Below are 56,631 nucleotides of genomic sequence, written 5' to 3'. Positions count from 1 at the left end.
TTCTCGCTCGGCGCCACGTTTGAGGGCGAGTTCTCCAATGTCACCCGCAGCTACGCCGGCAAGGGAATCGTGCGCCATGTGTGGTGAATTTCACAAATGGACCGGTATCTCGATGCTAAAATTGGTTCGCCCCGCCCACGACGAGCCTTTTGAAGCCGCCGATCAGCCCGCAGAGCAAGGATAGTACAGCATGGACGATGTCCTGAACCTCGCCCAGGTCAAGGCCGAGCTGTCCTATCTCAATCGTCTGGACCAAAGACGCGAGACCAATGTGGAGAGATTGAAGCGCTTGAAGGAATCCCATGACGCCCTGCTTGTCAGGGAAGGTGAAGTCGCGGGGGGCTCAATCTCACGAAGTTCCTAGAGTAGGGTTAGATTAGGTCGGGCCGTGACCACGGATCATCTCGTGCCTCGGAGGCAAGCGGCGTGAGCGCTGCGAGCCGGGGCCCATTCTACTTTGCATGGGGTTGTTTTCGCGATTTTATGTCCGGGCCTTGCGGTGTAGATGACAGGCTCCGCGAAGATCAACCGCTCGTCACATGCACGCCCGGCTTCTGCCCCGCGTTCCACTTGCCATCGATCGCCCGCTCGATTTGGGCCGCCAGTTGCAATAGCAGCCCGTCATTGGCCTGCTTGGCGATCGCCTGGATGCCGAGCGGCAAGCCGTGCTCGTGGGTGGCGAGCGGCAGCGAGATCGCCGGGATGCCGCAGAGGTTGGCGAGCGGCGTAAAGGCAAAATTTCGCCAGAGATTGCCGAACCAGTCGAGCACGTCGGGATTGTCGCTGATGGTCAGATACTCCGTGGTGCCGACCTTCGGCGTCGGCAGCGCCGTGATCGGCGTCAGGATGATGTCCCAATCCTCGAAGAACGTGCCGAAGCCGCGCGAGGTCGTGTTGAACACCGCCTGCATCCGTGCGCGGTCGGCATAGCTCGTGTTCCGGCCATGCTCCCAGATCCGGATGTTGATCGGCTCGATCAGGTCTTCCGGCGGTTTCTCCAGTCCGCGCGCCGCCAGCATGTTGGAGATCACGACGGCAAAATTGCTGATGTAGCAGGTGGTCTGCGCCGCAAAGGCTTCGCGATAGTCCAGCTCCGGAAGCGCGTAGTCGACGTGATGGCCGAGGCCTTCGAGGAAGCGTCCGACCTTCTGCAGCTCGGCCGCGATATGCGGCGTCGCGCGGTACTCGCCCCACTGGTACGACAGCGCGATTTTCAGCCGCGCCGGATCGCGCGCGATCATCCGCGTGTAGGGCTCGGGCGGAGACCAGAACGGCATCAATTCGCCGGGCGCCGGACCGCGGCAGGCGTCGACGAAGGCCGCGGTGTCGCGCACCGTGCGCGACTGGCAGCCTTGAATCGAGACCAGCCCTGAGAGGTCGGACAAATGCGGCGCCAGCGAGAACACGCCGCGCGAGACTTTTAGCCCGATATTGCCGTTGACGCCCGCTGGGATCCGGATCGAGCCGCCGCCGTCGGTCGCATGCGCGATCGGCACCGTTCCTGCGGCGACCATCGCGGCGCTGCCGGCCGATGAGCCACAGGTGGTGTGGTCGGTATTCCAGGGATTGCGCGTGACGTAGACGGCGGGATTGTCCGCCGAACTGCAGACGCCGAATTCCGGCGTGGTGGTGCGGCCGATCAGATTGAGCCCGGCCGCGCGCATCTTGGACGTCAGGAACGTGTCAGCCGTGGCGCGGTTGCCGCGCATGTAGAGCGAGCCCATTTCCTGCAGGCGGCCCTTCAGCGTCGGGCCGAGGTCCTTCATCAGGAACGGAAGGCCGGCAAACGGACCGTCGAGATTGGTGCCGTCGGTGGCGGGGTCTGTGACCGCATCCTCGAAGATTTCGACAACGCCGGAAAGCGCGGGATCGACCTTGGCGATGCCGGCGGCCGCCTGCGCGGCCAGCTCAGCGGCCGTCAGTTCGCCCTTCGCGACGCGCGCGGCCAGCGCCACGCCGTCATGGTCAGCCCATTCATCCCAGCTCATCGGCAAGTTCATGCAATCGGTCCCTTCGAAAAATAGTTCGGACCTTAAAACATGATCGGGGAGCAGGCGGAACTGCTTTTTCACCGGTACGCGAGACCGGTCCATCGGGACATCAGCGGCGGCCGCTGACGGCAGCGTCTTTCAGGAACGGAAATCGATGCTGCGCACGATGATGCCGGGGGGAGTGCCTTCGAACTCCCGCGCCTGGAATTTGCGGGACGCGCACGCCTCGATCCGGTCCCGCAACCGCGCGAACTGCTCCTCGCGGCGGGCAGCCGGCGTCCGCGGCACGTGTTCCAGTTCATCCATCGCCGAAGCGCTGACGGCGCAGGGCACTTCCCTGCCGTCATCCATCATGGAGAACAGCAGGACCATCCGGTCGTCGTCATAGCCCCGGATGTTGCCGCGCGCGAACGTCATCAGGCATTTCTCCCGGAGCGAAACGATGCTCTCATCCGGCTACCCTCTTTTTTGCGACCGGCGGCGGATTGATTTCTGCGATCCTGCGCAGGCAGTCCGCTTCGGAAGAATGCGGACCCGAGACGAAGGTTCCACTGACCTTGGTCGAGTACCAGCCGGACTCTACCCCGAGACGAAGCGATTCTTCCGTCATGACATGGCGTGGCGAGAGATTTTGCATCGGGTGCTTTCGGTTTACGCCGTTCGATCCTGGTCGGGACGGCTGGATGAAGTGTGCAGTTCGTTTTGGTCGAACATCGGCTGTTCAGGTCTCTTCCTTCGAGAGCCGGGTGAGGTCTGCAAGCACCGCGGCCACGAGGTCGCGATGATGGGTGTCGGTCGGCGGCAGGCCGGCGGAATACAGATTGAGTACATAACGCGCCTTGGCCACCGCCTCCGGCCACGAAGTGGCCGGCGCGGTGAGGATCTCGATTTCGACAACGCCCTGCTTGTCACGCAACAGTTTTGCGTTGGCCTCGACTTCGGCAATCACGCGACGGATATCGGTGGCCTTCTGCGCCGCCATGCCGCGATGTTTGTCGAGCTCGATCGGGGTATCAGTCACGCGGCGCGCTCGCGTCGATGCGTTGCGCGTCAGACAGATCGATCGAACTGATCGAGATCATTTCCATCGCGGAACGTTGCGGCGGCGCGCCGGGCACCATGATCATGGTGGCGACCCGCCGAAAGCACGGAAACGAAAGGCCCTCGATCATCTCCTCGTCGGTGACGATTTCGTAAGCCCCCGGTGCGAGCTGCCGGTCGATACCCTTGATGCGGAACGGATGCCTGAAATGAACCGTTTCCCGTCGTGTGCGCGTAGTCATGCCGGCAGCCTCGCGTATCTGCGCACGAAGTCATCATGTTTTGCGGACATCGTCGCAACGTGCGCGCTTTCGCGGCAATTAGCTATCGTTTTCTTTGACGTCAGCCGCATTTGGTCGAATGAGGCAGCCAGCGCCTTGTATTCGCTGGTTTCGTCGCCACTTCGAACATCTAGCAGCCGGAAAGGCGTTTCGAGTGAAGCTTCGTGTCGGATTCGAAATGCTCTACGATTTCCCGCAGCCGACACCCATGATCATGGTGCTGGGCACACACTTCACCCGCGCATCCGATGTCATTGTGCCGGACTTCCTCACCACCGACCCGGTTGTCGAGATCGCGCCCTATCGCGACATGTTCGGCAATTGGTGCAGCCGCATGGTTGCGCCCGCGGGCCGCGTGCGCCTTGCCGGCGATGGCGTGGTGCGCGACAGCGGCCTGACCGATCCGGTGTTTGCTTCCGCGGTTCAGCATGCGGTCGAGGACCTGCCCGCGGACACCCTGGTCTATCTGCTCGGCAGCCGCTATTGCGAAACCGACCGGCTTTCGGAAATCGCCTGGCAATTGTTCGAGAAAACGCCGCCGGGCTGGGCGCGGGTCCAGGCGATCTGTGATTTTGTCCACCGTCACATCGCCTTCGGATATGAGCACGCACGCGCCAGCAAGACGGCGTGGGAAGCTTATGAGGAAGGCAAGGGCGTCTGCCGCGACTATGCCCATCTGGCCATCGCGTTCTGCCGCTGCATGAACATTCCCGCGCGCTATTGCACGGGCTATCTCAGCGACATCGGCACGCCAAAGCCGTGGGCCGCAGGCGATTTCGCCGGCTGGTTCGAAGCCTATATCGGCGGGCACTGGCGCACCTTCGATCCGCGCAACAACGTGCCGAGGATCGGCCGCGTGTTGATTGCGCAGGGCCGCGACGCCTCCGATGTGCCGATCACCCAGACGTTTGGACCGAACACGCTGGTCAGCTTCAAGGTCTGGACCGACGAGATCGCTTGATCAGGGATGCCCCTCGTCTCTGCACTGATGATGGCGGCAATAGCCTGGCTTGCTAGCTCAGCAAGGTGCGGACCTTCATGGCGGAGTCATAGATCTCGATCTGAAGATATGGATAAGCCGACTTCAGCTTTCGGCCGGCGGCTTCAGCCGCTTCGGGGGTGTCAAACTCCGACTTGAAATGGCCGTCGACAATCGTCGCGAACCCTTCGGTAGGTGGCCTGTCGGCGCGTGTTGGTGCTTTCTTCGGCTCCGGTTCGTCAATTGAGAAAAGAGGTTTTTTCATCATTATTCCTTCCGCGTCACCGCGATTACCTTTTTGATCTGGTCCAGAGGCCGGTCTGAATTGACCGCATGAGATGAGGAAGATGGAAGGTGCCGCTTCCGATCTTGCCGAAGACCGGCTCACTGGACATCGTCAGATCTCGACGTCCATCACCTTGCGGCCCATGAGAGCCAAGGATGAGCGGTGATGAGGGCAGCAGACGCTCTTTGTGTCGTGATGTCGAGGGAAATCCCAAGGGAAATTTCAAGGGAAATTTCAAGGGAATCTCAAGGGAAAACGCGAGGTGGCGTGGTGTGAGGCCTCGCCATCCAGGACAGGTTCGCGATCATCCTGTGCCGTTTTTGCGCTCGCAATCCGCGGGACGTAAGCCTAGTTTTATCATCACCGCGTTTCCGGCGGCGTCTATCGGTAACTGAGGGTATGCAATTCCGACGTAACCATCAAAACCCGGGGAGATCGACATGGCAAAGGGCGAGCAAAGAAGCAATCGGGAAGCCAAGAAGCCCAAGAAAGAGAAGATCAAGGTGATTGCCGCGGCGCCAAGCCAGAAGGGCGCGGGCTGGCAGCCGACCGTGAGTTCCGGCAAAAAGAAGTAATGGCGGATGCCCCTTGGTCGGGGCTGACCTTCATTTCGAAACCCTTCGGTCGAATGCTCAGCCGATGGGGGCCGGCGTATTGTCCGGTTGCTGTCCCCGCCCATCGGCCAGGGAACCTATCCTCTCGGCGTGGATTCGGACCGTGGCGTGCGGCGAGGGTGACCAGACTATGCCTTGCCGACCTCAGACTTTAATCAGCCGTAGCTTGGTGCCCCAGGGATCGGCGGTCTCGATGCCTTTCTCGATCACTGCGGCCGGCGCGCCCGCCTGCCGCAGGCGCAGCGTTTGGGCCTGTAGAATCTCCTCCGTCGCGACCTCCAGCGAAAACCACGCGAGTCCGGTGGCTGTGTCGTCGCGCGGGCCGGCGCCGGCGCTCTGCCAGACGTTGATCCCGAGGTGATGGTGATAGCGTCCCGAGGAAAGGAACGCGGCGCCGCTTCGCTTGCGGGTCGGGTCGAAGCCGATGGCGCCGCCATAAAAGCGGTCGGCCCGTTCGAGGTCGCCGACGCGCAGGTGCATGTGGCCGATGCGCAGGTCGTCGGGGGCCTTGGCATAGTTGGTCGTGTGTGTATCCGTCAGCGCCAGCAGGCCGTCGATGTCGAGCTGGTCGGTTGCCATCGCGACCGAGCCGCCATCCCATTTCCAGGTTTCGGGCGCGCGGTCGGCATAGACCTCGATGCCGTTGCCCTCGGGGTCGTCGAGATAGACGGATTCGCTGACGAGGTGATCGGCGAAGCCGGACAGCGGAACCTTGTTCTTTGCCGCGTGCACCAGCCAGCGCGCGAGATCCTTGCGCGCCGGCATCAGGAATGCGGTGTGATAGAGCCCCGCCGCGTTGCGCGCCTCGCGCGCGCCGCTCTCGCGGCGCTGGAGATTCAATAGCGGCACGCCGCCCGAACCGAGGAGGGCTCCCATCGCCGTACGCGCCATGACGGTCAGGCCGATCGCGTCGCGATAGTAATCGGCGACGAGATCGAGATTGCGCACGCGCAGCGTCACCATGCCGATCCGCATCGGCGTGCGATTGGCGAAGGTCGGCCCGCCGCCGCCCGCCGTGCCCTCCGCCTGCGCCGCGGCAACCGCCGCAGCGGACAATGAGGAGGCGCCCGCGAGGTGGAGCAGCGTGCGCCGCGTCAGTTCGATGGTCATGAAGTCTCCCTTTGACGGTCGGTTAAGCGAAGCAAATCCCGCGCCGATCTGGTCGCTTGCCATGGCCCAACATACGGCCTGGCGGCCGGTTATCGTAATGTCGCGATATCGGTTCCGGAACCATCATTGCAGCAGGACGTTTGCCCCTCGCAAGCCATTTCAACGATTGGAGATCACAATGACGCGCGTCGCGGCAGCGATTGTCGCTGGGCTGTTGGGCGTGAGTGCCGCAGCCGCCCAGTCCACCGGGACATCGGACGCAAAGCCGGAGACGGCCTGTACGACGTCGCCGGCGGCAACGACGGGCAAGGGTGAGGAGAAGACCGCGAATTCGATGGCCGTCGAAAAAAGCGCGGTGTTGCCCGATGCCGGCGGCACGAATTCCGCCGCGCCGACGGTGCAGAGCGGCGGCAAGCCGCTGAAGGTGTCCCCGGATTGCCCGCCGGATTCCAAGCCGAAGTCATGATCGCTCCGTAGGGAGGGTTAGCGAAGCCTAACCCACCATTCTTCGCGGAAGAAAGCGAAACCGTCACCGCGAGCGCAGCGAAGCAATCCACCGTCACCGTGCGCGGAAAGATGGATTGCTTCGCCCGCGCTCGCAATGACGTGGAGAGACCGCTTCGCTCCGTCCGCACCCCACCAGCCTTTCAATTTTGCAATAGAAGCCATGTCCACATTCAAATTCCTTGTTCCTCGGTCGCGATCTATTCTGCAGCCAAATCAACCCGGGAATCGCAGAGGAAATTGAACCCGATGGCGGAAGCAGCAAAATCACGGAGCGAGGTGGCGCCGGCGCTGCCGACGTGGCCGGACGAAATCTATCGTGTGCTGAAGGACGCCGGCATTCGCCAGGTCGCGATGGTGCCGGACGCCGGCCACAGCCGCCTGATCCGCTCCTTCGAGGCCGATCCGGAAACGCGCGTCGTGACCTTGACGACGGAAGAGGAAGGCGTGGCGATGCTGGCCGGCGCATGGCTCGGCGGCGAGCGCGGCGTTCTGCTGCTGCAGTCGAGCGGCGTCGGCAACTGCATCAACATGCTGTCGCTGCCGGTGATCTGCCACATGCCGCTGTTGATGATCGTCACCATGCGCGGTGATTGGGGCGAGTTCAATCCGTGGCAGATCCCGATGGGGCAGGGGACGCGGCCCTCGCTCGAGGCCTTGGGCGTGATCGTGAACAAGGTGGACGAGCCTGATCTCGTTGCCTCCGCCGTGCAGGGCGCGGCGCACCTCGCCTTCAACACCTGGAAGCCGGTGGCGGTCCTGATCGGACAGCGCGTGCTTGGCGCCAAGAATTTCAAGGAGCTTGCCCGCAAATGACCAATCCCAACGCACTTCTGCACCGCCGGGATGTCGTCAACGAATTGCTGCGTGACCGCCGCGATCTCCTCGTCATCGCCGGCCTCGGCGCGCCTAACTGGGATGTCTCCGCCGCCGGCGATCATCCCAACAATTTTCCGCTCTGGGGCGCGATGGGCGCCGCTTCGATGATCGGGCTTGGACTGGCGCTGGCACAGCCGAAGCGCAAGGTGCTCGTGATCACCGGCGACGGCGAGATGCTGATGAATGTCGGCTCGCTCGCGTCAATTGCGGTGGAGGCGCCGAAGAACCTGACGATCGCCGTCCTCGACAATGAGCGTTTTGGCGAAACCGGCATGCAGAAAACGCCCACGGCTTCCGGCGTCGACCTTGCCGCCATCGCAACCGCCTGCGGCATCCGTACCTCGCGCATCGTCCGCACGATGGCCGAAGTCACCGAACTGTGCGACCTCGCGCATGAGGGACGTGGAACGGCCTTCGCGCAGATCAAGATCAATCCCGAGGCGCTGGTGTTCGTGATGCCGCCGGCGGATGGCGTCATCCTGGCGACGCGCTTCCGACAATCGGTGTTGGGAGACGAGGCGCTGTTTAATTGAGGCGGTGTTGTCTAATTGAAGCGTGGCAACGCACAAGAGTTCGTCATGCCCGGGCTTGTCCCGGGCATCCACGTCCTTGGCTGCGATTGACAAGAAAGAACGTGGATGGCCGGGACATCTGCGCGAAGACGCGCTTCGCGCTTTAGCCCGGCCATGACGGCGAAGTAGTGCGCAACGGCGCTACGCCGTCATGTTGATCTTCCACAGCCCTTCCTTGGAGAGCTGTTGAATCTCCGACACGATCAGCGCCGCAATCGTCGTCGTTGCGATCGACGGCGGATGGGCGATCGGTGATGCGAGAATCAGTTCGCGCGACACCGAGGGACTGACGGCGGCCATCTCCAGGCGCTTTGCTGCGACTTCAGTGCGGATGGCAGACGGCGGCAGCAGCGTGTAGCCGAGTCCTTCTTCCATGAGGCTGATCTGGGCGCGATAGGAATCGACCTCGATCATGGCGTCGAGCTTCAATTTCTCACGCGCCAGCGCCTTCTCCAGGAGCGCCCGCAAGCCATGCGAGACGCTCGGCAGGATCAGCTTCTGTTTCACCAGCCATTTCAGGTCGACCTGCTTTCGCTTGCTCAGCCCCGAACCCGGCGGCCCGACGGCGACGATATCCTCGCGGCCGATGGACTGGACTTGAAGATGCAGATCGACCGCAGGGCCGTAGATGATCGCGAGATCCATTTCGCCGCGGTGCAGCCACTCGACCAGATGGCCGCCATAGCTCTCCACGATGCGCAGCGAGACGTCAGGAAATTCGTTGATGACGCGACGGGCGAACCGTCCGGACAGCACGGCGCTGACCGTCGGCACCAGCCCGAGGATGACGCGGCCCGACGGATTGCCATTCGCCGATTTGAGGTCGTCGCTGACCTGTTCGATCTGGCGGATCAGGCCCGTGGTGCGGTCGAGCAGCATCCGGCCGGCGCTGGTCAAGAGCATGCCGCGGCCGTTGCGGACGAAAAGTTCGACGCGCAGCTCGTGCTCGAGCAGCTTGATGTGCCGGCTCAGCGCCGGTTGGGCGGCGCGAAGCCGGTCGGCGGCCTTGCTTAGGCTTCCGAGTTCGGCTACGGCCCGGAAAGTCCGCAATTGTTTGAGATCCATCAGGTGCCCAGCGTGCTCACAATGCCAGCGATCATATGCCGTTTTCGGAATCTCCGTCCATGACCGTACCCTCTGTCACTTCCGCGCAAATCCGCTCCGCACTGCTGCTGCGTGAGGAAATCGCGCTGCTCGATGTCAGGCACGAAGCCCTCTTCGCCACCGGCCACCCCCTGTTTGCCGCCAACATGGCGGCCGACCGGATCGCGCTCGAAGCTGAGACGCGACTGCCGCGCAAGGATGTGCCGATCGTTATCTATGATAAGGGCGAGGGTCTCGTGCCGCAGGCGGCGGACCGGCTCACGGCGCTGGGCTACAGCAACGTCCGCCAGCTCGAGGGCGGACTGCAGGGTTGGAAGTCGGCCGGCTTTGAGCTGTTCCAGGACGTCAATTCCTATGCCAAGGCGTTCGGTGAACTGGTCGAGTCGCGGCGGCACACGCCTTCGCTGGCCGCCGAGGAAGTCAGCGCCCTGATTGCAGATGGCGCCAACATTCAAATCCTCGATGTCCGCCGGTTCGACGAATACGCGACCATGAATATTCCAGGCTCGATCAGCGTACCCGGCGCCGAGCTGGTGCTGCGCGCGGGCCGCGCTGCGCCGGATTCCGAAACCACCATCATCGTCAATTGCGCCGGCCGCACCCGCTCGATCATCGGCACCCAGTCCCTGATCAATGCCGGCGTCACCAACAAGGTGCGGGCGCTGCGCAACGGCACCATCGGCTGGACGCTGGCCAAACAGAATCTCGAACACGGCTCCAGCAAGCGCGGCGAGATCGGTGCCATCGCCGGTGGCGAAGCCAATGCGCGCGACGTCGCCTATCGCGCCGGCGTCCGCCACATCGGGCTTGCGGAGATGGCGGCGCTGCAGGCGGCGCAGGCCGATCGCACGCTCTACCGCTTCGATGTGCGCTCTGAAGAGGAATACACCGCCAGCCATCTCGCAGGCTTTCGCCATTACCCCGGCGGGCAACTGGTGCAGGAGATCGACATGGCCGCTCCGGTGCGCGGCGCGCGCATCGTGCTGACGGACAATTTGCGTGTCCGCGCCGACATGACCGCGTCCTGGCTCGCGCAGATGGGATGGGAGACTTACGTGCTCGAAGGCGGCTATGAGGGCACGCTTGAGATCGGGCCGCCGCACGCGATTCCAAAGCCAGATCCGTCACACCGCTATCGCCGTCCCTATGAGGGCACCGATATCAAGGAAAGCGCGATGCAGGCCTATCTCGACTGGGAATACGGCCTTGTCGAGCAACTCCGCCGCGACGCCACGCATGGATTTTTCGTGATCTGACGTGGCACCGAGCGTAGAAGCCGCGGCATAACATTGTGTCGTCCCTGCCTAGTGCGCAATTGCGCACGGGCGCAGGGACCCATACCGCGTTGTGCTCTCGGTTGAAACGCGATGGCTGACACCTTGCAAGACAATTGCCGCCGCGGCGTATGGGTCCCTGCGTTCGCAGGGACGACGCGAGAGAGTGCGGAAGCGATACCCATCGCTATTCATCGCCGCCCATCATGCTCTCGAGCTTCTCCGCCGCATAATTCTCGCCGATCGACAGCGCGCAGATCCTTGAGATCTGCACATAGGCCAGCCCCGTCTCCTCGGCCCATGCGTTGAACTGCGCCTGCACCTTGGCGAGGTCGCGTTTGGAGGTGACGGTCTCGGCGATATCGAGCCCGGCATCGCGCAGGCACAGCACGACGTCCCTCGATGTGACGAAGCCGTCCCAGCCGAGAAAGCGCAGCATCATCTGCCCGGTATTGCCGCCGAGCCGGCTGCCGCGCTTGGCCAGCAGTTCGAGCAGCCCGGCCTCGTCGGAGGAGGGCCAGTTCGCGAGGAACTTGCCAAAACTGCCGTGCTCCCTGGCGATGTCCCGCACGAAGCTTGCATTGGCGCGCACCGACATGATCTTGGCGCCATTGCGGACGATGCGGGTGTCCTTCATCAGATCGTCCCAGAACTCGTCCGGCTTCAGCGACAGGGGGCCCGGCTTGAACCCGAGAAACGCCTTCTCAAAACCCGGCCATTTGTTCTCGATCACGCTCCAGGCAAATCCCGCGCAAAACACCCGCCGCGTCATTTCCGCGAGAATTCGGTCGTCGCCGAGCCCGGCGAGCGCCTTCAGGTCCGGCTTGGCCGGCAGCAGCTTGGCGAGCGCCTTGGGGCCGCCCTTGCGCTTCTCGGCCCGGGCGCGAATGGTCTTGAACGCGGTCACGGTGTACGGCTCCCCTGAACGACGGCTGATGTGAAAAATAGGCGTAAAACGCCTCAAAACCGCAGTGTAGCCGATCATTCCCCGATTCCCAGCGCCGCTCCATGCCGCCTGAGAGGTTAACCGTCGCAGAAGTGATCGGCTCGCCTGCAAAGAATGGATGGCATATTGGCTGGTTTTCGCCTAAAGCACCGGCAACCTCAGTGAAATCGGTCAGGCCGTACGGCTGCGCTTTGTGAAGCGCGCAGCTTCGAGCCATTTCGGTTCGGGGCAGTATTCAACATTTTCCGGCTGATAGAGCCAACCAGGGTCTGACATCTCGTGACATTATTGCCCACCCATCCGCCGCTCGCCCGAGCTTTGGCGGAACGCAACTTCGATCGGCTGACGCAGGTCCAGACCGCGGTGCTGGCCGACGCCGCCGCCGGCCGCGATCTCCTGGTTTCGGCGCAGACCGGTTCCGGCAAGACGGTCGCCTATGGCCTGGCGATCGCCAAGAATCTGCTTGACGGTGCCGAGCGGTTCGAGCGCGCCGCGGCTCCCTTGGCGTTGATCGTCGCGCCGACCCGCGAGCTGGCGCTCCAGGTGCATCGCGAACTCGCCTGGCTCTATCAACATGCCGATGCGCGCGTCGTTTCCTGCGTCGGCGGCATGGACCCGCGCCGCGAGCAGCGCGAATTGGCCGCGGGCGCGCATATCGTGGTCGGCACGCCGGGGCGGCTCTGCGATCATTTGCGGCGCGGCCGGCTCGACGTTTCGGAATTGAAGGCGATCGTGCTCGACGAGGCCGACGAGATGCTCGATCTCGGCTTCCGCGAGGACATGGAATTCATCCTTGAGGCGACGCCGGAGGATCGCCGCACGCTGTTGTTTTCGGCGACATTGCCGCGCGGCATCGTCGCGCTCGCGAAAGAGTATCAGCAATCGGCCTTTCGCGTCGAAGTCGCGGGCGAAGAAGGCGGCCATGCCGACATCGAATACCGCGCCATCCGGATCGCGCCGGGCGATGTCGAGCACGCGGTCGTCAACACTTTGCGATTCTACGAATCGCCGAGCGCGCTGGTATTCTGCAACACGCGGGAAGCCGTCCGGCATTTGCAGGCGACGCTGCTGGAGCGTGGCTTCTCCGTGGTCGCGCTGTCCGGCGAATTGACGCAGAACGAGCGAACGATGGCGCTGCAGGCGTTGCGGGACGGGCGCGCCCGTGTCTGCGTCGCCACCGACGTGGCGGCGCGCGGCATCGACTTGCCGAACCTCGATCTCGTCATCCACGCCGATATTCCGAACGATCCGGAAGTCATGCAGCATCGCTCCGGCCGTACCGGCCGCGCGGGCCGCAAGGGCGTCAGCATTATTTTGGTGCCGCCGGCACGCAGGCGCCGCGCCGAGGTGCTGTTGAACCTGGCCGGCATCGATACGGTCTGGGGCACGGCGCCGCAGCCGGATGAAATTCGCAAGCTCGATCAGGAGCGCATGCTGAAAGATGCGTTGTTCTCGGAGGAGACGACGCCTGAGGATCTGGCGTTGGCGCAGGCCTTGCTCGCCGAGCGGTCGGCGGAGGACATCGCCGCGGCGCTGGCGCGGCTTTATCGCGCGCGGCTGCCTTCGCCCGAGGACATTCTCGATCCCGGGCAGGGTAGTGGCCGGTCCCGCGAGGATCGCGGCCGGGAAAGGGAAGGCCGTCCGCCGCGCGGCGACGATCGCAGCGCCGGGCCGCGATCGAAGAAGGGGAAATCATCGCCGCGTCACGCCATGGGCGAAGGCAGCGTCTGGTTCCGCGCCTCCATCGGCAGCCGGAAGAATGCGGAAGCGCGCTGGCTGTTGCCGATGATCTGCCGCCGCGGCGGCATCGACAAGTCGGACATCGGCGCCATCCGCATCATGGACACCACCTCGGAATTCGAGATTTCCGCTCGCGCCGCCGAATCCTTTGCCGTCAAGATCCGGCGTCCCGACAAGGAAGACAACATCCGTATCGAGGCGCTCGGCGATGCACCGCCGCGTGAAGAGGTTCGCAAGCAGGAGTGGACACCGAAGCCGCATGTCAAAACCGCAAAGAGCTCTGACAGGGCAGGGTTTGACAAGAAAGCGCGCTACGATACGAAGAAACTGCATCGGGACAGACCGGCTCACGCCGGAAAGCCGCGTCACGAAGGCGGCGCGCCTGCGAAGGCTGCATTCGGAAAGAAGAAAAAGAAGAAGTTTCGCGATTGACCGGCGAGGCGGTGATCTGAAGGCGCCGCCTGACGCATGAGATGAGGAACCGTCATGAGCGTCTACATTATCGCCCAGTTGAAATTCACCCGTCGCGAACTCTACGACCGCTATCAATCTCGTTTCATGAGCGTGTTCAGCAAATTCAAGGGCAGGCTCCTGGTAGCGGACGCGCATCCGGTGGTGCTGGAAGGCGAATGGCCGCGCGACAAGGTCGTGATCATGGAATTTCCAGATGACGCCGCGGCGCGGGATTTCCAGAACTCGCCGGAGTATCAGGAAATATCGGTGGATCGGAAAGCGGGCGCCGACGCCATTGTGCTCACCGTGCGCGGGCTGAGCTGAGCGCAACGCGCCGCTTCATTGTCTTGAGATGGGTCAGAGGCGGTCGTCAGTCATCCTGCATTTGGATGACATAGGCGCGTCTCGCCTCAAGCGCGCGTCAAGGGTTCATCAAGGCTCCTCACGTCCATTTGTCTCGCGCAGCGAAGCTCCTGTGAACTATCTCACAGCGCTGCCTCGCACCTGCTGACATTTTGCCCGCGCGACATACACCAGCACGCGGGGCATCAGCGATGCGTACTTCCTCCGAAGGCGAGCCCACGAAGCGCACGGGCTTCTTTACGCGCATGCTCGAAGCGCTTCACCGCTCGCGGCGGCGCGATGCGATACGGGTGCTGCGCCGTTACCGGCATTTGATTGCCGGGCAGGCTCAGATCCGCCCCACGAGGCATGTGCCGGAATCCCGACAAACCGAAAAGAGCAGCCGAAATGCCCACGGAAATAACACGCTCGCCAGCGCCATCCGCGGAGCGCGCCAGAACCCCAGGAATGAATTCGCGTGACGTAACGCCCCTCAGCATCACTGCGCTCGCCATCATCGCCATCCTCATACTGGTCCTCCATGTTGCAGGTGTCGCCGTGCTCGGTCACCCGCCGGCGCATGCGTCGATTGTTGTGCAGGACGATAAAGCGAAGTGCCCGGCGGATGTAACGCCGCCGGTGCCGTCACTGCCGTTTGACTAGCCGACTTGCGAGGGGGGTGGAGCCGTCTGCCGGCGCTGTTTGCAGGTTCCATGTTCGGCACTGTTGCATTCTGGAACATCGACGAGGTCGGGTTTCGCCGGACTATTCTTGTGCTATTGTTGTTGTCAGGCGCTTCGCTCGCTTTGGCGTGATGGTGTGATCACGGTCGAAGGCTGCGAGGCCTTAAAAACCCAACAGCCCTGGCCGAAAGAATCATGACCGCACATCAGCGCAACGTTTCCGCCTCGATCGATCCCGTGAAACTCGACCGCCTCGCCGAAGTCGCGGTCAAGGTCGGCTTGCGGCTGCAGCCGGGACAGGACCTGCTCTTGACCGCGCCCTCGGTCGCGCTGCCGCTGGTGCGCCGGATCGCCGAACATGCCTACAGGGCCGGCGCTGGAATCGTGACTCCGTTCCTCTCGGACGAAGAGATCACGCTGTCGCGCTATCGCCACGGCCACAACGAGAGTTTTGATCGCGCCGCCGGCTGGCTCTACGAGGGCATGGCAAAGGCGTTCGCCGCCAACACCGCGCGGCTGGCCATCGTCGGCGACAATCCGATGCTGCTGTCGGGCGAGGACCCGGTGAAGGTGGCGCGCGCCAGCAAGGCCAATTCGATCGCCTATCAGCCGGCGCTGGAGAAGATCGTCAATTTCGAAACCAACTGGAACATCATCGCCTATCCGAGCCCGTCCTGGGCGAAGCAGGTTTTCCCCGATGTTCCGGAGGATGTGGCGGTAGCACAACTGGCGGACGCGATCTTTGCGGCGTCGCGCGTCGATCAGGACGGCGCGGTGGCGGCCTGGGAAAAGCACAACGCCGTGCTGCGCGAGCGTACCGACTGGCTGAACGGCCAGCGTTTCCACGCGCTGAAATATTCCGGACCCGGCACCGACCTGACCATTGGCCTTGCCGACGGCCACGAATGGGAAGGCGGCGCCTCGACCGCCAGGAACGGGATCACCTGCAACGCCAACATCCCGACCGAGGAAGTCTTCACCACGCCGCATTGCCGGCGCGTCAGCGGCCATGTCGTCTCGTCCAAGCCGCTGTCCTATCAGGGCACCCTGATCGACAACATCGCGGTCCGGTTCGAGGAGGGGCGCATCGTCGAGGCAAAGGCCTCGCGCGGTGAGGAGGTGCTGAAGAAGGTGCTCGACACCGATGAGGGCGCCGCCCGTCTCGGCGAAGTGGCGCTGGTGCCGCATTCCTCACCGATCTCCAAAAGCGGACTGCTGTTCTTCAACACGCTGTTCGACGAGAACGCCGCCTCCCATATCGCACTCGGCCAGTGCTATTCGAAATGCTTCGTCGGCGGCGACAAGCTGACGCCGGCGCAGATCGCGGCGCAAGGCGGCAACAAGAGCCTGATTCACATCGACTGGATGATTGGATCAAGCGAGACCGACATCGACGGCGTTCACGCCGACGGAAGCCGCGTGCCGGTGTTCCGCAAGGGCGAGTGGGCGTGAGACGATCTCTCACGCCGGTCGTCGTCAATCGAACTTGAGCTTGTAGAAGTCCGTCGCCGTCTTCGAGAACAGCGCCGTCTTCTCCGCCTCGCTATATGGCGCGGCCAGCCGCTTGAAGGCGTTGAAGATCACGTGATAGCTGCACTGGCCTTTGTCCGGCGGAAAATTGCTTTCGAACATGCATCGATCGGGGCCGAAGACCTCGATGCAGGTTTCGATGTAGGGACGCCATGCGGCTGCGGCTTCCTCCGAAGACGGCGGCTTCGGCCGCAGATGAAAATCGTAGCCGAGCAGGCACATCGCCAGTCCGCCGAGCTTGACGACGACGTTTTCACATCTGGCGATTTCCTGGATCGAGGCTTTCCACACCGGGAAGATTTCCTCGCGCCGCCCGGCATAGCTGCCGATGCCGATCGGCCCGCCGCAATGATCGAGCACGATTTTGGTGCCGGGAAAGGCGCGGGCGAGGTCGGTTAGTTCGTCGATCTGCGGATGAAACAGCCAGGCTTCGAAGCTGAGGTTCAGCGGCGCGAGGCAGGCAAAACCTTTGCGAAACGTGCTGTCGAGCAACAGCCCCTTGGGCCGCGTCGCATACATGCCGGCGACATTGGGGTCCGCATCCCACGCCGCCGAGTGCCGGATGCCGCGGAAGCGGCCGTTGCCGGCAACGATCTCCGCCTCCAGCACCGCCTTCGCGCCGTCGCCGAGCAAGAGATTGACGTGGCTGACGATGCCGGCGCAGATCGCGGCTTTGCCGTAGCCGCCGCTTGCGGCCATCGCCGCCACGCCATTGGCGAACTCGACCTCGCCGACGGGGCGGAACGCCTCCGGGCCGCGCGCGCGGTACATCGAGCGGCAGTCGACATAGACGGTGGCGACGATGTTGTGGCCGGAGGCGATGTCGGCCGCCATCTCCTCGATCATGTAGCGCAGGCCGCCGCGGTCCCAGAGATGGTGATGCGGGTCGACGATCGGACGCGCGGGATCGATGATCTCCTCGGTGTGTTGCGCGAGCCAGTCCTCGCGCGGATCGGCGTAGAGCCCGCTCTTGGAGGCGGGTGCAGTGCTGGCGGCCATGGATTTCGCTCCCGTAATTGTTATTGTTCGTCATTGCGAGCGCAGCGAAGCAATCCACGTCTCAACTTGCGGGACTATGGATTGCTTCGCTGCGCTCGCAATGACGGCGGTTGGCAGTTGTGCCCACACTCACACCCCATCCAGAATGATCACCGTCGGCGTGCCCGGCAATGTCTCGCGCGAAATCTTCAACGTCCGCTCGCTCCGCTGATCGATGACGAATTGCTGGCCGATCAGGCGCATGAATTCATCGAGCGGGGTGGCGAAGCGGTGCATCGGCAACACCACGGAGGAGCGCAGCCGCTTGGTGATCTCGGAGACGCCGTCGAGCGACATGGTATAGGTGCCGTCGATCGGCACCATCACGATATCGAGCCGGCCGATCGCCGCGAAATGCGTGTCGTCGAGCTTGTGATGCAAATGGCCGAGATGGCCGATACAGAGGCCGGCGACCTCGAAGATGAAGATCGAGTTGCCGTCCTTGAGCATCGCTCCGCTGGAGTCCTCGCCATAGTAGCGGCGGATGTCGGTGGGGACGTTGCGGATATAGACGTCGCCGACCCGCGTTGAGACATGCGCCGCCTGTCCGTTCTCGCCCCAGCCATGCAGGACGTGCGGGATCTTTGGATCGGGAAATAAAGTGTAGTGCGTCGAGTGCGCGCGGTTCATGGTGATGACGTCGGGCAGCCGCCCGGTCCGGTAGGCGCCGTTGAAGTCGGTCGCGATCCGCACGCCGCCGGGCGTGTCGATGTAATAGGTGGAATGCCCGACATAGGTGATCGCGACGTCTTCGGCCTTGGCGGCGGTGCGGCGAAGGCTGACCGGCACGGCGAGCGGCGGGGCGCTCGCCATCGCCAGGCACTCGCTGCGCAAGGGCTGCTGCTGGGCGGTTGCCGGGAGGATCAGCGAACCGAGGAAGGCGAGGGCTGTGGCAAGGGATACGTTAATCGATCGCAACATGGCGTGACCCGTCCGCGGCAAAGGCCGCGGGCGGCACTGTATCGCCGAATTTTGGAAACGTCATGGTGGCATTCGTGCACGGCAGTGTGCCGGAATTGCTTCATCGGGGGTGGACAAATGCCGTATTGTAAAATTCAACCAGGGAGTTTTTGCCGTGACTGAAAAGACCGCCGCCTCGGCACCGCATGCCCCATCATCGAAACGGCTGGAGCCGTTGCGCCAGGTCGATGCCGGTGTGCTGAGCATCGCCTACTACGAGGCGGGTCCCGCCGATGGACCGGCCGTGATGCTCATGCATGGCTTCCCCTACGACATTCACAGCTACGTCGACGTCGCGCCGCAACTGGCGGCGCAAGGCTGCCGCGTTATCGTTCCCTATTTACGCGGCTACGGCCCAACCCGGTTTCGTAGCTCTGCGACGCCGCGCTCGGGCGAGCAGGCGGCGGTCGGCGCCGACATGATGGCGTTGATGGATGCGCTTGGCATCCGCCGCGCGGTGTTCGCTGGCTACGACTGGGGTGGCCGCGCGGCCTGCGTCGGTGCGGCGCTATGGCCGGAGCGCTGCATTGGGCTGGTCTGCGTCAATTCCTATCTGATCCAGGATATCGCCAACGCCATGACGCCAATGCGCCCCGAGCGCGAGGTGGCGCTGTGGTACCAGTATTACTTCCAGCTCGAGCGCGGCCGGACGGGCCTTGCCGCCAACCGGCGCGAGATCGCCAGGATATTGTGGACGCAATGGTCGCCGAACTGGCCGTTCGACGATGCCTGTTTCGAGCGAACCGCAATCGCCCACGACAATCCCGACTACGTCGATGTGGTGATCCACAGCTATCGCCACCGTTTTGGTCTGGCCGACGGCGATCCGCAATATGCCGAAATCCAGCACAGGCTGGCGGCGCTGCCACCGATCGCCGTACCAACTATTACATTGGATGGCGCCGGCGATGGCGTTGCGCCGGCAACCGATGGCACCGCCAGCGCGTCGAAATTCACCGGCCGCCGCGTCCATCGCGTGGTGCCCGCGCGCCGGGCACAATCTACCGCAAGAAGCGCCCGAGGCGTTTGTGGCGGCGGTGATGGAACTGGTCAAGGCATAGCCGATGTCTGATTCCGTCGATCGCCGGCGCCGTCTGCTGCTCGGCGCGGCCTTGTCGGGCGTAGCCAGCAGAGCGTTTGCCCAGGCTGATGCGCCCGCGCCGGCGCCGCGGCGGATGGTGCCGTTGAAGCATGTCGATGCCGGTGTCCTCAACATCGCCTACTATGAAGAGGGTCCTGCGGATGGTCCGGCTGCGATCCTGCTGCACGGCTTTCCCTACGACATTCACACTTATGCCGATGTCGCCCCACAACTGGCGGCGCAGGGTTGCCGCGTCATCGTCCCTTGCTTGCGCGGCTTCGGCGCGACGCGGTTTCGCGATCCGGCCACGCTACGCTCGGGCGAACAGGCGACGATTGGCGCCGATGTCATCGCGCTGATGGACGCGCTCGGCATCCCGCGGGCGGTGCTCGCCGGGCACAATTGGGGTGGCCGCGCTGCCTGCGTCGCCGCGGCGCTGTGGCCGGAGCGCTGCCGCGGCATGGTGACCGTGAATAGTTACCTGATCCAGAACCTTGCGCGCGCGATGGTGCCGCTCAACCCCAAATTTGAGGCCGCGCTCTGGTACGAATATTACTTTCAGATCGAGCGTGGGCGCGCCGGGCTGGCTTCCAACCGGCGTGGGATCGCCAGGCTATTGTGGGAGCAGTGGTCGCCGGAATGGGATTTCGATGACGCCACCTTCGAGCGCTCCGCTATGGCGCACGAAAATCCCGATTTTGTCGACGTCGTGATTCACAGCTATCGCCATCGCTTCGGCCTTGCTGCGGGTGATCCCGACTATGCCGATTTGCAGCGGCGGCTGGCGTCACTGCCTCCGATCATCGTGCCGTCAATTACATTGGACGGCGACAAGGACGGCGTGCTGCCCGCGAGCGACGGAAGCGCCAGCGCGTCGAAATTCACCGGCCGCCGCATTCATCGCGTGGTGCCGGGCGCCGGACATAATGTGCCGCAGGAAGCGCCTGAAGCATTTGCGGCGGCGGTGATGGAGCTGATCCGCGCCTAGGTCGAGTTTGCCGCATGGTCAGCGGCTGCGGAAACAATCATTCTCCCTGCGCAAGTCCTCCGAGAAGGGCAGAATTTTACGGGGCGGAATTCCATGGCGAAGCGTCACGTCTTGCTTGCGATCTGGCTCGCATCCTTTGCCTCGATCCCACCGGCCTCGGCCGACGAATTCCCGAATCGTCCGATCACCTGGGTCGTGCCGTTCGCGCCGGGCGGCATCACCGACACGACGTCGCGCATCGTCGCCGAGGAAATGTCGAGAACGCTCGGCCAGTCGGTCGTGATCGATAACCGTGCTGGCGGCGGCGGCGCCGTCGGCACCGAGCAGGTGGCGCGTTCCAGGCCCGATGGCTACACGATGATCTACGGCACGCAGGGCACGATGGCTGCCAATGTCACGTTGCGCAAGAACCTGTCCTACGATCCGCTGACGAGCTTTCTGCCGGTGCATCTGGTCGGCGAAAGCCCGAACCTGTTCGTCGCCTATCACGGCGCGCCCTATAATTCGGTGCCGGAGTTCATCGCCTACGCCAAGCAGAATCCGGGCAAGGTGACGTTCTCCTCCTCGGGCGTCGGCACTGCGACGCATCTGGTCGCCGAATTGTTCAAGACGGTGGTCGGCATCGAGATGCAGCACGTGCCTTATCGAGGCAGTGCGCCGGCACTGAACGACATGATCGCCGGCCGCGTCGATGTCATGTTCGATTACCCGGTCTCGGTCGGCCCGCATGTCGAGGGCGGCAAGCTGAAGGTGCTGGCCACCACCGCGCCCGAACGGCTGCACGCATTCCCCGATGTGCCTACCATGGCCGAACTCGGCATGAAGGACATGACCACCCAGAGCTGGTCTTCGATCATGGTGCCCGCAGGCACGCCCGCGGCCGTCGTCGACCGGCTGGCGGCGGCCGCGCATGCGGCGCTGTCGTCGGAGCGCGTGCGCACCCATTTCGAAAAGGTCGGCACCCGCCCGATGATGTTGCAGAAGGCCGAGATGATCCCGTTCATCGAGAAGGAGATCAAGCGCTGGGGCGATGTGATCGGGCGGGCGGGGCTGGAGAAGCAGTAGCCATGGCGTTTTTGGGCGAAGTGGATCCCGGTTCGCGTGAAGAAAAACGCGTCAAAAAGAGAATCTAACCGCGCCGCGGGCTGATCTTCCACGTCGCCGCGAGAATGGCTGCGGTCATCGCGCCGCTGACCACCGCGGCGACCGGGATCGAGATGGCAAGTGCCGCGGTCGCGGCCCAGCCGATCGAGCAGAACGCTTCCGCGAAAGTCGCCAGCCGCGACGAGGTCTGGCGGCGGCGGAACTGGCTGCGTTTGGCCTGCACACGGAACCAGAGCTGGATCGCAGTTGCCGAGACGGTTGCGACGATGACGCCGAGCGCGGTGACGATCGCCTGCGTCGCGGAGGCAAAGGCAAGTGCTGCGATCAGCGGCGCGAAGACGGCGCCGATTGAGAGAAGCACTACCTCGATCTTGGCGCGGATCACGCGCGACGGCGGCAGCGGTGCGGTCGCGACCAGGTCGGCGGCATCTTCTCCCGATATCGTCAGCCAGGCGAGGCCGCCGGCAAGCTGGCCCGCAGCCATCACGATCACGGGCGTGATCAAAACGATCGCGGTCGAGCTGTCGGAAAAACTTCGCCATAGCATCAGGGCCGGCGGCACCAGATAGAGCAGTTGCATCAGGCTTTGCGACAACAGCCACGGGTCCCGCCGCAGCAGCAGGAACTCCTTGGTGCGCAGCGCCTGTTGCCGCGAGCCGCCGCGAAATGCGGTCGCGCGCGGTCCGCGACGGACGGTGCGGGCGGTTGCGGCGACACTGACGACGGTATCGGCAAATCTCGGCGAAAAGACCGCCATCACGACGCCGAGCAGCATCAGTCCGCCGGCCATCAGCCACGACAGCACCATGCCATCGCCGATCGCCGCCCGTGCCGGCCACCACAACGGGCTGTCGAGCGCAGGCGCATAGGCCGAAGCGGCATCGGAGGTCAGCACCGTAAAGCGAGACAGCGTGCCATACGAGAGAATGGCCGCGACCTGCAGCGCGATGACGAAGCCGGCGCCGATGATGGCAGCCACGATCTGCGCGACAAGACGGGTGCGGCTCGGGCCGATCAGCCGGAACAGCGCGATCGTGATCGCGATCGCAACGGCCGCGGCCGAGAGGCCGATGGCAACGACGACGCCGAACGCAGAAAGCCATCGGATGCCGCCACCGATCACGAGAACATCGATGAAGGGTGTCGAAAACAGCAGCGCCATCCCGATCACGGACAGCCCGATCGCGGCGATCCGTACCGAGAACACGTTGGCGAGGTTCGCCGGCGACGACATGATGAGATCGAGATCGGCGCGGGCATAGAACACCCGCGTGACGGATTCGATGGCCTGCGACAGCATCAAGGCCCAGGCAAGAAAGATGGTCGCCGTGATGACGATCAATTCAGGTTTGCCGAGCGGGGCTTGCAGATCGGCGAAGCGGCCGATCACCGCATAGGCCGGCAGGTGCATGATGGCGACGAACACGGTCAGGGCGATGATCGCGCGCTTTCGTTTTCCGCGTCGGCCGGCGATCATCGCCAGCCATTCGCGCCACGCCAGACGGATCTCGTGCCGGGCAAACCAGGTGAGTGCCGCGGCCGAACTCATGCGGCCGCTACCTCAGTGTCGACGAGAGCGATGAACATGTCTTCGAGGCTGGTGTCGTTGCGGCCGTTCTGCTGGCGGAGCTCAGTCAGCGTGCCCTCCGCCACCAGCCGGCCTTTGGCGATGACGCCGATGCGGTCGGCCATCCGTTCGGCGACTTCGAGAATATGCGTCGTCATGATCACGGTGCAGCCGGAACGTACACGTTCCTGCAACAATCCCTTGACGTGACGCGCCGACAGCGCATCGAGGCCGGTCAACGGCTCGTCCAGGATGATCAGCCGGGGATCGTGAACCAGCGCGCCGGCCAGCGCCACCTTCTGGCGCATGCCCTTGGAGAATCCCTCGCAGCGTTCGTGCAGATGCGGCTCAAGGCCGAGCGACACCAGAAGCTGCTGTGCCGAGAGGCCGGAAACCGCGGGATCGATGCCCCAGAGGCCGGCGACGAATTCGAGATATTCCAACGGCGTCAGCTTGTCGTAGATCATCGGCTCGTCGGAGACCCATGCCATGATCTGCTTGGCGGCGACGGGATCGGCGAGTGCGTCGATGCCCAAAATCGAGACGGAGCCGGCGTCGGGCCGCAGCAAGCCGGCGACCATCCGCAAGGTCGTGGTCTTGCCGGCGCCATTGGGGCCGAGCAGGGCGTAAAATTCGCCTGCGCGAACGGTCAGGTCGAGCGCGTCGACCGCGGGGCGGTCAAAACGCTTCGTTAACCCTCGCACTTCGAGCGCCGATTCATCTGACTGCATGATGACGGAACGGTCCGGTTTCGCTTTGTTGTTGCCGGAACATGCACCGAAGAACTTTCGGCACGGTGAATCGAGCGGCCCAAATCGTGCCGAACCCCGCAACTTCCCGGGCTGCGGCATTTCTGCGCAATTCTTAACAACGCCGCGGCCAGCGGTTTGTTGACAGCGGTCGGCGCTTTGGGCTCAATGTGAACGGGACATATGCAGCTGTTCGGCATCGCCGATGCCGGTAGCGTGTAGACACAAGATGCGGAAAAGGCGGTCGACAGAATCGCCTGGCATCGGGGAGGGAATGGATGCTGGACTTCGTTCAGCAGCTGGTGAGTGGCATCGCGCTCGGCTGCGTTTACGGCTTGATAGCGCTCGGCTTTGTGCTCGTTTACAAGGCAACCGAGGTCGTCAATTTCGCCCAGGGCGATTTGATGATGCTGGGCGGGTTCTTCGCCTTCACCTTCATCGGCCTGCTCGGTCTCAATTACTGGCTCGGATTCGCCGGCGCGGTCATCGCCATGGCGGCGTTCGGCATGCTGGCCGAACGTGTCGTGGTGCGCCCCATTCTCGGCTATCCGCAGTTTTCCATCATCATGGCGACGATCGGGCTCGGATATTTCCTGCGCTCCGTGGTCGGCATGATCTGGGGCACCGACGATTTCAAGATCGAGACGCCGTTCAGCGACGGCGTGTTGCGGATCGGCTCGCTGGTGCTGGCTTACGACAAGCTCTCGGTGATCGCCGCGACGGTCATCCTCTGCGCGCTGCTGTATCTGTTCTTCAACCGCACCACGCTCGGGACCGCGATGCGTGCCAGCTCCGAGAACATGCTGGCTGCCTACTACATGGGCATTCCGGTCAAGCGCGTGGTGTCGATCGTGTGGGCGATCTCTGCGGCGGTCGCGACCGCCGCCGGCGTGCTGCTGGCGCCGATCACCTTCATTCACTCCAATGTCGGTCTCGTGCTGGGCCTGAAGGCGTTTCCCGCCGCGGTGCTCGGCGGCTTCGGCTCCATTCCAGGGGCCGTGGTGGGCGGCGTGCTGATCGGCGTGATCGAGAGCATGGCCGGCTTCTACCTGCCGCAGGGCTGGAAGGACGTGGCGCCCTACATCGTTCTTCTGGTGGTGCTGTTGCTCAAGCCCGAAGGCCTGTTCGGTATTCATACGCGGAAGAAGGTCTAATGCGGTTCCTCTTCAAGACGGATTACGAAGACGACATCCGGCTGTTTCCGCACAGCGGCTACGTCGTTTCCTATGGGATCCTGCTGGTGCTTCTTGTGATCGCGCCGTTCGTGCTGTCGAGCTATCTGGTCAGCCAGCTGGTGTTCGTCTGCATCTATGCCACAGTGGGCGTGGGCTTGATGATCCTCACCGGCTTCACCGGGCAGGCCTCGCTCGGCCACGCCGCCTTTCTGGCGATCGGCGCCTATACGGCGGCATATCTGCAGCAATACAACGTTCCTTTTCCGGTCTACTTCCTGGCCGGCGGCCTGTTGACCGGCGTGGTCGGTGCGCTGGTCGGATTCCCGGCGCTGCGGCTGACCGGCATCTACCTCGTCATTGCGACGATTTCGTTTGCCTTCATCGTCGAGGAAGTGCTGGCGCGCTGGGAAAGCGTGACCCACGGCAACGAGGGCATGCGCGTCAAGACCTTGAGCCTGTTCGGGCAGGCGGTGCCGCAGAACGGATCGACCTTCTATTTCCTCTGCCTTGGCGTATTGATCCTCACCATCGTCGGCACGCTCAACCTGCTGCGTTCGCCGACGGGCCGCGCCTTCGTCGCGATCCGCGACAGCGAAACGGCCGCACGCAGCATGGGCGTCAACGTTTCGCTCTACAAGGTGAAGTCGTTTGCAATCAGTGCGGCGATTACCGGATTGGCTGGTGTGCTGTTCGCACACAAGCTCTCCTTCATCAGCCCGGAAATGTTCACGCTGCAGCTCTCGATCGAGTTCATCATCGTGATCCTGATCGGCGGCACCTTCAGCCTGCATGGCGCGGTGCTCGGCGCGATCTTCCTGGTCATGATCGATCCGTTCCTGACCTATCTGAAGGATGACCTGCCCGGCATCATCTCAGGGCTGGCCGCGATGTTCGGCGCCGACAGCGTGACGGTGGGGAAAGTTCACGGCAACGTCGCCGCCATTGCCTCCGCCAACGGATTGAAGGGCGCGATCTACGGCGTGATCATCGTGCTGTTCGTGCTGTTCGAGCCGCTCGGTCTGTACGGGCGCTGGCTGAAGATAAAGCTCTTCTTCCAGCTATTCCCGCTCTACAAGCGCGCCACCTTCAAGCGTCAGAAAATCTACGTGAAGTCGGAGCGGAACCGATGAGCTATTTCCGTGCCGAGAACCTGTCTTTGCACTTCGGCGGCCTGAAGGCGGTCGATTCCGTCAGCTTCGCGGTGGAGAAGGGCGAGATCCTCTCGATCATCGGCCCCAACGGCGCCGGCAAGAGTTCGATCTTCAACCTGATCTCGCGGATCTATCCGCCCACGTCAGGCAGGATCTTTTTCGAAGACCAGGACATCACCGAGCAGCCGGCCTACGACATCGCCGGCCTCGGCATTGCCCGCACCTTCCAGAACATCGAATTGTTCGAGAATGCGACCATGCTGAGCAATCTCCTGGTCGGCCGTCACCGGCATTCCACCACGCAGCTCTGGCAGGAATTGTTGTACCTGCCGAGCGTGCGCGCCGGAGAAAAGGTCCATCGCCGCCGTGTCGAGCAGGTGATCGAATTTCTCGATCTCGAGGCCTATCGCGACAAGCTGATCTCGGGGCTGCCTTACGGCGTCCGCAAGGTGATTGAGCTCGCGCGTGCGCTGTGCTCGGAGCCGAAACTGATCTTGCTGGACGAGCCGTCATCGGGGCTGAACGTCGAGGAGACCGACGACATGTCGTTCTGGATCCGCGACATGAAGACCGAACTCGGCATCACCGTCTTGATGGTCGAGCACGACATGACGCTGGTCAATCGCGTCTCCGACCGCGTGATTGCGCTCAACTACGGCCGCGTGCTCGCGATGGGCTCACCATCCGAGGTGCAGCGCCATCCCGACGTCGTCGCCGCCTATCTCGGCGCATGAGGATGATGCCATGAGCGCTTCGGACATCATCCTCAAGCTCAGCAATATCGAGAGCTATTACGGGCCGATCATGGCGATCAGAGGCATCAGCCTCGAGGTGCCGCGCGGCAAGATCGTCACGTTGCTCGGCGCCAACGGCGCCGGCAAGACCACCGTGCTCAAGACCATTTCCGGCATTCTCGATCCCCAGAAGGGCTCGATCGAATTTCTGGGCAAGCCGATCCAGCGCATGGAGGCCGACAAGATCGTGCGGCTGGGCTTGAGCCACGTGCCGGAGGGGCGCGAGGTGTTTCCGTTCCTGTCGGTGCGCGAAAACCTCATGATGGGCGCCTATCCGCGCAAGGACCGCGACGGCGTCGCCCAGGATATCGAACTTGTCTACGGCTATTTCCCGCGGCTGAAAGAGCGCATCAACCAGCCGGCCGGACAGCTTTCCGGCGGCGAGCAGCAGATGCTGGCGATCGGGCGCGCGCTGATGAACCGGCCGACCCTGCTACTTTTGGATGAGCCGTCGCTCGGCCTGTCGCCGATCCTGGTGAAGGAGATTTTCACGATCATCAAGCGCGTCAACGAGGAGCAGGGCATGTCGATCCTGCTGGTCGAGCAGAACGCCAAGGTCGCGCTGGAGACGGCGCATTACGGCTATGTGCTTGAAATCGGCCGGGTCGTGATGAACGACACCTGCGAACGGCTGATGAATTCAAAGGACATCCAGGAATTCTATCTCGGCGCCAAGGAAGAGGGCGCCCGCGGCGAGCGGCGCTGGAAAAAGAAGAAGACATGGCGCTAGAGGGCTTGGCGCTAGAAGACTTGGCATTAGAAGACCTGGCGTTAACCGTCACAGTCAAAAGCATGGCGTTCAGAACGAGTTAGAGCTAGATTCAGGCCCTGCTTCAAAAAGCAAAACCGGCTGACAAGACCGGCGAAGCAGGCGACAGAGGGAGGAAGAGAGCATGGCCAGACCGGCAGTGCTGACAGTCGCCGACACGATCGCGAAGAGCTTTCTGAAGTCCGTGGAAACCCGCGGCGATAAGCCTGCGATCCGCGAAAAGAAATTCGGCATCTGGCAGCCGACCAGTTGGCGCGAGTGGCTGCAGATATCCAAGGATATCGCCTACGCGCTGCATGCGACGGGCTTCCGGCCCGGCGACGTCGCCTCGATCATCGCCAACGCGGTGCCGGAATGGGTCTATGCCGACATGGGCATCCTGTGCGCCGGCGGCGTCGCTTCCGGAATCTATCCGACCGACTCATCCGTGCAGGTCGAATATTTGATCAACGATTCCTCGACCAGGGTGATCTTTGCCGAGGACGAAGAACAGCTCGACAAGATCCTGTCGTGCCGTTCGCGGTGCCCGACATTGCAGAAGATCGTCGTGTTCGACATGGAAGGCCTGAGCGGCTTTATCGACCCGATGGTGCTGTCGCTGGCCGAGTTCATGGCGCTCGGGCGCAACCACGCGCAGGGCAACGAGGCGCTGTGGGACGAGATGATCGGTAGCCGCACTGCAGGCGATCTCGCCATCCTCGTCTACACCTCCGGCACCACGGGCCCGCCCAAGGGCGCCATGCATTCCAATCGCAGCGTGACGCATCAGATGCGCCACGCCAATGATCTGTTTCCGTCGACCGACAACGAAGAACGGCTGGTGTTCCTGCCGCTCTGCCACGTCGCCGAACGGATCGGCGGCTATTACGTCTCACTGGCGCTGGGATCGGTGATGAATTTCGCCGAAAGCCCGGAAACCGTGCCGGACAATCTGCGCGAGGTACAGCCGACTGCCTTCCTCGCGGTGCCCAGGGTCTGGGAAAAGTTCTATTCCGGAATCACGATCGCGTTGAAGGATGCGACCGCGTTCCAGAACTGGATGTACCGTAACGCGCTTGCCATCGGCAATCGCGTGACCGAGTACAAGCTGCAGGGCGATACGCCGCCATTATCGCTGCGGCTCGCCAACAGCGCCGCCTACTTTCTGGTGTTCCGCAACATCCGCCGCATGCTCGGTCTCGACCGTTGCCGGCTGGCCTTTACCGGCGCGGCCCCGATCGCACCCGATCTGATCCGCTGGTATCTCGCGCTCGGCATCGATATGCGCGAGGTCTACGGCCAGACAGAAAATTGCGGTGTCGCCACCGTGATGCCGCCCGAGCGCATCAAGCTCGGCTCGGTCGGCAAGGCAGCACCCTGGGGCGAGGTCGCGATTTCACCGCAGGGCGAGATCCTGATCCGCGGCGATTTCCTGTTCATGGGTTATCTGAACCAGCCGGAAAAGACCGCAGAGACCATCGATGCCAAGGGATGGCTGCACACCGGCGATGTCGGTTCGATCGACAATGAAGGCTTCGTCAAGATCACCGACCGGATGAAGGACATCATCATTACCTCGGGCGGCAAGAACATCACGCCGTCGGAAATCGAGAACCAGCTGAAATTCTCGCCTTATGTGTCGGATGCCGTGGTGATCGGCGACAAGCGGCCGTATCTGACGTGCCTGCTCATGATCGACCAGGAGAACGTCGAGAAGTTCGCGCAGGACCACGACATTCCCTTCACCAACTACGCCAGCCTGTGCCGCGCGCCCGAAATCCAGGACCTGATCCATCGCGAGATCGAGGCGGTCAACGTCAACTTCGCGCGCGTCGAAACCATCAAGAAGTTCTACCTGATCGAACGTCAGCTCACGCCCGAGGACGAGGAGCTGACGCCGACCATGAAGCTGAAGCGCAGTTTCGTGAACAAGCGTTATGCCGCCGAAATCAACGCCATGTATGGCGAGCGCGCGGTGGCGTAAGCCGGGCGGGCATTGAAAGCGGAATTTTAGAAGCGGAGTTATTCAAAACGGCGAAGGATCGAGAAGGCCCCAACCTTCGCGCAACACGGGCCAACGGAGAGGAGACTGCAATGTCGAAGTCGTTTAGGGCGTTGGGCCTTGCGGTGAGCGCCCTTGCGCTGACCCAATTGCCCGCCGCAGCCCAGACCAAGGTCACCAATGAGGGCATCTCGGCGAGCGAGATCGTCATCGGGACGCATCAGGACCTGTCAGGCCCGATCAAGGTCTGGGGCGTTCCGGTTTCCAACGGCATGAAGATGGCGGTTGAGGAAATCAACGCCGCCGGCGGCATCAACGGCCGCAAGGTCAAGATGATTCTCGAGGACAACGGCTACGATCCAAAGAAGGCCGTGCTGGCCTCGCAAAAGATGGTCGAGCGCGACAAGATCTTCGCCATGATCGGCCCGATGGGTTCGCCAACCGTGCTCGCCGCGCAGGACATCCTGTTCGACGCCGGCGTGCTGCAGCTGTTCCCGCTGACGGCCGCCGAATTCACCTTCAAGTTCGATCCGGCCAAGCCGCAGGAAAGGCTGAAGTTCAATAATTTGCTGCCCTACGTCGAGAGCACGCGCGCCGCCGTCAAGTACATGATGGAAGCGAAAAGCTTCAAGAAGCCCTGCATCATGCATCAGGATGACGAGTACGGAAAGAACGTGCTCGATGGCTTCACCCAGCAGCTCACTGCGATGAAGGTACAGCCTGCTTCGGTCACGAGCTACAAGCGCGGCGCTTCCGACTTCAGCGCGCAGATCGCCAAGATGAAGTCTGACGGTTGCGACATGGTCGTGCTCGGCACGGTCATTCGCGAAACCATCGGCGCGATGGGCGAGGCCAAGAAGCTGGGCTGGGACGTCACCTTCCTTGGCGCAACGCCCACTAACGTGCTGGAAGTGCCCACCCTCGGCAAGGAAGCCGTCGAAGGCCTCTATGCCGCGTCCGGTTTCGAAATCCCGTACGAGGACACTGCAAAGGGCAAGGTCAAGGACTGGCTCACCAACTACAAGAAGATGTTCAGCAGCGATGCCAACACGCAGGCGATCATCGGCTACAACGCCATGATGACGTTTGCGTTCTACGCCAACAAGGCGGGCAAGGACCTGACCGGCCAGAAGATGATGGACGCGCTGGAATCCGGGGACCAGTTCCTCGATATCTTCAGTTCGCCGCCGACCAAGTTCTCCAAGACCGACCATCTGGCCAACACGATCACCCAGGTCCAGCAGATCAAGAACGGCCGCTGGGTGCTGGTCAAGGAAGGCCTGATGTTCTGAGGAAGCGGGTAGCTCCCAACGGCAAGGGCTGACGACATAGGGGCTGCGCAATCGTTTCGCGCAGCCCTTTTGCTTTGCTATGTACTCTCGGGTTCGTGCTTGCGCGCGCGCCGGGATGACTTCCTCACTTCGGCCGGATCGCGTCCGCGGTGCCCTGGATGAAGGCCTGCAGCTTCGGGATATCCTCTTCCTTCAGCTTGCCGGTGAAGTCGGGCATGCCGCGGTCGCGGAACGGGCCCTTGAACACGATGTCCTTCAGGTTGGTGATGGTTTCGGGGGCGACATAGCCGAGGTTCCGGATGTTGCCGCCGTTGTCGACGCCGGGCACGCTGTGGCAGGCAGCGCAGGCGGCGACATAGATGAGGGTGCCTTCCTCGACATCCTTGGGATCGTACTTCACGCCTTTCAGCAGCCCCTCGGTCTGATACTTCACGAAGGTCGGCAACGGTGCTTTGCCGTCGACCGCAAAGGTGTAGACCGTGCCGGGGCTCGACAATTCGGTGACCCGGATCCACTGGCCGATCACGCCGCCCCAACCGACCGCGATCGAGACATATTGCTGGCCGTCGAGCATATAGGTCGAGGCCGCCGCAACCACGCCGGTGCCGGTCGGGCTTTCCCAGAGCTTCTCGCCCGTGGTGGCGTTGTAGGCGACGAAGCGTCCGTCGGCGGTGCCCTGGAACACCAGGTTGCCGGCGGTGGTGAGCGTGCCGCCATTCCACGGCGCCACGTGTTCGACGCGCCAGGCTTCCTTCTGTTTGACGGGATCCCAGGCCAGCAGCCGTCCGAACGCCGGGTTCTTGGGCGGCGTGGCGTTCAGCATGAAGCCGACGTTCCAGCCCTGCACGCTGCCGAACTTGCCGGGTGCGACAGCGTTTTGCGAGAAGGTCTTTTCCGGCGTGAGATTGACCGGCACACCTTGCGCCGGCAGATACACAAGCCCGGTCTGCGGATTGTACGACATCGGATGCCAGTTGTGGGCGCCGGCCGGACCGGGAATGCTGTCATAGGCCGCCTCTCCGCGAGCCTCCTTGATCTCGATCGGCCGGCCATTGGCGTCGTAGCCGGTCGCCCAGTTCACATCGACGAAATTCTTTGCCGAGATGAACTTGCCGTTGGTGCGGTCGATGACGAAGAAGAAGCCGTTCTTCGGCGCGTGCAGGATCACCTTGCGCGGCGCGCCGTCGATGTTGATGTCGGCCAGGATCATCGGCTGGGTAGCGGTGTAGTCCCAGTGATCGCCGGGCGTTTCCTGATAGTGCCAGGTGTATTTTCCGGTATCGGCATTGAGCGCGACGATCGAAGACAGATAGAGGTTGTCACCGCCGGACGGGCTGCGGACCTTCTGATTCCAGGGCGCGCCGTTGCCGGTGCCGATATAGACGAGGTTCAAATCGGGATCGAAGGTGATGGTATCCCACGCGGTGCCGCCGCCGCCGTTGAGCCAGTATTTGCCGGCCGGATCCCAGGTCTTGGCCGCGGCCGCCATCGATTCATCCTCGAATGGCTTTGACGGATCGCCGGGCACGGTGAACCAGCGCCATGCCTGGTTGCCGGTCTCGGCGTCATAGGCGGTGACATAGCCGCGCGCGCCGTATTCCGCGCCGCCATTGCCGATCACCACCTTGCCGTTGAACACGCGCGGTGCGCCGGTGATGGTGTAGGAGTGCTCCTTGCTGACGATGGTGTCTTTTTCCCAGACCACCTTGCCGGTGGCGGCATCGAGCGCGAACAGTCGGCCGTCATAGGCGCCGACAAAGACCTTGCCCTTCCAGAGTGCGACGCCGCGATTGACCACGTCGCAGCAGCCCCTGTAGCCCTTCTCGCGGTCGACCTTGGGATCGAAGGTCCAGAGCTGCTTGCCGGTGCGGGCGTCGATGGCATGCACCACGCTCCATGATGCGGTCTGGTACATGATGCCGTCGACCACGACCGGCGTCGCCTCGACGCCGCGGGAGGATTCCAGCGGATAGCTCCACACTAGCCCGAGTTTCTTGACGTTGTCGGCATTGATCTGGTTGAGCTTGGAAAAGCGCGTCTCGGCATAGTCGAGGCCGATGGTCGGCCAGTCGTTCGAAGTCGCGGTATTGGCCTTGATCGATGCGCCGTCGATCGCCGAGGTGACAGCCTTGATGTGCTCGGGCGATCCCTTGGCGGGGCTCTGCGCGAGCGCCGCGCTGCAGGACAGCGTCAGGCCCAGCCCGATGGCGATTGCGGCCTGCGCAAGGCGCGCCGATCGATGGGAAGTAGCGGCAATTTCAGGAAATAAACGGCAAGCGGAATCAACGCGTGGCAGACGTGTCATCTCATTCCCTCCCAGTGATCTCTAGCGGATCTGCCGGAATGCTATGCCGGTGAGAAGGATCGCGTCAATCAAAGCGGGGCGCGAAATCAAAAAGAGAAAATTGTCCTCGCCATGTTTTCACGAAGCGAATGCAGGCTGGTATACCGGCTGCAGCGCACCATCGGCCGTGGCTGAAAGGAAGATCAGGCAGGGAAAGCAATTTGTTGTCAGCCGCCGCCGCGCAACAATTGCACGCCGTCATTCGTCAGTAGGCGCGTTCAGATGGCCGGTCCGCGGCGGCGGCCAGAAAACTCACGGCGAGCGGAGGCACAGGGTTGTTGCCCGAGGCGTCGGCGAGCAGGGGAGAATCGGCGTATCGCATCACACCGTGCTGGCCGATCACGAATGTCGGCCGGAAATTTCTGACGTCGGCATCCTCGATCATCGCCATGCGGCGGTTATCGAGCGTCAGCCAGCGGCCGTCCAGCCGCGCGGCAGCCACCGCATGGTCCTCGCCATGGATGGTATCGCGCAGGACCACGATCCTGACATCGTCGGGGGCGAGGCCGGCGCGGCGCAAGGCGACGAATTTCGCAATCGCATAATCCTCGCAATCGCCGCCGCCACGCGCGAGCGTTGCGAGCGGCGAAGTCCAGACGTCGATCTGGCCGTGTTGGGCGAGGTCGCTGATCGGCCGGATGGCGAGATTGATGGCACGGTTGATTTCGCCGAGCCGGGCGCGGCCTTCGCGCAACCGGGCGGCGTCGACGACGTCGAGGAATTTCAGCGCGGCCGGAGACACGCAGCCGTCGCGATCGCCCTCGCAGAGCGCAAGCTGCACCATTTCGTCGTCGAGCCGGCGTTGCACGCCGAGCCATTTGTCGTGCAGTCCGCCGCTGGTGAGCGCGGAGACGGGAAGCCCGAACGGCTCGGCCGATCGTGTCATTGATTCCGTTGAATCGGGCAGAGGCTGCATTTCGGCGCGCAGATCGCCTGGGCCGAAACAGGCCATGCCGCACGCAATGATGCCCGCGCGCCATGCGCGCGAAAACACTGACAACCCCATCTGACGCCCCTTGTCCGGGCATCGGCTGGCTTGTTTAGCCTGCTCGCGACCGGATCATTTCGCAGGGGGAAAGGATGGGCGAGGGGGCTTTTGATCTGCTTAAAACGGGGTACTCCCAGCCGCGAAGGCCGAAACAGCGTGAATCAGGTCTCACCGGCTTGCGGGCAATTTTATCGATCCGAGGGTTGCTGGTTATCGAATTAACCCTGCCTGTGGCGAGGCGACCACAACCTGTCGCGATCCTGTAAGGGAGACGCAGGCTTACCTGCGGCCCTACCGATCCGGCGAAGTGACCAGCTTTGAGGCCGTTGTCCCATCCCGCACGAAGCGACATCAGGTGCGGTGAAGTAGAGATAAACTCTTATGGCTGCTTATCTTTATGCCTTGCAAAGGCGGTGCCTATTCTTTAGATATCCCTGGTCGAATTTGGCCTTTTCCTCGCCACACTTCGGCCCGACACTTTTTTCGGACCTTTTCGGTCCTGTTGCAGACTTACCCCATATTGGGGGTATTCGCGGCATGCCAGCTTTTGTGTTCCTTACCTGCGTGGTATCAAAAACCCGCAGGGAATTTCATAATTATTAACCATTTATATGTGGTGCCCCATTGAACTACGCCGGAAAATTCGGATCGGGCGGCCTCGGCCCTGATTCCGGCATAGACATTGACTTGGGGCTGCCGTCACAGCACGGCCATTTTTCGTCCCCCGGCAAGCTCCACGTCGACAAGGTTTCGACACATGCGCCGTCGGACGCCATCATTATTTCTGACGCTCATCTGCTGTTCCATGGGGACTTCAAGCGATCGGGCGTCGACCTGATCCTCTCCAGCGGCGACCGGGAACTCGTGCTGCGCGAGTACTTCAAGGGCGAGAAACGGGCCGCGCTGGCCTCGCCCGACGGCGCCCATCTCACCGGCGACATCGTCAACGCGCTGAGCGGGCACACCCAGTTCGCGCAGGCCGACGGCAGCGCCAGCGTCGCGCCCGCGCTCATCGGCCATGTCACCAAGCTGGCGGGCAACGCGACCGCGATCCGCAACGGCGTGTCGATCATCCTGAACCAGGGCGACTCCGTCCACAAAGGCGACGTCGTCCAGTCGGGATCGGATTCGACGCTCGGTATCACCTTCATCGACGGTACCGTGTTCGGCCTCGCGTCGAACGCCAAGATGGTGCTGAACGAAATGATCTACGACCCCAACGGGTCGGACAACAAATCGCTACTCAGCCTGGTGGCTGGCACGATCTCGTTCGTCGCCGGCGCCACCGCCAAGAAAGGCGACATGAAGGTCGACACCCCGGTCGCGACCATGGGCATCCGCGGTACTGCGGTGCTGGTCGAGATCGATTTCGACGTGCCGTCGCAGGGCGGTGCGCCGCCGGCGAGATTCCAGGTGCTGGTCGAGCCCGACGGCACCACCGGCTCCTACATCCTGTTCGACAAGACCACGCTGACGCCGATCGCGACCGTCAACCAGGCCGGAACGCAGACGATCATCAATGGCCAGGGCACGGTCAGCTTCCTGTCGTCGGTGCAACTGTCGCCCGACGCGCAGAAGATCATCACCGACGTGTTTTCGCTGAAGTTCAGCGACCTGAACAACCCGAACACCAAGCTCACGACCAATTTTACCGACTCGATCACGCAGCAAACGTCGTTTCTCAAGCTGGCCAGCAACGAATTCGGCCCGGTTACGCTTCAGTTCCTCATTATCCCGGAAAAGCCTGCTGCCCCACCCGCTGCGGGGCCGAGCGACAAGATCGTGCACATTCCCGGCCCGCCGCTGGCAGCCGCGTCTGGCGGCGCGTTTACCGAACGTGCCGGCATCACTGGCAACGCCGCCGTCGACAGCACGTCCGGCACGGTCAACTATGTCGACGTCAACGCCGGCGATACGCCGAGCGTCAGTGCGCAGTTCTCTTCCTTCGCCTATCAGAACGCGCAGGGCGCCAACGTCACCGCCACGCTGACCGCGGAACAGCTGGCCGCGATCAAGGCGGTCGAAGTGCCGCTCGTGGTGGTGCAGGACCCCAACGGAAAGAACACCGGCCAGGCGACCTGGACCTACAACGTTGCCGATGGCGCGTTCGACTTCCTCGCCGCCGGCGAGACGCTGACGCTGACCTATGTGGCGCGGGTCGACAACAACTACGCGCCGAGCAACGAGACGACGTTCGTGCCGTTTACGATCGTCATCACCGGCACCAACGACAAGCCGACGCTCTCCACGACCGGCGGTACGATCACGGAGCGGATCGGCACCGGGAATACAGCGGTCGATACCGTGACCGGCACCGTCACCTTCGCCGACGCCGACCTGACCGACCGTCCCGTCGTCAGCGCGGCGATCTCCACGACCGATCCGTTCCGTTACTACGATGCGCAGGGCAACGACGTCACCGCGACGCTGACGCCGGCGCAACTGGCGGCGATCCTGGCCGTCGAGGTGCCACTCTCCGTGGTGCAGGCGACCGGAAATACCCACAACGGCTCGGCGAGCTGGACCTACAGCATTGCGGACAGCAAGTTCGACTTCATCGCCAAGGGCGAGACGCTGACCCTCAACTATGTCGCCCAGGTCGACGACGGCCATGGCGGCGTCGTCTCCACGCCGATCACCGTCTCGATCCATGGCGCCGACGTCGTTATCACCGGCACCAATGACGTGCCGACCATTGCCGCGACGAGCGATGCCTTTGCCGAACTTTCGAACCCCGACCAGCCGAACCCGACGGGCTCCCCCGCCCTCCATGTCGCATCCGGCACCATCAAGTTCACCGACGTCGACCTGACCGACCGGCCGGTAGCGAGCGCCGCCTTCACGGCGTTCAGCTACCTGAACGCCACCCGCGTCGACGTCACCTCAGAGCTCACGGCCAAGCAACTCGCAGCGATATCAGCGGTGGATGGGCCGCTCACGGTGGTGCAGTCTCCCGGCAATACCAATGACGGTTCGGCGAGCTGGAGTTACAGCACAGCCGACGGTGCGTTCGATTTCCTTGCCTACGGCGAGATCCTGACGCTGACCTACACCGCAACCGTCGATGACGGGCATGGTGGCGTGGTGACCAAGCCGATCACCATCACCGTTACTGGCAGCAACGACACGCCCGACATCACCAGCGTGGCGCCGGCCGCGACCATCACGGAACGCCCCGAGACCCACGGTTCGGCGACGCCGGATACCGCCAGCGGCGCGATCACGTTCGTCGATGCCGATCTGACCGACACGCACGCGGTCAAGCTCACCGGCGTCAAGGCCTCCGGCGTGATGACGGGTCTGGCCGATGGCACGGTCCAGCTCAGCTGGCTGTCGCTGGGGACGCTTACCGATTCCACCGACGGCGTGCAGGGCTCGAAGAGCTGGTCGTTCTCGGCGCCAGATAGTTATTTCGACTACCTCGCTCATGGCGAGACGGTCAAGCTGACCTACACGATAGAGGTCGACGACCACCATGGCGGCGTCACCTCGCAGGACATTGTCGTGACCGTCAAGGGCAGCAACGACGCGCCTGAAATCGCCGATATCGCCCAGCGGGCCCTCACCGAGCAGATCGACACCGCGCCGCTGAAGACGACGATCCCTGTCACCTTCACTGATCTCGACCTGTCGGATGTCGGCCACACCGCAACCATCACCGATGCGGTGGCGACCGGCACCACCACTGGCCTTGCGCTCGACCACGCCGCACTGATCGCGCTGGTGACGCCGGGCGCGGTGAGCAAAGCCGCCGGCTCGTCGGCCGGGGCGGTCGACCTGTCGTTCTCGGCGGCCTCGACCGCGTTCGACTATCTGGCGAAGGGTGAAGTCCTGACGCTGACCTATACGGTTGCGATCAATGACGGCGACGGCGGCGTGACGCCGAAGACCTTCGTCGTCACCGTCACCGGCACCGACGATGCGCCTGTTATCGCCGATATCGCGCAGCAGAACCTGACCGAGCAGACCGATACCTCTGCACTGAGCGCCACCATTCCGGTCCACTTCACCGATGTCGACCTGAATGATGTCGGTCATACCGCTGCTATCACCGGCGTGACGCTGGACGGGGATACCGATGGGCTTGGCCTCAACGCGAGCGAACTGATTGCGTTGGTGAGCGCGGGAACCGTGACCAAGGCTTTGGGCTCGTCGGCCGGGTCCGTCCAACTCGACTTCTCGGCGGCCTCTACCGCATTCGACTATCTGGCGAAGGGCGAGTCCGTTACGTTGACCTATACGGTCGCGATCAACGATGGCGATGGCGGGATCACGTCACAGCCTTTCACAATCACCATCTCCGGCACCAACGACGCGCCGGTCCTGACTGCGTCGGCTCCGTCGCTGGCCACGATTACCGAAGACGAGACTGCGAATGCCGGCCAGACCGTCGCCTCGTTCCTCGGAGCCAGCATTGCCGACGTCGATCACGGCGCGCTGCAAAGCATCGCAATCACCGCTACGACCAGCACGCATGGCCACTGGGAATATTCCGTCGACGGCAGCCCGTTCGTCGCCTTCCCGGAGGTGTCGAGCGGCTCCGCCTTGCTGCTGGCGGCGACCGACATGGTCAGGTTCGTCCCCGACGGCGAAGATGGCGGGACGGACACGTTCACGTATGTGGCGTGGGATCAAACGACGGGCAGCCATGGCAACAAGGCAGACGTCTCGGCATCGGGCGGTTCCGCCGCCTTCTCCGTGACGTCGAATACCGCAACGCTGACGGTGACGGCGGTCAACGACGCGCCGACCGCGGCCGCGCCTGCGACGCATTACGCTGCGACTGAACAAACGCCGCTGGTCATCAGCGGCACCGGCTTGCATGTCGCTGACATCGATGGCAATGGCGGAACCGAGACGGTGACCCTCTCCGTCGGCGTAGGCATCCTGGACATCGACCTGGGTGGAAACGACGTTTCGGTAACCGGCAACGGCACGTCCTCCGTGACGATCACCGGACTGGTCGACTACATCGAAGCGCTGCTCTCCGGAAACAAATCCGGCACGATCAGCTACACCGCGAATTTGGACAATCCGGGCGCATCGACCGACCTGACGCTGTCCGTCAACGACCATGGCAACAGCGGATCGGGCGGCAGCCACACCGCAACCGCAACCGCCACCGCGACCATCGATATCACGCCGGTCAACGACGCGCCGGTGTTCACCGGTACCGAACTTGCGCCGACCTATCATGCCGGCGATGCGGCGGTCGCCCTTGCCAGCAATGTTTCGGTCAGCGATGTCGACAGCGCCAACTATGGTGGTGGTTCGTTCACCGCAAAGGTGACGGCCGGAGGCAATGAAGGCGACACCCTCTCGATCGTCGGCAATCAATACATCACGCTCGATGATACGAAGGTAATGTTCGATGTGGACGGTGATGGTCCTGGCGGTGCGGTGCAGATCGGGTCGCTGACGAACTACGACCATAACACCCTGACAGTGACGCTGAACGGCGATGCCGACGATGTCGCCGTTGCGAAGCTCGCGCAGGCGATCGAATTCTCGAACTCTAAGGAGAATCCGGTTGCCGGCGAGCGCACCGTGACGTTCACGCTTAAGGATGGCGGCGGCACCGCCAACGGCGGTCAGGATTCGGCCAATTTCACCGCGAAGGTCGATCTCGATGGCGACATCGTCACGGTAACCGCCGCGGACGACGACGGCCAGTACGACACCTTGAACTTTGTGTTCCAGCAATCCAGGGGGGATGGCGCCACGCTCGTAGGGACGGACGAAGAGGACGTCATCTTCGCAACTGGCGGCAACGACACGCTGACCGGCAAAGCCAAGGCCGACCAGTTCGTGTTTGCTCCGGCATCCCAGCACAACCCGAGCGCCGATCAGATAACCGACTTCACGCAGGGCGAGGACCATATCGATCTCCGTGCGTTCGCCGAGTTCGTGGACGCCGAAAACATCACTGCGTGGCTTGCAAAATCCGCTCATGTAAAGACCAGCGGCGATGACAAGCTGATCACGCTCGATACGGGCGACACTATCACCCTCAAGGGGCTCGCCGCCGCCAGTCTGCATGCGAGCGACTTCATCGTGTCGCCGCATCATTAATATGGCGCTTCGCCAGCCGCGCTAACTCAGGGATATAGATGCCATCTTCTGGCTTGTCTGGCGCCGCCAGTTAGCGAACAATCGAAGCCATGAAGCTCCGGGCTCTACCGAGGTGGTTTAGGCGGCGGTTCGGCTTTGACCGGCTGCTGTGCCTTGCGCTGCTGATCGGGTTTGCAGCCCTTCGCGTCGCCGATCCGGCTCCCATCGAGGAAATTCGGGTCAGGACCTTCGATTTCTTCCAGCGCATCGATCCCCGCCACAAGACCGCAAGGCCGGTGACCATCGTCGATATCGACGACAAGAGCCTGGAAAAGTTCGGGCAGTGGCCGTGGCCGCGGACGCGGATCGCCGATCTCATTACCGAGCTGACCGGGCTGGGCGCCGTCGTGATCGCGTTCGACGCGGTGTTTTCGGAGCCGGACCGGCTCAATCCGGCCGATGCGGCCGATACGTTCCGCAACCTCGATGAGGACACCCGCGCCAAATTGCGCGCGCTGCCCAGCAACGACGAGATCTTCGCCGAAGCGATCCGGAACTCGCGCGTGGTGCTTGGCGAATCGGGGGCCGCGGAAGAGCTGGCCGTGCTCGACAAGACGCTTCCGGTGACGGGACTGGCGATGCTGGGCGAGGAACCGCAACGCTTCATGTTTGAATTCCCGGGCCTGCTGCGCAACACCAGGGTGCTGGAACAGGCCGCTGCCGGGCGCGGCCTTTTTACGATCAAGCCCGAGCGCGACGGCATCGTGCGGCGCGTGCCGATGATCATGCTGGCGCAGGGCCAGACCATGCCCTCGCTGAGTTTCGAGATGCTTCGGGTCGCCACCGGCTCAGGCACGATCCTGATCAAATCCGAAAAGGCCGGCATCAAGAGCCTCGGCATCAAGGGCTTTCAGCTGCCGACCGACGGCAACGGCCAGCTTTGGGTTCACTACGCCCGTCAGGATCCTTCTCTCTACGTTCCGGTGACGAACGTGCTGGAAAAGACCGTTGCGCCCGAAATGATCGCGGGCAAGTTGGTCCTGATCGGCACCTCGGCCGTCGGTCTCAACGACATCAAGACCACGCCGGTTTCGCAGAACATGCCGGGCGTGGAAATCCACGCCCAGATTCTGGAAAGCGCATTGAGCGGGGCGGTGATCTCGACGCCGATCTACGGCATCGCCGTCGAGTTCGCGACCGCGCTTCTGTTTGGATTGCTTGTGATCGCGTTCGCGCCGCTGTTCGGGCCGGTTACGCTGGTCGCCCTCGGTGCGGCGTTTGCGACCGCGCTGATCGGAACGTCGGCGTATTTCTATTCGCAGCATCGGCTCCTGATCGACTTCACCTACCCCCTGATGTCGACCACGTCGATCTATCTGACGCTGATCTTTTCCAGCTTCGTGCGCGAGCAGGCGCAACGCCGCCAGATTCGTTCCGCCATGGGCCGGTATGTGTCGCCGGTCCTGGTCGAACAACTCGCGCAGTCGCCGGAGAGGCTGGTGCTCGGCGGCGAGGAGCGCGAGATGACCATCATGTTCTCCGATATGCGCGGCTTTACCTCGATCTCGGAGACCTACAAGAACGACCCGCAGGGCCTCACCGCGTTGATGAACCGGTTTTTGACGCCGCTGACCAACGCCATCCTCAACCGCAAGGGCACCATCGACAAATATATGGGCGACGCCATCATGGCGTTTTGGAATGCGCCGCTCGACGACAAGGATCATGAGCTCAACGCCTGCGAGGCGGCGCTCGACATGCTGGCGCGCGTCGACGAGCTCAACCAGGCGCGCGAGCAGGAGGCAAAGGAGGAGGGCCGCCCGTTCATTCCGCTCAATGTCGGCGTCGGCCTCAATACCGGCATCTGCGTGGTCGGCAACATGGGCTCCGATATGCGCTTCGACTATTCGGTGTTCGGCGACAGCGTCAACCTGGCCTCGCGCCTCGAAGGCCAATCCAAGGAATACGGATTTCCCATCATCGTCGGCTCCAAGACCGCGCTGGCGGTCAAGGACAAGTTCGCGATCCTCGAACTCGACTTCATCATGGTGAAGGGCAAGAAGGAGCCGGAGGTGATCTATGCCATCGCCGGCCGCGAGGACACCGCGCAATCAGGCCGCTTCCAGCGCCTGCGCAACCTGACGATCGAGATGCTCTCCTGCTATCGCACCCGCGACTGGAACGGCGCGCTCGCGGCCATCGCGCGCGGCCGCAAGACCGACGAGGCGAATTCGCTGGAGCTGCTCTACGATCTCTACGAAGTCCGTATCCGCGGCTATCTCGAAGACCCGCCGCCGCAAGACTGGAACGGCGCCTTCGCGCTGCTGACGAAGTAGCCGCGCCCCACGGCGGCAACTTGACCGGCCGCCAGCCGCTCGGCATATTTTCCGTGAAGGTGAGCCAGCAAGACTCGCCAATTTCGGGAGACGAGCATGCGCAAGCTGTCGGCCGTCCTTGTGGGGACGTTGATCTCTGTCGTGCCGGTCATGCCGGTGGCTCTGGCCCAGCCGGCCTGCGTAACCCAGAACATGGCCGTTCCGCCCGGCGCCAACACGAGCGACAAGGCCGCGCCCTTCTTCATCGACACGACGGGCCTCGATTTCAAGACCGCGCCGCCGACCCGCGACCCATCGAACCCGAATTATCCGCGCGCGACGGAGCTTCCCGACGGCGCATTGCCGCCATCAGGCGCCGAGGGGAATTTCATCATCGGCGCGACCCATGCGGCTGCTCCCGAGACCGTCGCGAAGGATGGCGTGCCGCGGGGCACGATCACGTCTTTCACCGTGTCGTCAAAGGACAGCGTGATCTACAACCCCGGCCTGATCCGCGACGACACGCCGGGCTGCAACAACAGTTCGATCATGGTGACGACGACGGCGCCGGGCGACAAATCGAACATGATCGTTACCACCAGCCATCCCGGTACCTGGACGCGCACGATCGAGGTCTATGTTCCCGCGAACTATGTGCGCGGCGCGGAGGTGCCGTTCATCGTGCTAGGCGATGGCGGTTCGACCGCCTGGAAGGACATGAACACGACCCTGGACAATCTGATCCAGCAGCGCCGCGTGCCGCCGATGGTCTCCATCCAGGTCGGCAATGGCGGCCAGGACGCGCAGGGCGCCCAGCGCGGGCGCGAATACGACACGGTGTCGGGGATCTATGCGCAGTTCGTGGAGCGCGAAGTGTTGCCGCGCGTCGAGCAGCACGCCGGCGTCAAGCTCACGAAGGACCCCGAGGGCCGCGCGACCATGGGACTGAGTTCGAGCGGCACGGCCGCCTTCACCATGGCGTGGTTCCATCCCGAACTCTATCATCGGGTGCTGGCCTACTCTCCGACCATGGTCAACCAGCAATGGCCGTGGAATCCGGCGCTGCGCGGCGGTGCCTGGGAATATCACAGCGCGTGGGCTGGCCCCGCCGGTCCCAACCTCACCGTGAAGGCCGGCGTGCTGACGCCATCGGAGCCGCCGGGCGTGCCGCTGATACCCAGCGCGCCCGCCAAGCCGATCCGTTACTGGTTCGAGATGGGCGATCAGGACTTGTTCTATCCGAACCCCACGATCCCGGACGGCATGCACGACTGGACGCTGTCGGCCGCGCTGATGGCCAAGGTGCTTGCCGAAAAGGGTTACCATTACCAGTACCTGTTCGTGCGCAACGCCAAGCATGTCGACCGCCCGACCATCGCGCAAACCCTGCCATCCGCACTGGAGTGGTTGTGGAAAGGTTATCCGATTCCTTGAAGCGATCGTCGTCGTCCACCAAGCGAAGGACGTCGTAGGGTGGGCAAAGCGAAGCGTGCCCACCATTCACGAGCGCGGCGCGGAATGGTGGGCACGGCGCAAACGCGCCTTTGCCCACCCTACGATTCCTCACTGCCGCGGCGTACTGGATCCCCGCTTTCGCGGGGATGACGACCGTTCTGACCGGAAGGTTTAGCGCTTCGCTTTTACTCCAGCCCGATCTGCGTCAGATCCTGAAACCAGTGCTGCGCCTGCACGAACTTCTTCACCTTCGGCGACAGCGCATGCGGGTTGGTGTCGTGCACCACCCAGACCAGCGTGGCGTCGTCGACGATCTCGGCATGCGCCTGTGCCAATAGTTCGTCCTGTTTGGCGACATCAAACGTCTGCTTGGCCTCGTCGATCAGCGCATCGACTTTGGGATTCTTGTAGCCGCCCCAGTTGACGCCAACAGGTGCGATCTGGCCGGAGTGGAAGAAGCGGACGATGGCGTAGAGCGGATCCGACGTGACATAGGCGATGTTGTTGGAGGTGATGCCCGCGTTGATCTCGTCAGCCGCGCCCTTGCGCCACGCCGTATATAACGTCTCGAGCTCGACCACCTTGAAGTCAACATCGATGCCGATTTCCTTAAAGCTCTGCTGCAGGAATTCGTTCATCGGCAATGACAGCATCTGTCCGGTGCCGCCTTGCGCGATGATGAAGGTCGCCTTCAGCGGCTTTTCCTTCGAATAGCCGGCCTCCTGCACCAGCTTCTTCGCCGCCGCGACGTCGTATTTCAGTTCAAAGGACGGCTTGCCAAACCAGGGACTCGACGGATCGACCTGGCCCCTGGCGGGCTTTGCTAATCCATTCATCAGCCCGACCACGGCTTCGCGGTCGATCGCGAGGTTCAGCGCCTTGCGCAGGCGGATGTCAGTCCAGGGCGAGCCGGGCAGCACGCTCAAATGATAATTCCAGACATGCGGCGTGACGTTGTCGACGATCTTCATGCCGGCGGATTTGAGCTGCGGCACCGCATCGGGCGCTGGCGTCTCGATCAAATCGACCTGGCCCGCCAACAGCGCATTGGTGCGCGTCAGCGCTTCCGGCATCGGGATCAGCACGATCTTGTCGGCCTTGGGAATCCGCTTGCTGTCCCAATAGTCGGCGTTCTTGGTGAGTTCGGCGAGTTCGCGCGGCACCAGTTTTGTGAGTTTGAACGGCCCGGTGCCGGAGGGCTGGCTGGCGAACTTGTCCCAGTCCTTGCCGAGCTTTTCATATTGCGCGGGGCTCGAGACCAGGAACCAGAGCATCTGATACGGGAAGAACGAATCCACGGTTTTGGTGGTGATCTCGACCGTGTCGTCGTCGATCTTGGCGTAGCTCGCGACCGAGGGCAGGCGGGTTTTCACCTGGGCGCTCTGGCGCTTGTCGAACTGGGGTGCCTTATCGTTGAGCACCTTGTCCAGATTCCAGATCACGGCGTCGGCGTTGAATTCGCTGCCGTCGTGAAACTTGACGCCCTTGCGCAAGGCAAAGCGCCACTTCTTCTTGTCCTGCTCGTCGACCTTCCATTCGGTGGCGAGGCCGGGCACCAGTTTGCCCGGCCGGTCGGACACGTCCATCTCCCAGGCGACCAGCGGATCGTAGATCGTATAGGCCGAAAACTGGTAGGCGCCCGCGCCGCGGTCCGGCTGGCCGGTGGTCAGCGGGATATCCGCCATCGAAATGCCGTAGCGCACAACGGTCTCCGCCTGCGCTGAAATCGTGGGCAAGCCAAGCGACAATCCGAGGGCCATTGCCGCGGCAGCAAGAAGCATCGAATTTTGGGTGCGCATGAATTAAGCTCCTTCGGGCGGGGTTTGGAGCTGAAAAATGCAAGCTTGATGCCAGATGTAGCATAGAAGGCGCGGTTGTATGCGCAATCACCGGAAGTTGTGCGGCTATTGGCCCCTAGCGAAGTGCCTTCCTTGGCACAGGCGTTGCATACCTTTGCATAAGAATTAGTCACCCAAGTCGAGAAGGAATTGCTGCATATGCGTAATGAAAAATCGAACAAGACGGCCACCGCGTGGCTGCTGGCGACGGCGCTGGTGGTTGGGCTGCCGCAACTCGCAAGCGCCGAAACGGTGCTGCGGATCGGCATGACCGCTGCCGATATTCCGCGCACCCTCGGCCAGCCCGATCAGGGCTTTGAGGGCAACCGTTTCACCGGCCTTACCATGTACGACGCGCTGACGATGTGGGACCTGTCCTCGGCGGACAAGGCAAGCGTCATGATTCCCGGGCTCTCGACCGAATGGAAGGTCGACGAGGCCGACAAGAAGAAATGGACCTTCAAGCTTCGTCCCGGCGTCACCTTCCATGATGGCTCGCCGTTCAATGCCGACGCCGTGGTCTGGAATGTCGAGAAGGTGCTGAAGCAGGACGCGCCGCATTTCGACGCCAGCCAGGTCGGCGTCACCGCCTCGCGCATGCCGACGCTGGCCTCCGCCAGCAAGATCGACGACATGACGGTGGAGTTGACCACCAAGGAGCCGGACAGCTTTCTGCCGATCAACCTGACCAATCTGTTCATGGCGAGCCCGACCAAGTGGCAGGCGTTTTATGAGAAGGCCGAAGGCGCCGACGCCAAGGCCAAGTCGCAGGCCGCGTGGGCGGCGTTTGCCAAGGAAGCGTCGGGCACCGGCCCCTGGAAGATGTCGAAGTTCACGCCGCGCGAGCGGCTCGAACTGGTCAAGAACGAGGCCTATTGGGACAAGGCCCGCGTGCCCAAGGTCGACAAGATGGTGCTGCTGCCGATGCCGGAGGCCAACGCCCGCACCGCGGCATTGCTGTCCGGTCAGGTCGACTGGGTCGAAGCGCCGGCGCCTGACGCGGTCAAGGAGATCAAGCAGCGCGGCTTCACCATTACTTCCAATGAAGAACCGCATGTCTGGCCGTGGCAGTTTTCGCGGATCGAAGGCTCGCCGTGGAATGACATTCGTGTCCGCAAGGCGGCCAACCTCTGCGTCGATCGCGAAGGGCTGCGGGACGGCCTGCTCGCCGGCCTGATGGTGCCGGCGAGCGGCACCTTCGAGCCCGGCCATCCCTGGCGCGGCAAGCCGACGTTTGAGATCAAGTATGACTTGAAGGCCGCGCAGAAGCTGATGCAGGAGGCCGGCTACGGTCCGAGCAAGAAGCTGACGGTAAAGACCCAGACCTCGGCGTCGGGATCGGGTCAGATGCTGCCGCTGCCGATGAACGAATATCTGCAGCAAGCGCTGGCCGAATGCTACTTTGACGTCCAGCTCGACGTCATCGAATGGAATACGCTGTTCACCAACTGGCGCCGCGGCGCCAAGGATCCGACCGCCAACGGCGCCAACGCCACCAACGTCACCTATGCGGCGATGGATCCGTTCTTCGCGCTGGTGCGCTTCCTGCAGTCGTCGATGGCGCCGCCAACGTCGAATAATTGGGGTTACATCAACAATCCCAAGTTCGACGAACTCGTGACCAAGGCGCGCCAGACCTTCGACCCCGCCGCGCGTGACGCGGCGCTGGCCGAACTGCATGCAGCCTCGGTGGATGACGCGGCGTTCCTTTACGTCGCCCATGACGTGGCGCCGCGCGCGATGAGCCCGAAGGTCAAGGGCTTTGTGCAGCCGAAGAGCTGGTTCGTCGACTTCTCGCCGGTGTCGTTGGCGCCGTAGCGGCGAGGTGCGTTCTTCCCCTCTCCCCTTGTGGGAGAGGGTGGCTTCGATGCGGAGCATCGAAGACGGGTGAGGGGTTCTCTCCGCGGATACGCGTCCCTCATTCGAAAGCTTGCGTCCGCGGATCGAACCCCTCATCCGGCGCGCATGAATGCGCGCCACCTTCTCCCACAAGGGGAGAAGGGAAGAAGAAAAAGTGACCCGTGTTTGCTTACATCGCCCGACGCATCATCTACGTCATCCCGATCGTGATCAGCGTGGCGCTGGTGTGCTTCCTGCTCGTGCACATCACGCCCGGCGATCCCCTGGTCGCGGTGCTGCCGGCGGACGCGTCGCAGGAACTCGCGGCGCAACTGCGCACGGCCTACGGCTTCGACCGGCCGCTGCCGGTCCAGTTCGGGCTCTGGATGTGGCGGGCGCTCCATGGCGATCTCGGCAGTTCGATCGCCACCGGCCGGCCGGTGTTGACGGAAGTGCTGCGCGCGGTCAGCAACACGGTTACGCTTGCGATTGCCGCAGCCCTGATCGGCTTCACGCTCGGGCTGCTGTTCGGCCTGATCGCCGGCTACTTTCGCGACACCTGGATCGACAAGGTCGCGACCTCGATCGCGATTGCCGGTGTGTCCGTGCCGCATTACTGGCTCGGCATGGTGCTGGTGATCATCTTCTCGGTGCAGCTCAACTGGCTGCCCGCGGTCGGCGCCGGTCCCAGTGGTTCCGGTTCGTGGGGCTGGGATTGGGAGCACATGAAATATCTCATCCTGCCGGCGATCACGACCTCGGTGATTCCGATGGGCATCGTCACCCGCACCGTACGCGCGCTCACCGGCGACATCCTTTCGCAGGATTTCGTCGAGGCGCTGCGCGCCAAGGGCCTGCGCGAACTCGACGTGTTCAAGCACGTCATCAAGAACGCGGCACCGACCGCGCTCGCGGTGATGGGGCTGCAGCTCGGCTACATGCTCGGCGGCTCGATCCTGATCGAGACCGTGTTCTCGTGGCCGGGCTCCGGCCTGCTGCTCAATTCCGCGATCTTCCAGCGCGACCTGCCGCTGCTGCAGGGTACGATTTTGGTGCTGGCGCTGTTCTTCGTCGCCCTCAATTTGCTGGTCGATATCGCGCAGGCCGCGATCGATCCGCGTATCAAGCGGGGCTGATTCATGGCTGTGATGTCGGATACCGCCCTGCAGGCCGCACCCGCCACCAAGGCGCGCGGCTATTGGGCCACCGTCGGCCGCCGCATCTCACGCGACAAGGTCAGCATGGTCTGCGCATTCGTGCTGGTGCTGATCTTTCTCTCAGCGCTGCTCGCGCCGTGGCTCGGCCTCGCCGATCCCTACCAGGGCTCGATGATCCGCAGGCTTCGTCATATCGGCACCCCGAATTATCCGCTCGGCACCGACGAACTCGGCCGCGACATGCTGGCGCGGCTGATCTATGGCGGCCGGCTGTCGCTGATCATCGGTATCCTCCCGGTGATATTCGCCTTCATCATCGGCACCTCGCTCGGGCTCGTCGCCGGTTATGTCGGCGGCAAGCTCAACACCGCGATCATGCGCACCATTGACGTGTTTTACGCCTTCCCGTCGGTGCTGCTGGCGATTGCGATCTCCGGCGCGCTGGGGGCAGGCATCGTCAATTCCATCGTGTCGCTAACCATCGTGTTCGTGCCGCAGATCACCCGGGTCGCGGAAAGCGTCACCACCGGCGTGCGCAACATGGATTTCGTCGAGGCCGCGCGGGCGTCGGGTGCCGGGCCCTTCACCATCATGCGCGTACATATGCTTGGCAACGTGCTCGGCCCGATCTTCGTCTACGCCACCGGGCTGATCTCAGTGTCGATGATCCTCGCCGCCGGTCTCTCATTCCTTGGCCTCGGCACAAAACCGCCGGAGCCGGAGTGGGGCTTGATGCTTAACACGCTGCGCACCGCGATCTATGTCAATCCATGGGTGGCGGCGCTGCCGGGCGTCATGATCTTTGCGGTCTCGATCTGCTTCAATCTGCTCAGCGACGGCATGCGCAGCGCCATGGACATCAGGAACTGACGCGATGAACGAGACGTATCAGTCAGTCGAAGTACTGGAGCCGGTCGAGGACGTCGGCGGCGCGGCGCAGCCGCTGCTGCAGGTCACGGGCCTGACCAAGCATTTTCCGGTGCGCGGCGATCTGTTCAGCCCGCGTAAAACCGTGCGCGCGGTCGATGACGTTTCCTTCTCCATCGCCAAGGGCGAAACCGTCGGCATCGTCGGCGAATCCGGTTGCGGCAAGTCGACCACCGCGCGGCTCTTGATGCACCTGATGAAGCGCGATGCCGGCGATATCGTCTATGACGGCATGCAGGTCGGCCGCGCGCTGTCGCTGCGTGAATTGCGCCGCGGCATGCAGATGGTGTTTCAGGACAGCTACGCCTCGCTGAACCCGCGCCTGACCATCGAAGAGTCGATCGCGTTCGGCCCAAAAGTTCACGGCATGGCCGATGGCATCGCGCGCGCGCTGGCGCGCGAACTGCTCGGCAAGGTGGGCCTGCGGCCCGAGACTTTTGCGAACCGCTATCCGCACGAGATTTCCGGCGGCCAGCGCCAGCGCGTCAACATTGCGCGTGCGCTGGCGCTGTCGCCGCGCCTCGTGATCCTCGACGAGGCGGTGTCGGCGTTGGACAAATCGGTCGAGGCCCAGGTGCTCAATCTTCTGGCGGACCTGAAGCGCGAGTTCGGCCTCACGTATCTGTTCATCAGCCACGACCTCAACGTTGTGCGTTACATCAGTGACCGCGTGCTGGTGATGTATCTCGGCGAGGTGGTCGAACTCGGCCCCGTGGACAAGGTCTGGGATGCGCCGGCGCATCCCTACACGAAGGCGCTGCTGGCAGCCATGCCGTCGTCCGACCCTGATAACCGCACCGAGACGCCGCCGATTTCGGGCGATCCTCCCAATCCGATCGACCCGCCGCCCGGTTGCCGGTTTCACACCCGCTGTCCGTTTGCGGAGCCGCTCTGCGCAAATGCGACGCCAAAACTCAGCGATGTCGATACAATGGGCCACCAGGCGGCGTGCTACATGGCCATTGCCGGCTCCGGGCACAGCCGCGCACCGGCCAAAGAAAATGACATGGGAGTAAACGCCGCATGACAAGACCCGATCCCAAACAGGTCAAGGCAATGACCGAAATCGCCGGCGTGCCGCAGGATTCTGAAGTCTCCGCGCGCATCGCCAATTCCATCGGCCCGGCGTTCGATGGCTTTGCGCCCGTTAGCGGCACGCTGCCGATGGATCTCGAGCCTGCGAGCTTTCTGCTGGTGCAGCGCGAGAAGGTGTCGAAATGAGCGGCGAACCGGCCCTGATGTCGCTGGTGTCGGTCGCGAAAGCGATCGCGGACAAGAAATTTTCCTCGCGCGAGGTGACGCAGTCCTGCCTCGACCGGATCGCGCAATGGCAGCCGCGCGTCAACGCCTTCATGTCGATCGATGCGGACGAGGCGCTCGCGGCTGCAGACGTCGCCGATGCCGCGCTCGCCAAGGGCAAGAATCTAGGCCCGCTGCACGGCGTGCCGCTGGCGCACAAGGACATGTATTACGACGCCGGCAAGGTCGTGACCTGCGGCTCGAAAATCCGCCGCGATTTCGTCGCGACGACGACCTCGACCGCGTTGCAGCGGCTGAAGGACGCCGGCACTGTCAGGCTCGGCTCGCTGCAGATGGTGGAGTTCGCCTACGGCCCGACTGGCCACAATCCGCACTACGGCGCGGTGCGTAACCCCTGGAACATCGATCACATCACCGGCGGCTCATCGTCCGGCTCCGGCTCGGCGGTCGCCGCGCGGCTGACTTTTGCCGCGCTCGGCTCCGATACCGGCGGCTCGATCCGGATGCCCGCGCATTTCTGCGGCGTCACCGGCTTCAAGACCACGGTCGGCCTGATCAGCCGCGCCGGCGCAATGCCCTTGTCGCAGTCGCTTGATACGGTCGGCCCGCTCGCGCAAACGGTCGAGGATTGTGCGCTGTTGGTCGGATTGATGGCGGGCGCCGATTCCGAGGATCCGACTACATCGACGTTCCCGGTGCCGAATTACATGGCCGCGACCACAGGCTCGCTCAAAGGCCTCAAGATCGGCGTGCCCACCGCCTTCTATGTCGACGATCTCGATTCCGAGGTGGCGCGGGTGCTCGACGAGACCATCGCCACCCTCACGAAGGAGGGCGCCGAAATCGTCAAGGTCGAGCTGCCGGACCAGCGTCAGCTCACCGCCGCCTGCCAGATCGTGCTCGCCACCGAGGCGGCTGCCTTCCACAAGCGCTGGATGATCGAACGGCCGCAGGATTACGGCGCGCAGGTCCTGATGCGGCTGCAGAACGGGCTCGCGATTCCGGCCGTGACCTATCTCGAAGCGATGCGCTGGCGTGGTCCTGCGCTCGCCGCGTACCTGGCGGCAGTGACAGGTACCGATGCCGTGATCGCGCCGGTCGCGCCGATGCCCGCAGTGACCATTGCCGAGAGCGACGTCGGCAACAGCCACGACGCGGAAGCCGTGATCCAGCGGATCACGCGCTTCACGCGCCCGATCAATTATCTCGGCCTGCCGTCGCTTTCGATTCCCACGGGCTTCACCAAAAGCGGCCTGCCGGTCGGCATGCAGCTGATCGGCCGCGCCTTCGACGAGGCGGGGCTTGTGCGGATCGGCGCGGCGTTCCAGCGCGCCACCGACTATCACCAAAGGGTACCCAGGTTGGCATGAGCAATCTCGTCGAAATCCGCGACCTCAACATCCGCTTCACCGGCGAGCGCACGGTTCACGCTGTTAACGACATCTCGCTCTCGCTGGGCGAGGGCGAGGTGCTTGGCTTGCTCGGCGAATCCGGCTCAGGCAAGAGCGTGACCCTGCGCGCGCTGATGCGGCTGTTGCCGCGGAAGCGGACGCAGATTTCAGGGACTGTGAAGGTTCTGGGCCGCGACGTGCTGGCGATGAACGAGGAGCAACTGTCGGCCTTCCGCGGCCAGACCGTCTCCATGATCTTCCAGGAGCCGGCGCTGGCGCTCGATCCCGTCTACACGATCGGCCACCAGATCGCGGAAAGCGTGATGCGCCACGAAGGCAAGAGCCAGAAGGAGGCGACGGCCCGCGCGCTGGAAATGCTTGAGGTCGTGCGCATTCCCTCCGCCAAGCGCCGTCTGGAGGCCTATCCGCACGAAATGAGCGGCGGCATGCGGCAGCGCGCGATGATCGCGCTGGCGCTGGCCTGCAAGCCGAAGATTCTTCTGGCCGACGAGCCAACCACGGCGCTGGACGCCACCGTGCAGATCCAGATCCTGCTGCTGTTGCGCGAATTGCAGCGCGAGTTTGGCATGTCCGTGATTTTCGTGACCCACGATATCGGCGTCGCCATCGAAATCTGCGACCGCGTCGCCGTGATGTATGCCGGTCAGATCGTGGAGCAGGGCCGCTTGCGCGACATCGTGCGCTCACCGGTTCACCCCTATGCCAAGGGCTTGCTGGCCTCGACCGTCCACGGCGCCAAGCGCGGCCAGCGGCTCGAGACCATCCCGGGCACGCCGCCATCGCTCGACAAGGCGCCCGCGAGCTGTTCGTTCGCGCCGCGCTGCAGTTACGCGCAACCGCGCTGCAGCGAACGCTTGCCGCTCAATGTGCAGGTATCGCCGGATCGAACCGCGCGCTGTGTGCTGGCCGAGCCGGCGGAATTTATTGCTGCGACCTGAGAATTGAGGAAACGGCTGGAGCTCAGTTCGTCGAGCCCGGCCATGACCAAGCCTTCAGCCACCCAGTCCCGGATCGGCCCAGGTCTCGATCTGCGCCGGTCCCACGATCTGCTTCGGCTGATGGGGATTGAGCGTGCCCGCGCTCGCCGTCAGTCCCTTGGACAGGATCTGCATCGCGAACAGCTTGGCGTCGACCTCCGATTTGAAGGTACGGGTCGAGCGGGCCATGCTCTCCGCAGTCTCGTCCGCTTTGTGCGGACCAAAAGTGACATACCAAATATCGCCATTCTTCATCCCGACATAACGCATGTGACGTAAAAAAGTTTCACTTCGCGGCGCAGTTGGACGGCGCGCGGATTGCGGCTCGTCACATCGGACAATAATGGGATAGGCTGTCACCTTGCCGGCGCGGCAAATCCTGGGGGGACGTCAGATGTATATTTCCAACGAAGGCATTCTCGTTGTTCTGTTTGTCGGACTGGTCGCCGGCTGGCTGGCCGGCAAGATCGTGCGCGGCACCGGCTTCGGTATTATCGGCGACATCCTGGTCGGCATCGCCGGCGCGCTGCTCGCCAGCCTGCTGTTTCCCAAGCTCGGCATTCGTATCGGCAGCGGGCTGATCTCCGAGATCGTCTATTCCACCATCGGCGCCGTCATATTGCTGCTGATCGTGCGGCTGATCCGGACCGGCGGGCGAATGTAGCGCGCGCTATATCGCGCGGCCAACTGTTTCCACAATCCAGCGTCGGACCGCAGCGATCCGGCGGTCGCGCGCCTGTTCGGTGCGGGAGACGAGGTAGATCGTCTCGCTATGGGTGGCCTCGAACGCAAAGGGCGCGATTAGCCTTTTGCCAAAGCCCGGCCGCGCCTTGATCAGCGGCGACATTCCCAAGGTGACACCAAGGCCCTGTTCGGCGGCCTCCAGCATCGCCGGCACGCTGTCGAGCCAAAGATGCCCGCGTGGGCTGAGATGTTGAAGACCGGCCTCCTTGAGCCAGGCCGGCCAGGCGCGCGGCTGGGTCGTCAGATGAATCAGAACCTGCCGTGACAAATCTACCGGCTGTTTCAGTCCAGCCTTGACAAGCGCGGGCGCGCAGACCGGCAGGCCCTTCACCGCGACCAGCGGTTCGAATTTCAGTCCCGTGGAATGCTCGCGGCCATAGCGGACCGCGACGTCGACGCGGGAAGCATTGAAGTCGGCATATTGGTGCGTAGCCTCGATGCGCAGCGTAAGCTGCGGATGGCGCCGCTTGAACTCCGGCAGCGCCGGGATCAGCACGGCTGAAGTGAAGAACGGCAGTGAACTGATCCAGAGTTCGGCGTGCGCATCGCGGCGATGCCGCAGCATGTCGCGGCTGGCGTCCTGCAGCGCCGCCAGCGCGGCCGAAACTTTTGCGAAATAACGCTCGCCATCGGCCGTCAACCGCACCGAACGCGCGCCGCGCACGAACAGTTTGGTGCCGAACTGCTCTTCCAGCCCGCGGATCTGATGACTGATCGCCGACGGGCTGAGCGAAAGGTCACGCGCCGCGCGGCGAAAGCTCAGTTGCGAAGCGGCGCGCTCGAACGCCAGCAAGGCGGTCAAGGGCGGGATCGCGCGGGGCGGAGAGGGCGGGGCTTCCGAGGGTTGAATAGCATTCATCTGAGGTGAAGAAATCCCTTTTGTAGGGTGCGCGAGCTTCCGCCAGTTTGCCCAACGTTCAATATTCCTCATCTCAGGATATCGCAGCCTTGGCCATCTTCGAGCCCGCCGGCCCCAATCGCTGGCAACCCACGACGCTCGCCGCCGGCCCCTTTGCCGGCCTGCAGGGCGGCGCGGTCGCAAGCCTGCTGACGGCGGAAGTCGAGGCGTTGGCGGAGAAGCGCAAATGGGGCACGGCGATCGCATCGTCGGCCTGGTTCCTGCGGCCGACCCCGATGACGGAATTGCGGACAGAGCTTTCCGTCCTCACCGAAGGCGGCCGCGTAAGTGTGATCGACAACACATTGTGGCCGGCCAATGAGGACCAGCCCTGCGCCACTGTGCGGGTGACATTGTCGCGGGAACGCGGAGTCGAGGTCCCCGGCTTTATCGAGCCCGCGGGCGAAACCGCCGATCCCACCCGGTTTCCAGTGCGCACAAGGCGGGCGGCACATGGCCGGCCCTGGTTCATGGATGCCATGGAGGCCCGCGAAGGTGACGGCGTCGCCTGGTTTCGCATGAATCATGCGATTATCGCCGGCGCGGGGTCCTTATCGAAGGCGCCACTGTCCTCAGGGCTGGGACCGGCGGACTGGACCCATGGCATCGCCCGGCCGTTTAGCGATGTGGTGGCGGATCCGAACCCCAATTTGACGGTTCAATTGTTCCGCCAGCCGGAAGGCGAATGGGTCGGTATTCGCGCCCAGGCGAGGTGGCGGCCGGCAGGCGGGTTGGGCGTCGGAAGCGGCGTCCTGCTCGATGTCAACGGCGAGATCGGCCGGGTCTCGATGTCCGTGATCCTGGTGCCGTTTCCGCACCAAACGAAGCCCCAGCCCGCCCAGAGTCTGGCGCCGGCATCAAATTAGCTGCCCAAACGTGCGACTTCCGTCTCCACCCGTTTCATGGTGGTGAATTGGATGCAGGTTAACGTGACTTAAAATGGACGGTGTCCAAAAACATCGCTAAAACGAAGCACGTACCTTATCCTTTTGAAGAGAAACGCATTAATGGCAGCCGCTCCCGTCCGGCGCTCCGAGCTCGGTGACGCGCTGCGCGCCTGTCGCAACGCCTTTATCGGCGTCGGCATCATGAGTTGCATGATCAATCTTTTGTACCTGACCGGCTCGATTTTCATGCTGGAAGTCTACGACCGCGTGCTGCCAAGCCGCAGCGTACCGACCCTGGTCGGTCTGGTGATTCTCGCCGGCGGCCTCTACATCGCGCAAGGCGGCCTCGATCTGATCCGCGGTCGCGTTCTCGGCCGCATCGGAACCGCGCTCGACGAAGCCCTCAACACGCGTGTGTTCGAAACCGTGGTGCGGCTGCCGCTGCTGGTGGGTAGCCGCAACGAGGGCCTGCAGCCGCTGCGCGATCTCGATAATGTCAGGTCGTTTCTCGGCAGCATGGGGCCGGGTGCGTTCTTCGATCTGCCGTGGCTGCCGTTCTAT

General features: G+C 63.1%; 51 protein-coding genes and 1 pseudogene (2 of these 52 only partly in view). 33 read left to right on the top strand and 19 right to left on the bottom strand.

Annotation, left to right across the window (positions count from 1 at the left end):
• Positions 1-87, top strand: the end of a protein-coding gene (locus tag ACVWVY_RS03140) for an autotransporter domain-containing protein (protein WP_456625007.1). 4,566 nt of this gene lie to the left of the window's left edge; the window shows 87 of its 4,653 coding nt (coding positions 4,567-4,653); its start codon lies off the left edge, out of view; it ends in the stop codon at positions 85-87.
• 103 nt (positions 88-190) lie between these two features.
• A complete protein-coding gene (locus ACVWVY_RS03135) occupies positions 191-364 on the top strand; it encodes a hypothetical protein (protein ID WP_456625006.1) in 174 nt (57 codons plus the stop codon).
• A 160-nt stretch (positions 365-524) separates the two neighbouring features.
• Here ACVWVY_RS03135 and ACVWVY_RS03130 read toward each other — a convergent pair whose 3' ends face one another.
• The 5 genes from ACVWVY_RS03130 to ACVWVY_RS03110 form a co-directional block, all read right to left on the bottom strand.
• Positions 525-2,000: an amidase gene (locus ACVWVY_RS03130; protein ID WP_456625005.1), complete on the bottom strand. Its 1,476-nt coding sequence runs from the start codon at positions 1,998-2,000 to the stop codon at positions 525-527.
• A gap of 129 nt (positions 2,001-2,129) precedes the next feature.
• Positions 2,130-2,408, bottom strand: coding sequence for a DUF1488 domain-containing protein (locus ACVWVY_RS03125; RefSeq protein WP_456625004.1), 279 nt, complete (start codon positions 2,406-2,408; stop codon positions 2,130-2,132).
• Between the two features lie 31 nt (positions 2,409-2,439).
• Complete coding sequence (locus ACVWVY_RS03120) at positions 2,440-2,628, bottom strand: hypothetical protein (protein WP_456625003.1); 189 nt, start codon at positions 2,626-2,628, stop codon at positions 2,440-2,442.
• A gap of 84 nt (positions 2,629-2,712) precedes the next feature.
• Positions 2,713-3,012: a hypothetical protein gene (locus ACVWVY_RS03115; RefSeq protein WP_456625002.1), complete on the bottom strand. Its 300-nt coding sequence runs from the start codon at positions 3,010-3,012 to the stop codon at positions 2,713-2,715.
• Positions 3,005-3,274: a hypothetical protein gene (locus tag ACVWVY_RS03110; RefSeq protein WP_214493159.1), complete on the bottom strand. Its 270-nt coding sequence runs from the start codon at positions 3,272-3,274 to the stop codon at positions 3,005-3,007. The genes ACVWVY_RS03115 and ACVWVY_RS03110 overlap by 8 nt, the downstream gene beginning before the upstream one ends.
• 193 nt (positions 3,275-3,467) lie before the next feature.
• On the opposite strand from ACVWVY_RS03110, the gene ACVWVY_RS03105 reads away from it, so the two are divergent.
• Positions 3,468-4,274 carry a transglutaminase-like domain-containing protein gene (locus ACVWVY_RS03105; protein ID WP_456625001.1) on the top strand — a complete coding sequence of 269 codons (807 nt, stop codon included), beginning with the start codon at positions 3,468-3,470 and terminating at the stop codon, positions 4,272-4,274.
• Positions 4,275-4,326: 52 nt separating this feature from the next.
• Here the strand turns inward: ACVWVY_RS03105 and ACVWVY_RS03100 are convergent, their stop codons facing one another.
• Positions 4,327-4,557 carry a hypothetical protein gene (locus ACVWVY_RS03100; protein WP_456625000.1) on the bottom strand — a complete coding sequence of 77 codons (231 nt, stop codon included), beginning with the start codon at positions 4,555-4,557 and terminating at the stop codon, positions 4,327-4,329.
• Between the two features lie 461 nt (positions 4,558-5,018).
• On the opposite strand from ACVWVY_RS03100, the gene ACVWVY_RS03095 reads away from it, so the two are divergent.
• Positions 5,019-5,153, top strand: coding sequence for a hypothetical protein (locus tag ACVWVY_RS03095; RefSeq protein WP_456624999.1), 135 nt, complete (start codon positions 5,019-5,021; stop codon positions 5,151-5,153).
• 183 nt (positions 5,154-5,336) lie between these two features.
• On the opposite strand, the gene ACVWVY_RS03090 is transcribed toward ACVWVY_RS03095, so the two are convergent.
• On the bottom strand, positions 5,337-6,302 hold the full coding sequence (locus tag ACVWVY_RS03090; protein WP_456624998.1) for a VOC family protein: 966 nt from the start codon (positions 6,300-6,302) through the stop codon (positions 5,337-5,339).
• Between the two features lie 178 nt (positions 6,303-6,480).
• Between ACVWVY_RS03090 and ACVWVY_RS03085 the strand changes: the two genes are divergently transcribed.
• The 3 genes from ACVWVY_RS03085 to ACVWVY_RS03075 all read left to right on the top strand — a co-directional run bounded on the left by ACVWVY_RS03085 (position 6,481) and on the right by ACVWVY_RS03075 (position 8,218).
• Positions 6,481-6,768: a hypothetical protein gene (locus ACVWVY_RS03085; protein WP_456624997.1), complete on the top strand. Its 288-nt coding sequence runs from the start codon at positions 6,481-6,483 to the stop codon at positions 6,766-6,768.
• A gap of 287 nt (positions 6,769-7,055) precedes the next feature.
• A complete protein-coding gene (locus ACVWVY_RS03080) occupies positions 7,056-7,622 on the top strand; it encodes a thiamine pyrophosphate-binding protein (RefSeq protein ID WP_456624996.1) in 567 nt (188 codons plus the stop codon).
• Positions 7,619-8,218: a thiamine pyrophosphate-dependent enzyme gene (locus tag ACVWVY_RS03075; RefSeq protein ID WP_456624995.1), complete on the top strand. Its 600-nt coding sequence runs from the start codon at positions 7,619-7,621 to the stop codon at positions 8,216-8,218. Before ACVWVY_RS03080 ends, ACVWVY_RS03075 begins: the two co-directional genes overlap by 4 nt.
• Positions 8,219-8,398: 180 nt before the next feature.
• Here the strand turns inward: ACVWVY_RS03075 and ACVWVY_RS03070 are convergent, their stop codons facing one another.
• Positions 8,399-9,322 (bottom strand): LysR family transcriptional regulator, encoded by a 924-nt coding sequence (locus ACVWVY_RS03070; RefSeq protein WP_456624994.1) that lies wholly within the window; start codon positions 9,320-9,322, stop codon positions 8,399-8,401.
• A gap of 59 nt (positions 9,323-9,381) precedes the next feature.
• On the opposite strand from ACVWVY_RS03070, the gene ACVWVY_RS03065 reads away from it, so the two are divergent.
• Positions 9,382-10,617, top strand: coding sequence for a rhodanese-like domain-containing protein (locus ACVWVY_RS03065; RefSeq protein WP_456624993.1), 1,236 nt, complete (start codon positions 9,382-9,384; stop codon positions 10,615-10,617).
• A gap of 205 nt (positions 10,618-10,822) precedes the next feature.
• On the opposite strand, the gene ACVWVY_RS03060 is transcribed toward ACVWVY_RS03065, so the two are convergent.
• Entirely contained in the window at positions 10,823-11,542 is a 720-nt protein-coding gene (locus ACVWVY_RS03060; protein WP_456624992.1) for a DNA-3-methyladenine glycosylase I, read from the bottom strand.
• A 318-nt stretch (positions 11,543-11,860) separates the two neighbouring features.
• Between ACVWVY_RS03060 and ACVWVY_RS03055 the strand changes: the two genes are divergently transcribed.
• On the top strand, positions 11,861-13,753 hold the full coding sequence (locus ACVWVY_RS03055) for a DEAD/DEAH box helicase (RefSeq protein WP_456624991.1): 1,893 nt from the start codon (positions 11,861-11,863) through the stop codon (positions 13,751-13,753).
• A gap of 54 nt (positions 13,754-13,807) precedes the next feature.
• Positions 13,808-14,098 (top strand): DUF1330 domain-containing protein, encoded by a 291-nt coding sequence (locus ACVWVY_RS03050; RefSeq protein ID WP_456624990.1) that lies wholly within the window; start codon positions 13,808-13,810, stop codon positions 14,096-14,098.
• A 224-nt stretch (positions 14,099-14,322) separates the two neighbouring features.
• Here the strand turns inward: ACVWVY_RS03050 and ACVWVY_RS03045 are convergent, their stop codons facing one another.
• Positions 14,323-14,646: a hypothetical protein gene (locus ACVWVY_RS03045; protein WP_456624989.1), complete on the bottom strand. Its 324-nt coding sequence runs from the start codon at positions 14,644-14,646 to the stop codon at positions 14,323-14,325.
• A gap of 348 nt (positions 14,647-14,994) precedes the next feature.
• Here ACVWVY_RS03045 and ACVWVY_RS03040 point away from each other — a divergent pair, with 348 nt between their 5' ends.
• A complete protein-coding gene (locus tag ACVWVY_RS03040; protein ID WP_456624988.1) occupies positions 14,995-16,251 on the top strand; it encodes an aminopeptidase in 1,257 nt (418 codons plus the stop codon).
• A 24-nt stretch (positions 16,252-16,275) separates the two neighbouring features.
• Here ACVWVY_RS03040 and ACVWVY_RS03035 read toward each other — a convergent pair whose 3' ends face one another.
• Together ACVWVY_RS03035 and ACVWVY_RS03030 are read right to left on the bottom strand one after the other, a co-directional pair.
• Positions 16,276-17,328: an amidohydrolase family protein gene (locus ACVWVY_RS03035; RefSeq protein WP_456624987.1), complete on the bottom strand. Its 1,053-nt coding sequence runs from the start codon at positions 17,326-17,328 to the stop codon at positions 16,276-16,278.
• A gap of 129 nt (positions 17,329-17,457) precedes the next feature.
• Positions 17,458-18,288, bottom strand: a complete 831-nt coding sequence (locus ACVWVY_RS03030) for an MBL fold metallo-hydrolase (RefSeq protein WP_456624986.1) — start codon at positions 18,286-18,288, stop codon at positions 17,458-17,460.
• Between the two features lie 214 nt (positions 18,289-18,502).
• On the opposite strand from ACVWVY_RS03030, the pseudogene ACVWVY_RS03025 reads away from it, so the two are divergent.
• The 3 genes and pseudogenes from ACVWVY_RS03025 to ACVWVY_RS03015 all read left to right on the top strand — a co-directional run bounded on the left by ACVWVY_RS03025 (position 18,503) and on the right by ACVWVY_RS03015 (position 21,461).
• Positions 18,503-19,388: pseudogene (locus ACVWVY_RS03025) on the top strand (alpha/beta fold hydrolase).
• 3 nt (positions 19,389-19,391) lie between these two features.
• The gene (locus ACVWVY_RS03020) at positions 19,392-20,396 is read left to right on the top strand and encodes an alpha/beta fold hydrolase (RefSeq protein WP_456624985.1); all 1,005 of its coding nucleotides are present in this window, start codon (positions 19,392-19,394) and stop codon (positions 20,394-20,396) included.
• A gap of 93 nt (positions 20,397-20,489) precedes the next feature.
• Entirely contained in the window at positions 20,490-21,461 is a 972-nt protein-coding gene (locus ACVWVY_RS03015; RefSeq protein WP_456624984.1) for a Bug family tripartite tricarboxylate transporter substrate binding protein, read from the top strand.
• 64 nt (positions 21,462-21,525) lie between these two features.
• On the opposite strand, the gene ACVWVY_RS03010 is transcribed toward ACVWVY_RS03015, so the two are convergent.
• Both ACVWVY_RS03010 and ACVWVY_RS03005 read right to left on the bottom strand, forming a co-directional pair.
• Positions 21,526-23,049, bottom strand: coding sequence for a permease (locus ACVWVY_RS03010; protein ID WP_456624983.1), 1,524 nt, complete (start codon positions 23,047-23,049; stop codon positions 21,526-21,528).
• Positions 23,046-23,798: an ABC transporter ATP-binding protein gene (locus tag ACVWVY_RS03005; protein WP_456624982.1), complete on the bottom strand. Its 753-nt coding sequence runs from the start codon at positions 23,796-23,798 to the stop codon at positions 23,046-23,048. The genes ACVWVY_RS03010 and ACVWVY_RS03005 overlap by 4 nt, the downstream gene beginning before the upstream one ends.
• A gap of 296 nt (positions 23,799-24,094) precedes the next feature.
• On the opposite strand from ACVWVY_RS03005, the gene ACVWVY_RS03000 reads away from it, so the two are divergent.
• The 6 genes from ACVWVY_RS03000 to ACVWVY_RS02975 all read left to right on the top strand — a co-directional run bounded on the left by ACVWVY_RS03000 (position 24,095) and on the right by ACVWVY_RS02975 (position 30,978).
• The gene (locus tag ACVWVY_RS03000; RefSeq protein ID WP_456624981.1) at positions 24,095-24,970 is read left to right on the top strand and encodes a branched-chain amino acid ABC transporter permease; all 876 of its coding nucleotides are present in this window, start codon (positions 24,095-24,097) and stop codon (positions 24,968-24,970) included.
• Positions 24,970-26,121 (top strand): branched-chain amino acid ABC transporter permease, encoded by a 1,152-nt coding sequence (locus ACVWVY_RS02995; protein ID WP_456624980.1) that lies wholly within the window; start codon positions 24,970-24,972, stop codon positions 26,119-26,121. The genes ACVWVY_RS03000 and ACVWVY_RS02995 overlap by 1 nt, the downstream gene beginning before the upstream one ends.
• Positions 26,118-26,876, top strand: a complete 759-nt coding sequence (locus ACVWVY_RS02990) for an ABC transporter ATP-binding protein (protein WP_456624979.1) — start codon at positions 26,118-26,120, stop codon at positions 26,874-26,876. Before ACVWVY_RS02995 ends, ACVWVY_RS02990 begins: the two co-directional genes overlap by 4 nt.
• Positions 26,877-26,886: 10 nt before the next feature.
• Positions 26,887-27,666, top strand: a complete 780-nt coding sequence (locus tag ACVWVY_RS02985) for an ABC transporter ATP-binding protein (protein WP_456624978.1) — start codon at positions 26,887-26,889, stop codon at positions 27,664-27,666.
• Positions 27,667-27,829: 163 nt separating this feature from the next.
• Positions 27,830-29,668: an AMP-dependent synthetase/ligase gene (locus ACVWVY_RS02980; RefSeq protein WP_456624977.1), complete on the top strand. Its 1,839-nt coding sequence runs from the start codon at positions 27,830-27,832 to the stop codon at positions 29,666-29,668.
• Positions 29,669-29,778: 110 nt separating this feature from the next.
• The gene (locus tag ACVWVY_RS02975) at positions 29,779-30,978 is read left to right on the top strand and encodes an ABC transporter substrate-binding protein (protein WP_456624976.1); all 1,200 of its coding nucleotides are present in this window, start codon (positions 29,779-29,781) and stop codon (positions 30,976-30,978) included.
• Between the two features lie 124 nt (positions 30,979-31,102).
• Here the strand turns inward: ACVWVY_RS02975 and ACVWVY_RS02970 are convergent, their stop codons facing one another.
• Positions 31,103-33,283: a PQQ-dependent dehydrogenase, methanol/ethanol family gene (locus ACVWVY_RS02970; protein ID WP_456624975.1), complete on the bottom strand. Its 2,181-nt coding sequence runs from the start codon at positions 33,281-33,283 to the stop codon at positions 31,103-31,105.
• Between the two features lie 244 nt (positions 33,284-33,527).
• The gene (locus ACVWVY_RS02965; protein WP_456624974.1) at positions 33,528-34,328 is read right to left on the bottom strand and encodes a transglutaminase-like cysteine peptidase; all 801 of its coding nucleotides are present in this window, start codon (positions 34,326-34,328) and stop codon (positions 33,528-33,530) included.
• Positions 34,329-34,934: 606 nt separating this feature from the next.
• Here ACVWVY_RS02965 and ACVWVY_RS02960 point away from each other — a divergent pair.
• The 3 genes from ACVWVY_RS02960 to ACVWVY_RS02950 all read left to right on the top strand — a co-directional run bounded on the left by ACVWVY_RS02960 (position 34,935) and on the right by ACVWVY_RS02950 (position 44,110).
• Complete coding sequence (locus tag ACVWVY_RS02960) at positions 34,935-40,382, top strand: VCBS domain-containing protein (protein WP_456624973.1); 5,448 nt, start codon at positions 34,935-34,937, stop codon at positions 40,380-40,382.
• An 89-nt stretch (positions 40,383-40,471) separates the two neighbouring features.
• Positions 40,472-42,697 carry a CHASE2 domain-containing protein gene (locus tag ACVWVY_RS02955; protein WP_456624972.1) on the top strand — a complete coding sequence of 742 codons (2,226 nt, stop codon included), beginning with the start codon at positions 40,472-40,474 and terminating at the stop codon, positions 42,695-42,697.
• Between the two features lie 96 nt (positions 42,698-42,793).
• On the top strand, positions 42,794-44,110 hold the full coding sequence (locus ACVWVY_RS02950; protein WP_456624971.1) for an alpha/beta hydrolase: 1,317 nt from the start codon (positions 42,794-42,796) through the stop codon (positions 44,108-44,110).
• Between the two features lie 206 nt (positions 44,111-44,316).
• On the opposite strand, the gene ACVWVY_RS02945 is transcribed toward ACVWVY_RS02950, so the two are convergent.
• Entirely contained in the window at positions 44,317-45,930 is a 1,614-nt protein-coding gene (locus ACVWVY_RS02945) for an ABC transporter substrate-binding protein (RefSeq protein ID WP_456624970.1), read from the bottom strand.
• Positions 45,931-46,128: 198 nt separating this feature from the next.
• Between ACVWVY_RS02945 and ACVWVY_RS02940 the strand changes: the two genes are divergently transcribed.
• The 7 genes from ACVWVY_RS02940 (at position 46,129) to ACVWVY_RS02910 (ending at position 53,502) form a co-directional block, all read left to right on the top strand.
• A complete protein-coding gene (locus ACVWVY_RS02940) occupies positions 46,129-47,787 on the top strand; it encodes an ABC transporter substrate-binding protein (protein WP_456624969.1) in 1,659 nt (552 codons plus the stop codon).
• Between the two features lie 203 nt (positions 47,788-47,990).
• Entirely contained in the window at positions 47,991-48,944 is a 954-nt protein-coding gene (locus tag ACVWVY_RS02935) for an ABC transporter permease (protein WP_456624968.1), read from the top strand.
• A 12-nt stretch (positions 48,945-48,956) separates the two neighbouring features.
• Positions 48,957-49,835, top strand: coding sequence for an ABC transporter permease (locus ACVWVY_RS02930; RefSeq protein WP_456632083.1), 879 nt, complete (start codon positions 48,957-48,959; stop codon positions 49,833-49,835).
• A gap of 4 nt (positions 49,836-49,839) precedes the next feature.
• A complete protein-coding gene (locus ACVWVY_RS02925) occupies positions 49,840-50,919 on the top strand; it encodes an ABC transporter ATP-binding protein (protein WP_456624967.1) in 1,080 nt (359 codons plus the stop codon).
• Positions 50,916-51,113 (top strand): hypothetical protein, encoded by a 198-nt coding sequence (locus ACVWVY_RS02920; RefSeq protein WP_456624966.1) that lies wholly within the window; start codon positions 50,916-50,918, stop codon positions 51,111-51,113. The genes ACVWVY_RS02925 and ACVWVY_RS02920 overlap by 4 nt, the downstream gene beginning before the upstream one ends.
• Complete coding sequence (locus ACVWVY_RS02915) at positions 51,110-52,522, top strand: amidase (protein WP_456624965.1); 1,413 nt, start codon at positions 51,110-51,112, stop codon at positions 52,520-52,522. Before ACVWVY_RS02920 ends, ACVWVY_RS02915 begins: the two co-directional genes overlap by 4 nt.
• A complete protein-coding gene (locus ACVWVY_RS02910; RefSeq protein WP_456624964.1) occupies positions 52,519-53,502 on the top strand; it encodes an ABC transporter ATP-binding protein in 984 nt (327 codons plus the stop codon). Before ACVWVY_RS02915 ends, ACVWVY_RS02910 begins: the two co-directional genes overlap by 4 nt.
• Positions 53,503-53,556: 54 nt before the next feature.
• Here the strand turns inward: ACVWVY_RS02910 and ACVWVY_RS02905 are convergent, their stop codons facing one another.
• A complete protein-coding gene (locus ACVWVY_RS02905; RefSeq protein ID WP_456624963.1) occupies positions 53,557-53,730 on the bottom strand; it encodes a hypothetical protein in 174 nt (57 codons plus the stop codon).
• A 205-nt stretch (positions 53,731-53,935) separates the two neighbouring features.
• On the opposite strand from ACVWVY_RS02905, the gene ACVWVY_RS02900 reads away from it, so the two are divergent.
• The gene (locus ACVWVY_RS02900; RefSeq protein WP_456624962.1) at positions 53,936-54,205 is read left to right on the top strand and encodes a GlsB/YeaQ/YmgE family stress response membrane protein; all 270 of its coding nucleotides are present in this window, start codon (positions 53,936-53,938) and stop codon (positions 54,203-54,205) included.
• Positions 54,206-54,211: 6 nt separating this feature from the next.
• Here ACVWVY_RS02900 and ACVWVY_RS02895 read toward each other — a convergent pair whose 3' ends face one another.
• Complete coding sequence (locus tag ACVWVY_RS02895) at positions 54,212-55,087, bottom strand: LysR substrate-binding domain-containing protein (protein WP_456624961.1); 876 nt, start codon at positions 55,085-55,087, stop codon at positions 54,212-54,214.
• 146 nt (positions 55,088-55,233) lie between these two features.
• On the opposite strand from ACVWVY_RS02895, the gene ACVWVY_RS02890 reads away from it, so the two are divergent.
• The gene (locus tag ACVWVY_RS02890) at positions 55,234-56,049 is read left to right on the top strand and encodes an acyl-CoA thioesterase domain-containing protein (RefSeq protein ID WP_456624960.1); all 816 of its coding nucleotides are present in this window, start codon (positions 55,234-55,236) and stop codon (positions 56,047-56,049) included.
• Between the two features lie 141 nt (positions 56,050-56,190).
• A protein-coding gene (locus ACVWVY_RS02885; RefSeq protein ID WP_456624959.1) for a type I secretion system permease/ATPase crosses the window boundary here: on the top strand, positions 56,191-56,631 show its 5' end (the start). 1,305 nt of this gene lie beyond the right edge of the window; 441 of the gene's 1,746 nt are visible here — the first part of the coding sequence; the start codon lies at positions 56,191-56,193; its stop codon lies off the right edge, out of view.

Source organism: Bradyrhizobium sp. URHC0002 (genome assembly GCF_054059515.1).
The sequence above is the reverse complement of the archived record's forward strand: the minus strand, read 5'-3'. Positions and strand labels throughout refer to the sequence as shown.

Excerpts from the sequence above, each read along its gene's own strand:
- ACVWVY_RS03135 (WP_456625006.1), top strand. The coding sequence starts at position 191 with ATGGACGATGTCCTGAACCTCGCCCAGGTCAAGGCCGAGCTGTCCTAT.
- ACVWVY_RS03130 (WP_456625005.1), bottom strand. The coding sequence starts at position 2,000 with ATGAACTTGCCGATGAGCTGGGATGAATGGGCTGACCATGACGGCGTG.
- ACVWVY_RS03125 (WP_456625004.1), bottom strand. The coding sequence starts at position 2,408 with ATGACGTTCGCGCGCGGCAACATCCGGGGCTATGACGACGACCGGATG.
- ACVWVY_RS03120 (WP_456625003.1), bottom strand. The coding sequence starts at position 2,628 with ATGCAAAATCTCTCGCCACGCCATGTCATGACGGAAGAATCGCTTCGT.
- ACVWVY_RS03110 (WP_214493159.1), bottom strand. The coding sequence starts at position 3,274 with ATGACTACGCGCACACGACGGGAAACGGTTCATTTCAGGCATCCGTTC.
- ACVWVY_RS03100 (WP_456625000.1), bottom strand. The coding sequence starts at position 4,557 with ATGAAAAAACCTCTTTTCTCAATTGACGAACCGGAGCCGAAGAAAGCA.
- ACVWVY_RS03095 (WP_456624999.1), top strand. The coding sequence starts at position 5,019 with ATGGCAAAGGGCGAGCAAAGAAGCAATCGGGAAGCCAAGAAGCCCAAG.
- ACVWVY_RS03090 (WP_456624998.1), bottom strand. The coding sequence starts at position 6,302 with ATGACCATCGAACTGACGCGGCGCACGCTGCTCCACCTCGCGGGCGCC.
- ACVWVY_RS03085 (WP_456624997.1), top strand. The coding sequence starts at position 6,481 with ATGACGCGCGTCGCGGCAGCGATTGTCGCTGGGCTGTTGGGCGTGAGT.
- ACVWVY_RS03080 (WP_456624996.1), top strand. The coding sequence starts at position 7,056 with ATGGCGGAAGCAGCAAAATCACGGAGCGAGGTGGCGCCGGCGCTGCCG.
- ACVWVY_RS03075 (WP_456624995.1), top strand. The coding sequence starts at position 7,619 with ATGACCAATCCCAACGCACTTCTGCACCGCCGGGATGTCGTCAACGAA.
- ACVWVY_RS03070 (WP_456624994.1), bottom strand. The coding sequence starts at position 9,322 with ATGGATCTCAAACAATTGCGGACTTTCCGGGCCGTAGCCGAACTCGGA.
- ACVWVY_RS03065 (WP_456624993.1), top strand. The coding sequence starts at position 9,382 with ATGACCGTACCCTCTGTCACTTCCGCGCAAATCCGCTCCGCACTGCTG.
- ACVWVY_RS03050 (WP_456624990.1), top strand. The coding sequence starts at position 13,808 with ATGAGCGTCTACATTATCGCCCAGTTGAAATTCACCCGTCGCGAACTC.
- ACVWVY_RS03045 (WP_456624989.1), bottom strand. The coding sequence starts at position 14,646 with ATGAGGATGGCGATGATGGCGAGCGCAGTGATGCTGAGGGGCGTTACG.
- ACVWVY_RS03040 (WP_456624988.1), top strand. The coding sequence starts at position 14,995 with ATGACCGCACATCAGCGCAACGTTTCCGCCTCGATCGATCCCGTGAAA.
- ACVWVY_RS03035 (WP_456624987.1), bottom strand. The coding sequence starts at position 17,328 with ATGGCCGCCAGCACTGCACCCGCCTCCAAGAGCGGGCTCTACGCCGAT.
- ACVWVY_RS03030 (WP_456624986.1), bottom strand. The coding sequence starts at position 18,288 with ATGTTGCGATCGATTAACGTATCCCTTGCCACAGCCCTCGCCTTCCTC.
- ACVWVY_RS03020 (WP_456624985.1), top strand. The coding sequence starts at position 19,392 with ATGTCTGATTCCGTCGATCGCCGGCGCCGTCTGCTGCTCGGCGCGGCC.
- ACVWVY_RS03015 (WP_456624984.1), top strand. The coding sequence starts at position 20,490 with ATGGCGAAGCGTCACGTCTTGCTTGCGATCTGGCTCGCATCCTTTGCC.
- ACVWVY_RS03010 (WP_456624983.1), bottom strand. The coding sequence starts at position 23,049 with ATGAGTTCGGCCGCGGCACTCACCTGGTTTGCCCGGCACGAGATCCGT.
- ACVWVY_RS03005 (WP_456624982.1), bottom strand. The coding sequence starts at position 23,798 with ATGCAGTCAGATGAATCGGCGCTCGAAGTGCGAGGGTTAACGAAGCGT.
- ACVWVY_RS03000 (WP_456624981.1), top strand. The coding sequence starts at position 24,095 with ATGCTGGACTTCGTTCAGCAGCTGGTGAGTGGCATCGCGCTCGGCTGC.
- ACVWVY_RS02995 (WP_456624980.1), top strand. The coding sequence starts at position 24,970 with ATGCGGTTCCTCTTCAAGACGGATTACGAAGACGACATCCGGCTGTTT.
- ACVWVY_RS02990 (WP_456624979.1), top strand. The coding sequence starts at position 26,118 with ATGAGCTATTTCCGTGCCGAGAACCTGTCTTTGCACTTCGGCGGCCTG.
- ACVWVY_RS02985 (WP_456624978.1), top strand. The coding sequence starts at position 26,887 with ATGAGCGCTTCGGACATCATCCTCAAGCTCAGCAATATCGAGAGCTAT.
- ACVWVY_RS02980 (WP_456624977.1), top strand. The coding sequence starts at position 27,830 with ATGGCCAGACCGGCAGTGCTGACAGTCGCCGACACGATCGCGAAGAGC.
- ACVWVY_RS02975 (WP_456624976.1), top strand. The coding sequence starts at position 29,779 with ATGTCGAAGTCGTTTAGGGCGTTGGGCCTTGCGGTGAGCGCCCTTGCG.
- ACVWVY_RS02970 (WP_456624975.1), bottom strand. The coding sequence starts at position 33,283 with ATGACACGTCTGCCACGCGTTGATTCCGCTTGCCGTTTATTTCCTGAA.
- ACVWVY_RS02965 (WP_456624974.1), bottom strand. The coding sequence starts at position 34,328 with ATGGGGTTGTCAGTGTTTTCGCGCGCATGGCGCGCGGGCATCATTGCG.
- ACVWVY_RS02955 (WP_456624972.1), top strand. The coding sequence starts at position 40,472 with ATGAAGCTCCGGGCTCTACCGAGGTGGTTTAGGCGGCGGTTCGGCTTT.
- ACVWVY_RS02950 (WP_456624971.1), top strand. The coding sequence starts at position 42,794 with ATGCGCAAGCTGTCGGCCGTCCTTGTGGGGACGTTGATCTCTGTCGTG.
- ACVWVY_RS02945 (WP_456624970.1), bottom strand. The coding sequence starts at position 45,930 with ATGCGCACCCAAAATTCGATGCTTCTTGCTGCCGCGGCAATGGCCCTC.
- ACVWVY_RS02940 (WP_456624969.1), top strand. The coding sequence starts at position 46,129 with ATGCGTAATGAAAAATCGAACAAGACGGCCACCGCGTGGCTGCTGGCG.
- ACVWVY_RS02930 (WP_456632083.1), top strand. The coding sequence starts at position 48,957 with ATGTCGGATACCGCCCTGCAGGCCGCACCCGCCACCAAGGCGCGCGGC.
- ACVWVY_RS02925 (WP_456624967.1), top strand. The coding sequence starts at position 49,840 with ATGAACGAGACGTATCAGTCAGTCGAAGTACTGGAGCCGGTCGAGGAC.
- ACVWVY_RS02920 (WP_456624966.1), top strand. The coding sequence starts at position 50,916 with ATGACAAGACCCGATCCCAAACAGGTCAAGGCAATGACCGAAATCGCC.
- ACVWVY_RS02915 (WP_456624965.1), top strand. The coding sequence starts at position 51,110 with ATGAGCGGCGAACCGGCCCTGATGTCGCTGGTGTCGGTCGCGAAAGCG.
- ACVWVY_RS02910 (WP_456624964.1), top strand. The coding sequence starts at position 52,519 with ATGAGCAATCTCGTCGAAATCCGCGACCTCAACATCCGCTTCACCGGC.
- ACVWVY_RS02905 (WP_456624963.1), bottom strand. The coding sequence starts at position 53,730 with ATGGCCCGCTCGACCCGTACCTTCAAATCGGAGGTCGACGCCAAGCTG.
- ACVWVY_RS02900 (WP_456624962.1), top strand. The coding sequence starts at position 53,936 with ATGTATATTTCCAACGAAGGCATTCTCGTTGTTCTGTTTGTCGGACTG.